At 73.0% G+C, this 57,671-nt stretch carries 44 protein-coding genes (2 of these 44 running past the window's edge); 26 read left to right on the top strand and 18 right to left on the bottom strand.

Going from position 1 to position 57,671, the window contains the following annotated elements; genetic code table 11:
* Both IE217_RS23820 and IE217_RS23815 read left to right on the top strand, forming a co-directional pair.
* Positions 1–2,060 carry the 3' portion of a M4 family metallopeptidase gene (locus IE217_RS23820; RefSeq protein ID WP_190179952.1) on the top strand. Its footprint begins 139 nt before the window's first position, so the window shows 2,060 of its 2,199 coding nt (coding positions 140–2,199); its start codon lies beyond the left edge, outside the window; the stop codon is at positions 2,058–2,060.
* Positions 2,061–2,164: 104 nt separating this feature from the next.
* Entirely contained in the window at positions 2,165–5,089 is a 2,925-nt protein-coding gene (locus IE217_RS23815) for a helix-turn-helix transcriptional regulator (protein WP_190179951.1), read from the top strand.
* 54 nt (positions 5,090–5,143) lie between these two features.
* On the opposite strand, the gene IE217_RS23810 is transcribed toward IE217_RS23815, so the two are convergent.
* The gene (locus IE217_RS23810) at positions 5,144–5,833 is read right to left on the bottom strand and encodes a TetR/AcrR family transcriptional regulator C-terminal domain-containing protein (protein ID WP_190179950.1); all 690 of its coding nucleotides are present in this window, start codon (positions 5,831–5,833) and stop codon (positions 5,144–5,146) included.
* Positions 5,834–5,904: 71 nt separating this feature from the next.
* Between IE217_RS23810 and IE217_RS23805 the strand changes: the two genes are divergently transcribed.
* Together IE217_RS23805 and IE217_RS23800 are read left to right on the top strand one after the other, a co-directional pair.
* Complete coding sequence (locus IE217_RS23805) at positions 5,905–7,293, top strand: FAD-dependent monooxygenase (RefSeq protein ID WP_373298117.1); 1,389 nt, start codon at positions 5,905–5,907, stop codon at positions 7,291–7,293.
* Between the two features lie 326 nt (positions 7,294–7,619).
* Positions 7,620–10,460, top strand: a complete 2,841-nt coding sequence (locus IE217_RS23800; protein WP_190179949.1) for a lectin — start codon at positions 7,620–7,622, stop codon at positions 10,458–10,460.
* Between the two features lie 94 nt (positions 10,461–10,554).
* Here IE217_RS23800 and IE217_RS23795 read toward each other — a convergent pair whose 3' ends face one another.
* Entirely contained in the window at positions 10,555–11,190 is a 636-nt protein-coding gene (locus IE217_RS23795; protein WP_190179948.1) for a TOPRIM nucleotidyl transferase/hydrolase domain-containing protein, read from the bottom strand.
* Between the two features lie 114 nt (positions 11,191–11,304).
* Positions 11,305–11,508, bottom strand: a complete 204-nt coding sequence (locus IE217_RS23790; protein ID WP_031486274.1) for a cold-shock protein — start codon at positions 11,506–11,508, stop codon at positions 11,305–11,307.
* A 192-nt stretch (positions 11,509–11,700) separates the two neighbouring features.
* Between IE217_RS23790 and IE217_RS23785 the strand changes: the two genes are divergently transcribed.
* The 6 genes from IE217_RS23785 to rodA all read left to right on the top strand — a co-directional run bounded on the left by IE217_RS23785 (position 11,701) and on the right by rodA (position 19,008).
* Positions 11,701–12,567, top strand: coding sequence for an SMP-30/gluconolactonase/LRE family protein (locus tag IE217_RS23785; protein ID WP_308432763.1), 867 nt, complete (start codon positions 11,701–11,703; stop codon positions 12,565–12,567).
* Entirely contained in the window at positions 12,564–14,003 is a 1,440-nt protein-coding gene (locus IE217_RS23780; protein ID WP_190179947.1) for a glucose-6-phosphate dehydrogenase, read from the top strand. Before IE217_RS23785 ends, IE217_RS23780 begins: the two co-directional genes overlap by 4 nt.
* Entirely contained in the window at positions 14,000–15,241 is a 1,242-nt protein-coding gene (locus IE217_RS23775; RefSeq protein WP_190179946.1) for an FUSC family protein, read from the top strand. Before IE217_RS23780 ends, IE217_RS23775 begins: the two co-directional genes overlap by 4 nt.
* 95 nt (positions 15,242–15,336) lie before the next feature.
* Positions 15,337–15,690, top strand: coding sequence for a VOC family protein (locus IE217_RS23770; RefSeq protein WP_190179945.1), 354 nt, complete (start codon positions 15,337–15,339; stop codon positions 15,688–15,690).
* Positions 15,691–15,942: 252 nt separating this feature from the next.
* Positions 15,943–17,655 carry an LCP family protein gene (locus IE217_RS23765; RefSeq protein ID WP_190179944.1) on the top strand — a complete coding sequence of 571 codons (1,713 nt, stop codon included), beginning with the start codon at positions 15,943–15,945 and terminating at the stop codon, positions 17,653–17,655.
* Between the two features lie 162 nt (positions 17,656–17,817).
* Positions 17,818–19,008 carry a rod shape-determining protein RodA gene (gene rodA / locus IE217_RS23760; protein ID WP_190179968.1) on the top strand — a complete coding sequence of 397 codons (1,191 nt, stop codon included), beginning with the start codon at positions 17,818–17,820 and terminating at the stop codon, positions 19,006–19,008.
* Here rodA and ftsW read toward each other — a convergent pair.
* Positions 18,920–20,281, bottom strand: coding sequence for a putative lipid II flippase FtsW (gene ftsW, locus IE217_RS23755; RefSeq protein WP_229865546.1), 1,362 nt, complete (start codon positions 20,279–20,281; stop codon positions 18,920–18,922). The two genes, rodA and ftsW, sit on opposite strands and share 89 nt — an antisense overlap.
* A 136-nt stretch (positions 20,282–20,417) precedes the next feature.
* Complete coding sequence (locus IE217_RS23750; protein ID WP_190179967.1) at positions 20,418–21,245, bottom strand: hypothetical protein; 828 nt, start codon at positions 21,243–21,245, stop codon at positions 20,418–20,420.
* A gap of 226 nt (positions 21,246–21,471) precedes the next feature.
* Here IE217_RS23750 and IE217_RS23745 point away from each other — a divergent pair, with 226 nt between their 5' ends.
* Complete coding sequence (locus tag IE217_RS23745) at positions 21,472–22,842, top strand: FtsW/RodA/SpoVE family cell cycle protein (protein ID WP_190179966.1); 1,371 nt, start codon at positions 21,472–21,474, stop codon at positions 22,840–22,842.
* Positions 22,843–23,025: 183 nt separating this feature from the next.
* Here the strand turns inward: IE217_RS23745 and IE217_RS23740 are convergent, their stop codons facing one another.
* Positions 23,026–26,349 carry an acetyl-CoA carboxylase family protein gene (locus IE217_RS23740; protein ID WP_190179943.1) on the bottom strand — a complete coding sequence of 1,108 codons (3,324 nt, stop codon included), beginning with the start codon at positions 26,347–26,349 and terminating at the stop codon, positions 23,026–23,028.
* A gap of 5 nt (positions 26,350–26,354) precedes the next feature.
* Positions 26,355–27,362 (bottom strand): NADP-dependent oxidoreductase, encoded by a 1,008-nt coding sequence (locus IE217_RS23735; RefSeq protein ID WP_190179942.1) that lies wholly within the window; start codon positions 27,360–27,362, stop codon positions 26,355–26,357.
* 245 nt (positions 27,363–27,607) lie between these two features.
* Between IE217_RS23735 and IE217_RS23730 the strand changes: the two genes are divergently transcribed.
* A complete protein-coding gene (locus tag IE217_RS23730; protein ID WP_190179941.1) occupies positions 27,608–27,982 on the top strand; it encodes a VOC family protein in 375 nt (124 codons plus the stop codon).
* Positions 27,983–28,050: 68 nt separating this feature from the next.
* Here IE217_RS23730 and IE217_RS23725 read toward each other — a convergent pair whose 3' ends face one another.
* From IE217_RS23725 to IE217_RS23715, 3 genes are all read right to left on the bottom strand, one after another.
* Positions 28,051–29,163, bottom strand: coding sequence for a serine hydrolase domain-containing protein (locus IE217_RS23725; RefSeq protein WP_190179940.1), 1,113 nt, complete (start codon positions 29,161–29,163; stop codon positions 28,051–28,053).
* 63 nt (positions 29,164–29,226) lie between these two features.
* Positions 29,227–30,474, bottom strand: coding sequence for a cytochrome d ubiquinol oxidase subunit II (locus IE217_RS23720; RefSeq protein WP_190179939.1), 1,248 nt, complete (start codon positions 30,472–30,474; stop codon positions 29,227–29,229).
* Entirely contained in the window at positions 30,471–31,898 is a 1,428-nt protein-coding gene (locus IE217_RS23715) for a cytochrome ubiquinol oxidase subunit I (RefSeq protein WP_190179938.1), read from the bottom strand. Before IE217_RS23715 ends, IE217_RS23720 begins: the two co-directional genes overlap by 4 nt.
* 87 nt (positions 31,899–31,985) lie before the next feature.
* Here IE217_RS23715 and IE217_RS23710 point away from each other — a divergent pair, with 87 nt between their 5' ends.
* The 3 genes from IE217_RS23710 to IE217_RS23700 all read left to right on the top strand — a co-directional run bounded on the left by IE217_RS23710 (position 31,986) and on the right by IE217_RS23700 (position 33,040).
* Positions 31,986–32,144, top strand: a complete 159-nt coding sequence (locus tag IE217_RS23710) for a hypothetical protein (RefSeq protein ID WP_190179937.1) — start codon at positions 31,986–31,988, stop codon at positions 32,142–32,144.
* Positions 32,145–32,348: 204 nt separating this feature from the next.
* A complete protein-coding gene (locus IE217_RS23705; protein WP_190179936.1) occupies positions 32,349–32,651 on the top strand; it encodes an ArsR/SmtB family transcription factor in 303 nt (100 codons plus the stop codon).
* Positions 32,648–33,040: a VOC family protein gene (locus IE217_RS23700; protein WP_190179935.1), complete on the top strand. Its 393-nt coding sequence runs from the start codon at positions 32,648–32,650 to the stop codon at positions 33,038–33,040. Before IE217_RS23705 ends, IE217_RS23700 begins: the two co-directional genes overlap by 4 nt.
* Before the next feature lie 47 nt (positions 33,041–33,087).
* On the opposite strand, the gene IE217_RS23695 is transcribed toward IE217_RS23700, so the two are convergent.
* Genes IE217_RS23695 through IE217_RS23685 form a run of 3 tightly spaced genes read right to left on the bottom strand, consistent with a single transcriptional unit; the run spans position 33,088 to position 36,954 of the window.
* The gene (locus IE217_RS23695) at positions 33,088–35,466 is read right to left on the bottom strand and encodes a lanthionine synthetase LanC family protein (protein ID WP_190179934.1); all 2,379 of its coding nucleotides are present in this window, start codon (positions 35,464–35,466) and stop codon (positions 33,088–33,090) included.
* Entirely contained in the window at positions 35,442–36,665 is a 1,224-nt protein-coding gene (locus IE217_RS23690; RefSeq protein WP_190179933.1) for a hypothetical protein, read from the bottom strand. Before IE217_RS23690 ends, IE217_RS23695 begins: the two co-directional genes overlap by 25 nt.
* The gene (locus IE217_RS23685; RefSeq protein WP_190179932.1) at positions 36,652–36,954 is read right to left on the bottom strand and encodes a hypothetical protein; all 303 of its coding nucleotides are present in this window, start codon (positions 36,952–36,954) and stop codon (positions 36,652–36,654) included. The genes IE217_RS23690 and IE217_RS23685 overlap by 14 nt, the downstream gene beginning before the upstream one ends.
* 196 nt (positions 36,955–37,150) lie before the next feature.
* Between IE217_RS23685 and IE217_RS23680 the strand changes: the two genes are divergently transcribed.
* Both IE217_RS23680 and IE217_RS23675 read left to right on the top strand, forming a co-directional pair.
* The gene (locus IE217_RS23680) at positions 37,151–38,065 is read left to right on the top strand and encodes a hypothetical protein (RefSeq protein ID WP_190179931.1); all 915 of its coding nucleotides are present in this window, start codon (positions 37,151–37,153) and stop codon (positions 38,063–38,065) included.
* Positions 38,066–38,130: 65 nt separating this feature from the next.
* On the top strand, positions 38,131–38,346 hold the full coding sequence (locus IE217_RS23675) for a DUF4177 domain-containing protein (protein ID WP_189704731.1): 216 nt from the start codon (positions 38,131–38,133) through the stop codon (positions 38,344–38,346).
* A 60-nt stretch (positions 38,347–38,406) separates the two neighbouring features.
* Here the strand turns inward: IE217_RS23675 and putP are convergent, their stop codons facing one another.
* Positions 38,407–41,985, bottom strand: coding sequence for a sodium/proline symporter PutP (putP, locus tag IE217_RS35275; protein ID WP_190179930.1), 3,579 nt, complete (start codon positions 41,983–41,985; stop codon positions 38,407–38,409).
* Between the two features lie 148 nt (positions 41,986–42,133).
* The gene (locus IE217_RS23665; RefSeq protein ID WP_190179929.1) at positions 42,134–42,670 is read right to left on the bottom strand and encodes a cysteine hydrolase family protein; all 537 of its coding nucleotides are present in this window, start codon (positions 42,668–42,670) and stop codon (positions 42,134–42,136) included.
* Positions 42,671–42,870: 200 nt separating this feature from the next.
* On the opposite strand from IE217_RS23665, the gene IE217_RS23660 reads away from it, so the two are divergent.
* From IE217_RS23660 to IE217_RS23645, 4 genes are all read left to right on the top strand, one after another.
* On the top strand, positions 42,871–44,130 hold the full coding sequence (locus IE217_RS23660) for a glycoside hydrolase family 6 protein (protein ID WP_190179928.1): 1,260 nt from the start codon (positions 42,871–42,873) through the stop codon (positions 44,128–44,130).
* A 429-nt stretch (positions 44,131–44,559) separates the two neighbouring features.
* On the top strand, positions 44,560–45,618 hold the full coding sequence (locus IE217_RS23655; RefSeq protein ID WP_190179927.1) for an alpha/beta hydrolase: 1,059 nt from the start codon (positions 44,560–44,562) through the stop codon (positions 45,616–45,618).
* A gap of 220 nt (positions 45,619–45,838) precedes the next feature.
* Positions 45,839–46,498: a zinc ribbon domain-containing protein gene (locus IE217_RS23650; protein WP_190179926.1), complete on the top strand. Its 660-nt coding sequence runs from the start codon at positions 45,839–45,841 to the stop codon at positions 46,496–46,498.
* 119 nt (positions 46,499–46,617) lie between these two features.
* Positions 46,618–47,595 carry an L-threonylcarbamoyladenylate synthase gene (locus tag IE217_RS23645; RefSeq protein WP_190179925.1) on the top strand — a complete coding sequence of 326 codons (978 nt, stop codon included), beginning with the start codon at positions 46,618–46,620 and terminating at the stop codon, positions 47,593–47,595.
* A gap of 55 nt (positions 47,596–47,650) precedes the next feature.
* Here IE217_RS23645 and IE217_RS23640 read toward each other — a convergent pair whose 3' ends face one another.
* Positions 47,651–48,529 carry a phosphotransferase gene (locus IE217_RS23640; protein WP_190179924.1) on the bottom strand — a complete coding sequence of 293 codons (879 nt, stop codon included), beginning with the start codon at positions 48,527–48,529 and terminating at the stop codon, positions 47,651–47,653.
* Between the two features lie 289 nt (positions 48,530–48,818).
* On the opposite strand from IE217_RS23640, the gene IE217_RS23635 reads away from it, so the two are divergent.
* Complete coding sequence (locus tag IE217_RS23635; protein WP_190179965.1) at positions 48,819–50,123, top strand: Cmx/CmrA family chloramphenicol efflux MFS transporter; 1,305 nt, start codon at positions 48,819–48,821, stop codon at positions 50,121–50,123.
* Positions 50,124–50,148: 25 nt separating this feature from the next.
* On the opposite strand, the gene IE217_RS23630 is transcribed toward IE217_RS23635, so the two are convergent.
* Positions 50,149–51,321 carry a GDSL-type esterase/lipase family protein gene (locus IE217_RS23630; protein WP_190179923.1) on the bottom strand — a complete coding sequence of 391 codons (1,173 nt, stop codon included), beginning with the start codon at positions 51,319–51,321 and terminating at the stop codon, positions 50,149–50,151.
* A 293-nt stretch (positions 51,322–51,614) separates the two neighbouring features.
* Between IE217_RS23630 and IE217_RS23625 the strand changes: the two genes are divergently transcribed.
* Complete coding sequence (locus tag IE217_RS23625; RefSeq protein ID WP_190179922.1) at positions 51,615–52,079, top strand: hypothetical protein; 465 nt, start codon at positions 51,615–51,617, stop codon at positions 52,077–52,079.
* Positions 52,080–52,157: 78 nt separating this feature from the next.
* Here the strand turns inward: IE217_RS23625 and ku are convergent, their stop codons facing one another.
* Complete coding sequence (gene ku, locus IE217_RS23620; RefSeq protein ID WP_190179921.1) at positions 52,158–53,282, bottom strand: non-homologous end joining protein Ku; 1,125 nt, start codon at positions 53,280–53,282, stop codon at positions 52,158–52,160.
* Between the two features lie 237 nt (positions 53,283–53,519).
* Between ku and IE217_RS23615 the strand changes: the two genes are divergently transcribed.
* The 3 genes in view from IE217_RS23615 to IE217_RS23605 are tightly spaced (at most 4 nt apart) and all read left to right on the top strand, a layout consistent with a single transcriptional unit that may run on beyond the window.
* On the top strand, positions 53,520–54,464 hold the full coding sequence (locus IE217_RS23615; protein WP_190179920.1) for an ABC transporter ATP-binding protein: 945 nt from the start codon (positions 53,520–53,522) through the stop codon (positions 54,462–54,464).
* Positions 54,461–55,861: an ABC-2 family transporter permease gene (locus tag IE217_RS23610; protein WP_190179919.1), complete on the top strand. Its 1,401-nt coding sequence runs from the start codon at positions 54,461–54,463 to the stop codon at positions 55,859–55,861. Before IE217_RS23615 ends, IE217_RS23610 begins: the two co-directional genes overlap by 4 nt.
* 4 nt (positions 55,862–55,865) lie before the next feature.
* A protein-coding gene (locus tag IE217_RS23605; RefSeq protein WP_190179918.1) for a bifunctional YncE family protein/alkaline phosphatase family protein crosses the window boundary here: on the top strand, positions 55,866–57,671 show its 5' portion. The gene runs 954 nt beyond the window's last position; only the first 1,806 of its 2,760 coding nucleotides appear in the window; its start codon is at positions 55,866–55,868; the stop codon falls past the right edge of the window.

The raw sequence follows: 57,671 nt of genomic DNA, 5'->3' as shown, positions 1-57,671 counted from the left end.
GTCCCGCGGCCTTCACCGCGGCACCGTTCACGGCGAACCCGGCACCCGCCGTCCGCGACCGCGTCGTGAACGCCGCGCGCAAGGCACTGGCCGCCCACGCGGGCGCCGCCCACAAGACCGAGGGCGACGCCTTCTCGGTACGCAACGTCGTGGTCGACCGGGACGGCTCCGCCGCCGTCCGCTTCGACCGCAGCTACAAGGGACTGCCCGCCTACGGCGGCGACGTCATCGTGCACCTGAAGAAGGACGGCGCGTACCTGTCGCTGGCCACCGGCTCGCAGACCACCGGGGCCGTCTCCACCCGGCCCCGCCTCGCCGCCGCCCGCGCCGCGCAGCTGTCCAGGGCCGCGTTCCACGGCCGGGTCCAGTCGGTGTCCGCCTCGCGTCTCGCGGTGCGGATGAAGGGCAAGGAAGCCGCGCTGGTCTGGGAGACCGTGGTCAGCGGCGTGCGCCCGGACCAGACGCCGAGCCGCCTGCACGTGCTGGTGGACGCCCGTACCGGCAAGGTCGTGACGACCAGTGACGAGGTGGACACCTTCGCGGCCGAGGGGACCACGCACGCGGGCCGCCGGCTCGCCGCCGCGCCCGGGGCGGGATCCTCCGCCGCCGTCGCCGGCACCGGGCGGTCGATCTACAGCGGCACGGTCTCCCTCGACGTCACCCAGACCGGCAGCGGCTACGCCATGCAGGACCCGGTGCACGGCAACGGCTACACGACCAACCTCAACCACGCCACCAGCGGCACCGGTTCGGTCTTCACCAGCTCCAGCGGCACCTTCGGCAACGGCACCAACAGCGACCCCGCCTCCGCCGGCGTCGACGCGCACTACGGCGCGGCCGAGACGTTCGACTACTACAAGAACGTCCAGGGCCGCAACGGCATCTTCGGCGACGGCCGGGGCGTGCCGTCCCGCACGCACTACGGCAACGCCTACGTCAACGCCTTCTGGGACGGCTCCCAGATGACGTACGGAGACGGCCAGGGCAACGCCCGCCCGCTGGTCGAACTCGACGTGGCCGGGCACGAGATGAGCCATGGCGTGAGCGGCGCCCTCACCGGCTGGGACGAGACCGGCGAGACCGGCGGCATGAACGAGGGCACCAGCGACATCTTCGGCACCATGGTCGAGTTCTACGCCAACAACCCCGTGGACACGCCCGACTACACCATGGGCGAGCTCATCAACATCAACGGCGACGGCCGGCCGCTGCGCTACATGTACAACCCGTCCCTGGACGGCCAGTCGCCCAACTGCTGGGACAGCAACAACGGCAGCCTCGACCCGCACTTCTCCATGGGCCCGCTCAACCACTGGTTCTTCCTGCTGGCGGTCGGCAGCGGCGACCACGGCTACGGCAACAGCCCGACCTGTGACAACTCCACGGTGACCGGCATCGGCAACGACAAGGCCGCCAAGATCTGGTACAAGGCGCTGGCCTCCTACGCCAACAGCGCGGAGAACTACCACCAGGCCCGCACCGACTCGCTGAAGGCCGCCGCCGACCTGTACGGCGCCCACTGCACCGAGTACAACACCGTCAACGCGGCCTGGGCCGCCGTCAGCGTCACCGGCGCCGACCCCGTGCCCGGGACCGGCAACTGCGGCGGCCAGCCCGGCTCGCCCTCGGTGACCAACCCGGGCAACCAGACGGGCGTCGTCGGCACCGCGGTCTCGCTGCAGATCCAGGCCGGCGACCCCGGCGGCAAGACACTCACCTACAGTGCGACCGGCCTGCCCGCAGGCCTGTCGATCAACTCCTCCACCGGCCGTGTCACCGGCACGCCGACCACCGCCGGAACCTTCTCCGTGACCGTCAGGGCGACCAACACCGACAACGCCGCCGGCACGGCCACCTTCACCTGGACCATCACCGGCGGAGGCAACCCGCCGCCGCAGGGCTGCGGCAACCTCCCGGCATGGAGCGCGACCACCGCCTACCAGCCCGGTGACCAGGTCTCGTACAACGGCCACAAGTGGTCCTCGCAGTGGTACTCGACCGGCGCCGAGCCGGGCGCGCCCGGCTCCTGGGCCGTCTGGAAGGACCTGGGCGCCTGCTGATAGACGACAACACCCGTGGGGGTCCGGGTCGTCGGCCTTCCGGCCGGCGGCCCGGACCACCGCGTCCGGCGGCCGGGGGGAGACCCCGCCCGGAAGGGGCACCGATGACCGAACCGACCACCTCTCCACACACGTTGCCGACGGCCGACGACCCGGTCGGTTGTCCGCCGCCCTTCGTCGGACGCGAGGCCCTGTGCGACACCGTCCGCACGCAGCTCATGGGCGGCGGCGGAGTCCTCCTCACCGGACCGGCGGGGATCGGCCGGACCACGGTGGTGTCCCGGCTGGTCGCGGACATGAGCGCCCGCGGCCACCGGGTCCTGCGCTGCTCACCCGCGCCTTCCGAGCGGGACAGCCCCTTCCTCGGCCTCATCGATCTGCTCGCCGGTGTCGGCGACGACGCCTTCGGGGCCCTCGCGACGCACGAAAGGGCCGTACTCGAAGGGGCGTTGCTGCGCGGTCCGCAGCAGCCCGCCGAGTCCGGCCCGGGCGGCGGACGGGACGCGCTCGTCCTGCGGATCGCCGTGCGCAAGGTCGTCGCTCAGCTCAGCAGCGCCGGGCCGCTGCTGCTGGCCGTCGACGACGCCCAGTGGCTCGACGCGCCGACCGCGGAGGTCCTCGCGTTCCTCGTCCGGCGGCCCGGGCCCGGCCCGGCGGTGCTCGTCGCGGTGCGCACGGACGGTACGGACGTCGCCGGCGCCACCGGCCCCGACGGGCACGCCGGTCCCACCGGGGCCACCGGCGGTCCCGCGGGTCAGGAACTGTGCCCGCGTCCGTTCCGCAAGACGGCCGTACCGCCCCTGACCGTCCATGAGACCGGGGAGTTGCTGGAGGCGCACGACCAGCCCTGCTGGCCGCGGCCGGTCGTCGCACGCCTGCACCGGGCGAGCGGGGGCAATCCCCGCACGGCACTGGAGCTCAGCGCGGCCCTCGACGAACGCGTGCGGACAGTGGGGGAGGACCTGCCGGGCTCCGCCGAACCGCTTCCCGTCCCCGACTCCCTGCGCCGGCCCGTCCTCGACCGGATCGACGCGCTGCCCGCACGCGCCCGCGGCACGCTGGTCACCGTGGTCGCCGCCGTCCGCCCCACGGTCGAGCTGCTGCGGCGCGCGGGGCACCCGCACGCCGAGGCCGACATCGGCACGTGTGTACGGCACGGCATCGTGCAGGCCTCCGAGCACGGCACGATCAGGTTCGTCGATCCGCTGACACCGGTGGTGCTCCAGGCCGAGACTCCCTACGACCGTCTCGTGCACGCCCATCGCGCACTGGCCGACGCGTCCGGCGACGAGGTGGAGCGCGCTCACCACGTCGCCCGGCTCGCGGCGGGTCCCGACCCGGCCGTGGCGGACCGGCTCGCCGACGCCGCCCGGGCCGCCCGCAGGCGCGGCGCGCCCGCGACGGCGGCGAGGCTGGGCCGCATGGCCGCCGAGCACACACCGGCCGGCCAGGCGGACGTGAGCGCCGAGCGCAGGCTCACCGCGGCCGAGGACGGCCTCGCGGCCGGTGACCTGGACTTCGCCAGGGAACTCGCCCACGAGGTGCTGCGCGGCGCCGGCCGCCGGGCCGCCGACCGGGTGCGCGCGTGGAACGTGCTCATCGACTCCTGCGGTCAGGCGATGGCCGAGATCGCCGGTCTCTTCCCCGAGGCCCTGCGCGACGCCGACGGCGATCCGGGTCTGCTGGCCCAGCTGCACTACCGGATGAGCTGGCGCGAGTGGATGGTGGGCGGCTCGGCGGCACGGGCGCACCCCCATGCCGTACGCGCCGCCGAGCTCGCGGCCCGCACGGGCGACCGGTGGACCGAGGTCATGGCGCTGAGCCAGCAGGCCGCCCTGGAACTCTTCCTGGGGCTGCCGGCGGCGGAGGCGACGCTGGCCGCCGCTCTCGCCGCACCGCACGACACACGCGCCATGGTCCACCACAACGGTCCCGTCTACCTCAAGCACCGGTTCCACCTGGCGCGCGACGAACTGGACGAGGCGCGAGCGGAGTTGCGCACCCTCGTCTACGCGCTGCGGCAGCGGGGCTCGGCGGACAGCCTGAGCCAGTGCCTGATCGGCCTCGCACAGGTCGAGATCCTGCGCGGTCGCTGCCGGCCGGCGCTGACCATCGCCCGGCAGAGCCTGCGCATCACCGAGGAGGCCGGGCTGAGTTCGGGGCCCGCCTGGTACACGGTCGCCCTCGCGGAGACGGCGGGCGGCAGCCTGAGCCGGGCACTCGCCGCCGCCGAGACGTCCCGGCAGCGCAGCGAGGACGAGGACGACCGCCTCTTCCTGCCCCGCGCACTGCACGCCGAGGGCCGGATCAGGCTGTTCACCGGCCAGTACGATCAGGCCGCCCGGCTGCTCGGACGTACGGGAGAACTCGAGAGCGCGCAGGGGCAGCAGGACCCGGCGACCCGGCGCTGGCACGCCGACCTCGCGGAAGCCCTGGCCCGCGCGGGTGCGCCGGACGAGGCGCAGGCGGTCGTCACCGTGGCCCGCCGTCAGGCCGAACGGCTCGGACGGCGGGCCGTCCTGGCCACGCTCGTCAGAGCGGAGGCCGCCGTCAGCGAGGCGCGCGGTGAACTGGCCCGGGCGGCCGAGGGGTTCGAGAGCGCGGCGGTACGGCTGCGTGCCGCCGGCCACCCGCTGGAGGAGGCGCGGACCCGGCTGGCGCTGGGCAGGGTGCGGCGGCTGGCCGGGGAGGAGGCGTCCTGCCGTGCCGCCTTCGCGGACGCGCTGCGGATCTTCACCAAGGCGGGCGCCACGTCCTGGGTGGCCATGGCTCGGGCCGAACGCGACCGCGCCCAGGCCGGCCCGCTCCCTCTGGCGGAGGCGGCGGTCGCCTGGTCGGAGCACCTCACCGCCACCGAGCGCAGCGTCGTCGCCCGCGTCGCCCAGGGCGCCACCAACCGGGAGATCGCTGCGGGACTCGTACTGAGCGTCAAGACCGTGGAAGCGGCCCTCACCCGCGCGTACCGCAAACTCGGCGCCAAGTCGCGGGTGGAGATCACCCGCATCGTCATGAGCCGTCCGACGACGTAGGCGCGGTCGGCCAGTCAGCCGGTGTGCCGGTCAACCGGTCGGCCGGGCTGTGGGTCAGCCGGTGTGCCGGTCGGCCGGGCCGCCGGTCCCGTACCGGGCGCCGATGCCCGCGATGACGACCGCCAGCCCCTCCTCGAACTGGCGGTCGTAGTCGTCGAAGAGGAGTTCCCCGGCCGCCGCCGCGAGCGGGAATCCGGCCATGCGGCGGGCGCGTTCACCGACGTCGACCCGCCGCATCCGCTCCTGGACCTCCCCCTCCCCTCGGAAGGGCCGCATGCCCTGCTCCTCGACGACGAAGCCGATGGTGAAGGAGTTCGCCGTCCGGCCCGCGTCCACCGCCTGGGCGAGGGTGAAGCCGGAGTCCGTCAGCAGCCGCAGGTTCGCCTCGAGGGCGGGGGCGTGGTCGATGCCGGTGAAACGGGTGCCGCTGAACACCTTGGCGCCGTCGCGGTAGCCGAGCAGGGCGGCCCGCAGCCCGCGGTTGGTCTTCAGCAGCCGCTCCTGCCAGGTGTCGGCGGGGTCGGGTTCGGCGCCGGCGGCCATCCGCCGGTACATCTCGCTCGCCATCTCGTCCAGCAGCGCCTGCTTGTCCTTGAAGTGCCAGTACAGGGCGGGCGCCTTGACGTCCAGCTCCTTGGCGATGGCGCGCAGGGTCAGGCCGTCGAGGCCCACCTCGTTCAGCAGTCGCAGTGCCGTGTCCGCGACCCGGTGCCGGTCCAGCGGCGCGCGTCGTTCCGTGCTCACGCTTGACAGCTTAACGGCGATAAGGGCACGCTCGGGACCGACATCGCTTAACGTTGTTAAGGAGAATTGTGATGGATGTACTGATCGTGGGCGCGGGCCCGACCGGTCTGACCCTCGGGATCGACCTCGCACGGCGCGGGGTGGAGGCGCTGGTGGTCGAACGGGCGGACGGGCTCTTCCCCGGCTCGCGCGGCAAGGGGATCCAGCCCCGCACCCAGGAGGTCTTCGACGACCTCGGCGTACGGGACGCGATCCGCGCGGCGGGGGGTCCGTACCCGGAGCGGATGATCTGGAAGGACGGCGAACGGCTCGGCGGGCAGCCGATGTTCGACCCGGTCGAGGCGGACGCGGGCACGCCGTACACCGATCCGCTGATGGTCGCCCAGTGGCGCACCCAGGAGGTGCTGTACGCCCGCCTCGTCGAGCTCGGCGGGCAGGTCGTCCTCGGGCGCGAGGTGACGGCCGTCGAACAGGACGCGGCCGGTGTGACCGCGCGCTGCGCCGACGGTACGGCGCTGCGTGCGCGGTACCTGGTCGCGGCCGATGGGGGACGCTCGGCCGTGCGGCGCGCGGTGGGCGTCGGCATGAGCGGGCGGACGGTCGACCCGGCGCCCTTCCTGGTGGCGGACGTCCGCCTGCGGGGCCTGGACCGGGATCACTGGCACACCTTCCCCAAGGACGACGGCAGTGGCGTCGCCTTGTGCCCGCTGGCCGGCACCGGCGACTTCCAGCTCCAGGCGCGCCTCGCCCAAGACGCGGAGCCCCACCTGACCCTGGACGGCATCCGCGAACTGATCGCCACGTACACGCACTTGACGGCGAAGGACGTCACGGAGGTCCGCTGGGCCTCGGACTTCCGCCCCCGCACGGGCCTGGCGGACCGCTTCCGGGTGGACCGCGTCCTCCTCGCGGGCGACGCGGCGCACGTCCACTCACCGGCCGGCGGCCAGGGACTGAACACCGGCGTCCAGGACGCCTACAACCTGGGCTGGAAGCTGGGCGCGGTACTGCGCGGCGGCGCACCCGGGACGCTGCTCGACACCTACGAGGAGGAACGGCGCGCGAACGCCGCGGCCATGCTGGATCTGTCCACCGCAGTGCACCGGGGCGAGGTGAGGCGCGGAAGGGCGACCATGCAACTCGGTCTCGGTTACCGCGAGTCGTCCCTGACCGACGAGACCCGGACCGCCCCGCCCGCCCTGCGAGCAGGTGACCGCGCGCCCGACGGCACGGTCGGCGGCGTACGCCTCTTCGACACCTTCCGGGGCCCCCACTGGACCCTCCTGGGCGCCACGGCACCCCCCGCCGCCCCCACCCTGCGCACCCTCCCGGCCACCCCCGCCTCCTACGCCCCGGGCGTCTACCTGATCCGCCCCGACGGCTACATCGGCTGGGCCGGCGACACGGCGGAGGGCCTGACCCAGTACGCGACACGCACGGGCGCCTTCATGACGGCGTGACACGCGGTGCGGCGCCCGGGGGCCGGCTCGGGCGCGGCGCGAGCGCGTCGCGGCGGTCGCCGGGCCGGGCCGGAGACCGCCGCCGGGGTTATTGACGTGAGCACGCCCGCTCGCTACTTTGCGCCTGTGCTCCGTATCGGAGTGTCCGAAGATCCCACGGCAGGCGGCGTTTCCCGCACTTCCGCCGATTGAAGACAACGTTGTCAGACCCCTGACGGCGTCGCCGCCACCGGCTCGAAGACATCCGGCCGTCGAGTCGTCGCCGCTGCCCGTGCGGCTCGGCGTGCTTCCCATGGCATCCCTCACCCCCCGCAGGAGGCAGACCGATGTTCCCGATTCCGTCCGCCGGTGGCCGGCGCGGCCCGCGCAGACGCGTGCCGAGCGGTCACCGGCTGCGCTCGGCCCTGGTCACCGGGGCCGGCGCCGCCCTTCTCGGCGCCTACGGCTTACCGGCCCCCGCCGCCTGGGCGTCCCCGGCGCCCGAAGTGTCCACGCGCCTGGTGTCGTCCCCCGCCGACCTGGTCAACCCCTTCATCGGCACGTCCAACGACGCCAACGACTTCCCCGGCGCGGACGTTCCGTTCGGCATGGTGCAGTGGAGTCCGGACACTTCGTCCCGGCCGCCGGGAGGCGGTTACGAGTACAAGGACTCCTCCATCTCCGGGTTCAGCCTCACGCACATCGCGGGACCGGGGTGCGGAGCCGCCGGTGACATCCCGGTGCTGCCCACGGTGGGAGCCGTCGACAACGGCGCCACGGACTCCTTCGCGCACGCCGGCGAGTCGGCCGCACCGGGGTCGTACAAGGTCGCCCTCGACAACAAGGTGACCACCGAACTCACCACCACCACGCGCAGCGGCATGGCGCGCTTCACCTTCCCCGCCTCCACGCGGTCCAACCTGCTCTTCAAGCTGGCGAGCAGTCAGAACGGCGCGAGCAACGCCCAGTTCAGCGTGGTCTCCAGCACCGAGGTCAGCGGCCAGGTCACCAGCGGGCGGTTCTGCGGCGCCGGGAACACCTACACCGTCTACTTCGACATGGTCTTCGACCATCCCTTCGCCTCCAGCGGCAGCTCACTCGCCCCCGCGGCGACCTCACCCGCGCCCTCCACCGGACGCGCCGACAAGAACGCCCCCGAGCAGCCGAACAGACCCCGACTGCACGGCACCATGCCCAAGTCCGCCCCGCCCCGCCCCGCGACACCGCACACCACGGCCTCGGCGGCCGCCGCGTCGAACGCGCACGTCACCTTCGACACGACCGCGAACCCCGTCGTCCAGGCCAAGGTCGGCATCTCCTACGTCTCGGTGGCGAACGCGACCGCCAACCGCGCCGCGGAGAACCCCGGCTGGGACTTCGACGGCATCCGCACCGCCGCCCACCAGGCCTGGGACGCCGCACTCGGGAAGATCCGCGTCGCCGGCGGCACCCCGGACCAGCAGACCGTCTTCTACACCGCGCTCTACCACTCGCTGCTGCACCCGAACGTCGTCAGCGACACCAACGGCCAGTACTCCGGGTTCGACGGCAGGACGCACACCGTCGACGCCGGCCACCACGCCGCCTACGCCAACTACTCCGGCTGGGACATCTACCGCTCCCAGGCCCAGCTCGAGGCGCTGGTCAGCCCGCAGACCGCCTCCGACACCGCCCAGTCGATGACGGACGACTACGCGCAGACCGGCCTCTTCCCCAAGTGGTCGGAGTACAACGGGGAGTCCTACGTCATGGTCGGCGACCCGGCGGCGGCGATCATCGCCGACTACCACGCCTTCGGCGCCCACGACTTCGACACCGCCAAGGCCCTGTCCGGCCTGCTGAAGCAGGCGAGCACCCCCAACAACGACCGGCCAGGCCTCAACTACCTGGACAGCCCCGGCTACGAACCCCACGACGGCACCTACGGCTGCTGCAACTTCTACGGCCCGGTCGCCACCACACTCGAGTACGCCACGGCGGACTTCGCCCTCTCGGCCTTCGCCGGCGCCCTCGGCGACAGCGGGAGCCGGCAGACGTACGCCCGTCGCGCCCAGGACTGGCGCAACACGGTGCACCCCGCCTCCGGCTTCGTCCAGCCCCGCAACGCCGACGGCTCGTGGACCGGCGGCTTCGACCCCACCAGCGGCACCGACATGGTCGAGGCCGACTCGTGGATCTACTCCGGCATGGTCCCCTTCGACGTGGCCGGACTCGCCACCGCCAAGGGCGGCGACAAGGCCATGAACGACTACCTGGACACCGTCCTGCGCAGCTACACCGGCGCGAACGGCTACGCCTGGGTCGGCAACGAGCCCAGCATCGAACTGCCCTGGGAGTACGACTACATCGGCGAGCCCTACAAGACCCAGCGCACCGTGCGGTCGATACAGGACCAGATCTGGTCCAACAGCCCCGCCGGCCTGGCCGACGGCAACGACGACCTCGGCGCGATGAGCGCCTGGTACGTGTGGTCGGCGCTCGGCATGTACCCCATGACCCCCGGCACCTCCGACCTGGCCCTCGGCTCGCCCCTGTTCACCCAGGCCGTGATCACGCTGCCCTCGGGCAACACCCTCACGGTCAACGGCAACGGCGCCGCCGGCAACGCGCCCTACGTGCAGTCCGCCACCTTCGACGGCTCGGCATGGAACAACGCCTACGCGCCGACGACCGCCATCACCTCCGGCGGCACCCTCACCTACACCCTCGGCACCAGCCCGAACACCGGCTGGGCGTCGGGCGCGGCCGCCGCGCCGCCCTCGTACGACGGCGGCGCGGGCGCCCCGCCGAAGCCGCGCGTGGGTCCGGTGAAGGCGGGTGTGAACCCGGCCCTGTGCGTGGACGACGACAACTCCGGCACAGCCGACCACACGGCGATCCGGCTGTGGACCTGCAACGGCACCTACGCCCAGGACTGGTCGATCGCCTCCGACGGCAGCCTGCGCACCCTCGGCAAGTGCCTCGACGTGTCCAACAGCGGAACCACCAACGGCACCCTCGTGCAGCTCTACACCTGCAACGGCACCGGCGCGCAGAAGTGGCAGGCGGGCACGGACGGAAGCCTGAGGAACACCAACTCCGGCCTGTGCCTGGACGATCCCAACTCCTCGACGACGGAAGGCACCCGGCTGCAGATCTACACGTGCAACGGCACAGCGGCGCAGAAGTGGACACTGCCGCCCGCCTGACACCTGGTACCTGACGCTCCGTCAAGGTCCCCCTGTGCCCCGGCCGTCCCGGGGCACAGGGCCTGGGCCTCGGCCACCGACGGCCCGACGAGGGTCACAGGGCGCGGAGCAGCCCGTCGAGCGGGGCGGGCACGCGGCCGGCGTCGAGGGCGTCGACGAGGACCCGGCCGTAATGGATCTTGCGGCCGCTCGTCGTCCCGAGGAAACGCCTGAACTGCTGCTGCGGTACGCGGTCTCGCTGCGCGGGCTGGTGCAGGAAGGTCCGCAGGGCGCGCGAGTCACCCTCCTCCCGGACGAGTTCCTCCACCCGTGCCGTGCCCAGAGCGCGGATGAGTTCGTCCTCCAGGTCCGCCGCGCAGACGTGGAAGCCTTGCCGCGCCGCGCCGGCCTGTTCGAAGGCGCGGGCGTAGTAGGGGCGTTCCGCCTCGTCGCACATGCCCGTCAGGCGCAGTCCCAGGCCGGGCGCACCGAGGAGCCGGGCGTAGCGCCCGACGCTCATCGCACCGCCGATCGACAGGACGCACACCCCTTCGGCCGCCAGGTCCCGGCCGCGGCGCCGGGCCAGCGCCTCGACCGCCGCCACGTCGCTGAGCCCTTCGAGCAGCACCGCCGTCCGCAGGGCCAGTCGCGCCGCGATGTCCTGCGCGGGCGCACCGGGGCCGCCCGCGGCCCATGTGCCGACCGCGTCCCGGAACGCCGCCATGTCCGTCGTGCCCGTTGTCTCCGCCATGAGGCGAGTCTCGGCCGTCGGGGGCCGCCGGCGCGAGGGATTTCCCGCGGACAGCGCGAACCGGGGCCCGCACCATGCGGTGCGGGCCCCGGTCCGTGGATACGCGTCCGGCGATCAGGCGGGGACGATGTTCTCCGCCTGCGGGCCCTTCTGGCCCTGCGTGACGTCGAAGGTGACCCGCTGGCCTTCCTGCAGCTCGCGGAAGCCCTGCGTCGCGATGTTCGAGTAGTGGGCGAAGACGTCAGGGCCGCCGCCGTCCTGCTCGATGAAGCCGAAACCCTTTTCGGCGTTGAACCACTTCACGGTTCCCTGAGCCATGATTTTCTCCTTCTGTAGGCAGAGGCCCCATCCGGAGAAGCCGGAAAAACAAATAATGCGCCTGCAGGAGAAACATTCCCGTCAGGCGCACATAGGTTCATGGGTACCAAAACTGCAACCCGAACAGCCTAACACAGCCGGCCGGGGACGCCCCGGGATGCGGGGGGCCGAGGCGTTCGCGACCATGGGACCGTGGGCACCAGGAAGGTGGCGGCAGTGCGGGTCGAGCAGGTCACCGAACCGGTGGCCTACCACGGTGAGGGGCCGGTCTGGTCCGGCGTGTGGGGTGGCCTGCGATGGCTGGACATGCTGGCCGGGGACGTACTCTCGCTCGCCCCGGACGGCACCGTCGCGCGACGCCACGTCGGCACGGTGGCCGCCGCGATCCGGCCCCGGCGCGGGGGCGGCGCCGTGATGGGCATCGAACGCGGCTTCGCCCTGGAGGACACGGACGGGAAGCTCACCGCCCTGGATCCCCTGTGGGGCGCCGAGGAGCGCCTCCGCATGAACGAGGGCGGATGCGATCCGGACGGACGCTTCTACTGCGGCTCCATGGCCTACGACGTCCGGCACGGAGCCGGCTCCCTGTACCGGCTGGACCCCGACGGCTCCACGACGACCGTCCTCGGCTCCGTGACGATCTCCAACGGCCTGGAATGGAGCCCCGACGAGAGCCGCGCGTACTACGTGGACACCGCGACCGGCCGCATCGACGCGTTCGACTACGACCGCGAGGGCGGCCTCAGCGGACGCCGCGCCTTCGCCGCCGTCCCGGACGGCCCGGACGGGCTGACGGTCGACGCGGAGGGCGGGGTGTGGGTCGCTCAGTACGGCGGGGGCTCGGTGCGCCGGTACACCCCGGACGGCACGCTGGACGAGGTGATCGGGCTTCCGGTCACCAAGGCGACGGCGTGCGCCTTCGGCGGCCCCGGACTCGGCCGTCTCTTCATCACGACCTCGCGCGAGCACCTCGGCCCCTCAGAGGAGCCGCGGGCGGGCGCGGTGTTCGCCTGCACGCCGGGTGTCACGGGAATGCCGGCCCGGGAGTTCGCCGGATGACCGCCGGCCGCCCCGCGCCCCGGGAGCCCGGCGAGCAGGGGCAGACGCTGGTCGTCATCGGCGCACGCGGCGATCTGACGGCGAGACTGCTCCTTCCCGGCCTCGGAGGCCTGGTCGCCGCGTCCGGGCTGACCGATCTCCTCCTCGTCGGCAGCGACCGGGGCCAGTGGAGCGACGAGGAGTGGCGGGCGCTCGTGGCGCGGGCGTTCGCGGACGGCGACGCGAGCGGCCCGGCCGTCGACACCGTCGTCCGCAACGCCCGCTACGTCGCCGCCGACGCCACCGACGACGACGGCCTGCACCGCCTGCTGGCCTGCCGCAAAGGCCGCCTCACCCTGTACTTCCCGCTGCCGCCGGCGGTCACCGTCGAGGCGTGCCGGGCGCTGGCCCGGACCGGGCTGCCGCCGGGCACGCGCCTGGTGCTGGAGAAGCCCTTCGGCACCGACGCGGCCGGCGCCACCGCGCTGAACGAGTTGCTGCACCGCCTCGTGCCCGAGGACCACGTGCACCGCGTCGACCACTTCCTCGGCATGTCGACCGTCCTCAACCTCCTGGGCGTCCGGTTCGCCAACCGGGTGTTCGAGCCGCTGCTCACCGCCGAGCACGTCGAGGCGGTCGACATCGTCTTCGACGAGACCCTCGGCCTCGAGGGCCGCGCCGGCTTCTACGACGTGACGGGCGCCCTGCGGGACATGATCCAGAGCCATCTCCTCCAGGTGCTGGCGCTCGTGGCGATGCTCCCGCCGAGCACGCTGGACCAGCTCGACGTACGGGACGCCAAGGCGCAGGTCCTGCGGGCGACCCGGGTGTGGGACGACCGCCCCGGGCGATTCAGCCGTCGCGCCCGCTACACGGCGGGCACGGTCGACGGCCGTGCCCTGCCGTCGTACGCCGACGAGGCGGGGATCGATCCGGCCCGCGGCACGGAGACCCTGGCGGAGGTCGTGTTCGCGGTCGACACCTGGCGGTGGGCGGGAGTGCCCTTCCGGGTGCGGTCGGGCAAGGCGATCGGCGCACCCCGGCAGGAGGTCACGTACTGGTTCAAGGCTCCCCAGCACGTCCCGCGCGGGCTCCTCGGCGAGGCCGTGGGAAACCGGCTGCGCATCGGACTCGGTCCTCGCCGCCTCCAGTTGGAGATCAACATCAACGGTCCGGGCGACCCGTCCACCGTCTCCCCGGTCACGCTCGACACCAGCTTCGGGACCGGTGATCTGCTGGAGTACGGCGAGGTGCTGCGGGGCGTCCTCGAGGACGAGCAGCCGCTGTCGGTGCGCGACGACATGTCGGTCGAGTCGTGGCGCATCGTCGAGCCGGTCCTCGACGCGTGGCGCGAGGCCCGCGTCCCGCTCGACGAGTACCGGGCCGGCAGCGCGGGCCCCCGGGGGTGGGAGGACCTCGTGGCCCGCCGGAACGGCGAGGGCACGGCGCCGGTGTGACGACCCGTGCGTCCTCGCGTGCCGCGGCGGCGGGCCGCGGCCGGCTCGGCGCGGTGAAGCGGGAGGTCTCCCGGGCCGGGGCCCGTGTCAGGGCGGAGTTCTGGCCGATCGTCCAGCAGACCCTCGCGGCCACCGGGGCGTGGCTGATCGCCCGGCACCTGGTGCACCACCACGAGCCGTTCTTCGCGCCGGTGGCGGCCGTCGTCGCGCTCAACGCCGCGCGCGGCGAGCGGGGCACCAACACCGTACGACTGCTGCTCGGCGTCGGCGTGGGCATCCTGACGGCGGAACTCGCGCTGGCCGTCCTCGGCTCCCACGGGTACGGGACGCTGGCGTGCGCCACCTTCGCGGCCATGCTCGTCGCCGTACTGCTGGGCGGGGAACGGATCGTGATCGCCCAGGCGGCGGTCAGCGCCATCCTCGCCGTCGTCACCTCCAACGCCGAGGCCGGGCCCCAGCGGTTCACCGACGCGCTGATCGGCTCCGGCGTGGCGCTGCTGGCGAGCCAGATCCTCTTCCCGCCCGAGCCGGTCGCGCTGCTGCGCAGGGCCGAGACGGCCACGGCCGGCGCGCTCGCGCACGCCCTGGAGCCGGCCGCGCTCGCTCTGCGGCACCCGGAGCACGTGCTCACCGACCAGGAGGTCCTCGACCGGCTGCGCGCCGCGCGGGAGGCGCTCGTCGAGCTCGACAGCGCCCGCAGCAGAAGCACCCGGGTGGCGAGCCGTTCGCTGCTCTGGCGCGCTCGCGGCAGATCCGCGCTGCGGGAGGCCAAGGGCGCGGGACAACTCGTTGTGCTCGGCGGCAGTTGCCTCGCACTGGTGCGCGTGGTCATGTTCGCCCGCTCGTACGGCTCCCGGGCCGGGCCCGCCCCCGACGAGGCGGAGGACGTGCTGGCGCTCTCCCTGGCCATCGGCGGGCTCGGCCGCGAACTCGGGGAACTGCGGGCGCGGCGCGCCGCGGCGAGTGCCGCGCAGGAGGTGCTGCGCCGGACGGCTCAGACCGGCGAGCACGGTCTGCCCGCCGTCCGTGAGGCCCTGCGGATGGTGGCGCTCGACACCATGCTGTTCGCCGGGGTCGACCGGGACGAGGTCGCCGCGGCGCAGCGGGCCGGCTGGGAGGGCGAGCAGAGCGTGGAGGGGCACGTCGGCACCCCGGTGCGGAGTTTCACGGTCCGGCTCCGGGGACGACGACGGCCACGGCCACCGGACGGTGACGGCCCGCGGCGAGGCGGCGGTTGAGGGCGCGGCGGGACGGCACCCGAGGGCGGCGCGGCCCGGACGGTCCTTCGCCCGCTGCCGGCTTCGAGACGGCCCCGGCGGGCTAGGCTCTGCCGATGACCTTGGAATGGGAACAGGTAATCGTTCACTCGGCGGACCCCGTGGCCCTGGGGCAGTGGTGGGCCGACGCTCTCGGCTGGGTCGTGGTCCACGCCTCCGACGACGAGTTCGAGATCCGCCCGGCGCCGGACCGCATGCCGGGCCTGGACTTCGTCCGGCTCGACGAGGCGAAGAAGTCCAAGAGCCGGCTCCACCTGGACTTCAGGCCCGACGACCAGGCCGCCGAGGTCGCCCGCCTGCTGGCCCACGGCGCCCGCCGCGTCGACATCGGCCAGGGCGACCAGTCCTGGGTGGTCCTGGCCGACCCCGAGGGCAACGAGTTCTGCGTCCTCGGCCGGCGACGCCAGTAGCCTTCGGGCACGAGGCGGCACCGCCGCGCCGGCCGGGACGGGGCGCGCACGGGCGGCCGGCGTTCTCCTTCTCCCCGGTTCGGCGCGCCGCCGCAGGTCCGGGCCGGGGAGAGGGCGGCGACCGGTGTCGCGCGGCCGGATTCATTTGCTAGATTGCGCAACCAGGCAACGCCTGTGCTGCCCGCGCCGCCCGTCGTGCGACGCCGCTGATGCCCGTTTCGCCGGGCCCGACCGTTCCTTGGGAGTGTGACAATGAGCGACCCGTGGGACGGCCCTGGGGGTCAGGCCACACGCAGCCGCACCTCGCGCGTGCCCGGGCAGCGGGACGCCGAGCCCGGCGCGGGCCGCACCGCGGACGGGCGGGCCGCGTCGAGGAAGTCGTCCCGTTCCCAGGGCGGGCGCGGAGCGCGGTCACGCCCCAGGAGCCGGGCCAGGCGGGTGCTGCGGATCAGCGGGATCGGCCTGGCGGTGCTGGCGCTGGGCGCGACCGGCGCCGGCTGGTGGGTCTACCAGCACCTGAACGGCAACATCAACAGTGTCTCCCTCGACGGCAAGGGCGGCACGGAGAAGGCGGACGCGTTCGGCCGCACCCCGATAAACATCCTGGTGATCGGCTCCGACGGCCGGACCAGCTCGGAGGACTGCCGGCTCGGCGGCGGGTGCGCGCAGACAGGTGTGCAGTCGGAGTCCGGCAGCAACGCGGACGTGGAGATGGTGGTGCACATATCGGCCGACCGCTCCAACGCCACCGTGATGAGCATTCCCCGCGACACCATGACGCGGATCCCGGCCTGTTCGGACGCGAAGTCGGGCCGCGCCACGGGCGGCTACTACGGCCAGATCAACAGCGCGCTCCAGTACGGCCCCGCCTGCCAGGTGGCCACCGTCCACCAGCTCACCGGCATCCCCATCGACCACTTCGTGAAGCTGGACTTCGCGGGTGTGGTGAAGATGTCCGACGCGGTCGGCGGTGTGTCCGTGTGTGTCAGCGACGACGTCTACGACACCTACTCGCACCTGAAGCTCGCCAAGGGCGCCCACACGCTCAAGGGGGTCGCGGCCCTGGAGTTCGTCCGCTCCCGGCACGGTTTCGGCGACGGCAGCGACCTGGGCCGCACCGGCACGCAGCACCTCTTCCTGAGCGCGGTGATCCGCAAGTTCAAGAGCGCCGGCACGCTCACCGACCCCACGGCGGTCTACGGCCTCGCGGACGCCGCCACCAAGGCGCTGACCGTGGACGACGCCCTCGGCAGCGTCAAGAAGCTGGTCGGGCTGGCCTTGGACGTGAACAAGGTGCCCGCCCACCGGATGACGTTCACGACGATGCCGACCGCACCCGATCCGGCCAACCGGGACAGGGTGGTCGTGGGCGCGGGCGCCAAGGAGCTCTTCGCGGCCGTCGCGGGCGACCGCTCGCTGACCGCGGGCGCGAGCGGCAAGTCCGGGGCGACCGGCCCGAGCGCGAAGGCCACCGCCGACGCGCCCGCCGTGCCCGCCTCCCGGATCGCCGTGACCGTCGAGAACGGCACCGCCCTCACCGGCCGGGCCTCCGCCGTCGCCCGCGCCCTCACCGACCAGGGCTTCAGCCCCGCCACGACCACGAGGAACGCACCGGCCTCCGCCGACAGTACGTCGCTCACCTACGGCCCCGGGCAGCAGGGCGAGGCACGGACGGCCGCCGAAGCCCTGGGCCTGCCCACCTCGCACCTGAGGCAGGGGACCGCCCGCGGCCTGATCCTCGTCGTCGGGGGCGACTGGCCCAGCGGCACCACCTACCCGGACAACTCCCCGTCCGCGTCCGCCGATTCGGGCACGGCGGTCCCCAACGCCCATGCCCAGACCGCCGACCAGGCCAAGACCTGCGCCCCGGTGAGCCCCTACCGGACGGTCAAACTCGACGGCATCCCGATGACCCCGTCCCAGGCGTACACGGCGGCGAAGGGCGTGCCGGACTCGGACGCCTGAGCGCCCGGCGATGGTTACACACTTACGCAAGTGACAGATGGTAGTGTCTGGCTCCGTCCCGGTTCCCGCACGGCCGTCGTGCCGTGAGACGAAAGAAGGGGAGGCGACGGCGGCCATGTGTCTCGTACCGGCCGTGACACACCTGCTGAGCGGTGTGCGGTGCTGACCGGGGGCGGCCCCTCGGCGTACTGGTCCACCCGGCCCGCGGGGTGGCGGTCCCGTCTGGCGCCGGGCTCGACGCTGCGGCGGCTGGACTGGCCGCTGCCCGCGGCGGCGCTCGCGCTGTCCGTGCTGGGGGCGGTGCTGGTGTACTCCGCCACGCGCGGGCGCACCCAGCTGACCGGCGGCAACCCGTACGCCTTCTTGCAGCGCCACGTCATCAACACCGTCATCGGCGTCGCCCTGGCGGCCGTCGCGGCCCGGCTCGGCCCGCGCCGGCTGCGCGATCTGACCCCGGCGCTCTACGGCCTCACGCTGCTGATGGTGCTGCTGGTGCTCACCCCGGTCGGCGCCACCATCAACGGGTCGCGGCGCTGGATCATCGTCGCCGGCATGTCGATCCAGCCGGCCGAGTTCGTCAAGGTCACCATCGTGCTGGCCATGGCGGTGCTGCTGGCCACCAAGGTGGACGCGGGCGACCGTCAGCGACCCGACGCGCGCGGCGTCGTCGAGGCGCTGGCCGTGGCGGGTGTGCCGGCCCTGCTGGTACTGCTCACCCCGGACCTCGGGCAGTTCATGGGCATCGGCGTCATCGTGCTGGGAGTCCTGCTCGCCTCGGGGGCGTCCGCCCGGTGGGTCGCCGCCCTGCTGGCCGCCGGGGCGCTGGGCGCGCTGGCGGTGTGGCAGCTGCACCTGCTCGACCAGTACCAGGTGAACCGGTTCGCCGCGTTCGCCGACCCGGCCCTGGATCCCTCGGGGGTCGGCTACAACACCGGCCAGGCCCGGATCGCGATCGGCGCCGGGGGACTGCTGGGGCAGGGCCTGTTCCACGGGGCGCAGACCACCGGGCAGTTCGTGCCCGAGCAGCAGACCGACTTCGTCTTCAGCGTCGCGGGCGAAGAGCTGGGCTTCGTGGGCGCGGGGGCGCTGATCGTCCTGCTGGGCGTCGTGCTGTGGCGGGCGCTGCGGATCGCCCGCGCGTGTCCCGACCTGTACGGCACGCTGGTGGCGGCGGGAATCGTCGCCTGGCTGGCCTTCCAGGCGTTCGAGAACATCGGCATGAACCTGGGCATCATGCCGGTCACCGGGCTGCCCCTGCCGTTCGTCAGTTACGGCGGCTCGTCGATGTTCGCCGGCTGGATCGCCGTAGGCGTCCTCGAAGGCATCCGGCTGCGGCGCCCGCTGTCCGCCTGACCGCCGCCGCGGGGGTGCGGCCGGGGCGGTGACGCCGCGCCGCGAAGGCGCGGACGGGCTGCGGGCGCCCGCGGGACGTCAGCGCCGCCCGGACCGAACGCTCGCTGCGGGCCGCGGCCAGCAGGATGCCCACGGCGTACATGACCGCGATCAGCGCGCTGCCGCCGTACGAGACCAGGGGCAGGGGCACACCGGCCACGGGCAGCAGGCCGAGGACACCGCCGATGTTGATCGTCGCCTGGGCCGCGATCCAGGTGACGACCGCGGCCGCGACGAGCCGGACGAACGGCTCGGTGGCGCGTGCGGCGATCTTCAGTCCGGCCGCGCACAGGGCGGCGAACAGCCCGAGCATGGACAGGATGCCGACCAGTCCCAGTTCCTCACCGCTGACGGCGAGGATGAAGTCGGTGTGCGGCTCGGGGAGTTCGCCCCACTTCTCGACGGACGCGCCGAGGCCCGCTCCGAACAGGCCGCCGGTCGACAGCGCGTACGTGCCGTGCACCACCTGCCAGCACTGGTCGGCGGGTCCGGGGTCCGTCGCGCCGAGGCAGGCGAACCGGGACACGCGGTGGGCGCTCGTCGTGATCAGCAGGCCGGACAGCGCACCCGCGCCCAGGAGCGCCCACACGAACAGCCGCACCGGCGCGCCGGCGACCCAGAGCAGGCCGAAGAGCAGCGCGCACAGGATGACCGCGGTCCCCATGTCCCCGCCGAGCAGCACCAGTGCGACCAGGAGGAGGGCGCCGGGCACCAGGGGCACGAGCAGGTGCTTCCACTGCTGGAGCCGCCGCCGGTGCTGCACGCGGGCGAGCAGGTCCGCGCCCCACACGACGAAGGCCGCCTTGGCGAACTCGCTGGGCTGCACCGCGAACGGCCCGCCCAGCGCAAGCCAGTTGGTGCTGCCGTTGACGGTACGGCCCAGCCCCGGAACCTGGACCAGGGCCAGCAGGGCCATCGTGCCCGCGAGGAGGGGGAAGGCGAGGAGCCGGTGCCCTCGCACCGGCAGCCGGGCGGCGCACACGAGCAGGACCGCGCCCACGGCGGCGGCCATGGCCTGCTTGCGCAGGTAGAACGTGGGCGGCAGGCCGTAGCGCAGGGCCAGGATCTGGGAGGCGGAGTAGACCACCCCCAGGCCCAGTGCCGCGAGGAGGACGGTGCTTCCGGCCACCACGTAGTACGGCGTCAGCGGCCGGTTCCAGGCCCGCCGCAACCGCGCGGCCAACGGCCCCCGTCCCGGTCGCCCCTGTGGTGTTCCGCTCCCGCCCGCCCGCACGGCTGGGTGCACGGTCGCGCCCGCCCGGGCGCTGGATGCCGACCTGTTCACGGGGACACTTTAATAGTTGCGCAGTTATTTGATTGTGCAGGCCCGTGGCTGGCGCGTTGGCCGTCGGCGGGCGTTCCCTGCGGGTTCAGGCGGCGGTGGGAGCGGCGACGGCGACCACCGTGCCCGCCTGCCCCGCCCCGGCGTCGCGGCGCACCCAGCCCCGGTCCGACTTGGTGCTGCTCCACTCGCGGTCGCCGAAGGCCACGGAGGTGAGGTGGAACTCGGCGGCGTGACACACCATCCACACGGCGACGGTCCAGCCCGTCCGCGCGTCAGGGACCGCGTAGGTGACGGTGCCGGAGCCGGCGGACGAGGGCGGTGGCAGGCCGGGTCCGAACTCCCGCCGTGCGGCCTGAGTGACCGTCATGCCTCCCTGCTGCGTGGAGGGATGAGCGTCGGACCCGGTCAGCGTGCAGGTCATGGCGGCGCCCTCGCGCCCGGTCAGCGCGGCGGCCAGGAGTGCCGCCGTGTCCTCGTGCTGGGCGTACGCCTGCGGGTAACCGCTGTGCTGGACCTGCTGCGCGGCGGCCGTCACGGACAGGCCCAGGTAGCCGGGCACGTTGACGAGGGCGTCGTAGAACTTCCCCGTCGCGTGGACCGGATCCAGTACCTGGGCGGGGGTTCCCCAGCCCTGCGACGGGCGCTGCTGGAAGAGGCCGAGGGAGTCTCGGTCGCCGTAGTCGATGTCGCGGAGCTTGGACTCCTGGATCGCGGTCGCCAGGGCGATGGTCACCGCCCGTTCCGGCAGTCCGCGGGAGCGGGCCACCGCCGCGATGGTCGCCGCGTTGGCCGCCTGGCCGACGTCGAGCGTGACGGTCGTGCCGTCCGCTCCGCGTGCCGTGCACCCCTCGGCCGGCGACGGCCAGTTGTACCGGACGACCAGATATCCCGCCAGGGCCAGTGCCAGACCCATCCCCACGGCCACCAGCCACCTGCCCGGCCGCCTCCGTACTGCCACGCCGGCTTCTCCGTCCCCACGACCTACAGTTGCGTTATTGCGCAAGTGTATATTGATCGTGGCGGACCCCGGACGACGGACCGCGGTCCACCGAGGGGACGGCATGAGCACTCGACGTGCGTCACGCGCCGGCGAGCGCGTGCCGGCCTGGCGGGCACCGAATCCACGCGCCCGGCAGCCGATGACGCGTCCACGCGCCCAGGAGCTGGTGCTCGTACTCGCCGCCGTACTCATCTGCGGATACGGCTACGCGGAGACGGAACTGGCCGTCAGAGGCGCCCTGCCCCCCGGCTTCGCGCCGCGATGGGCGGCTGCCGCCGCGCTGCCGCTGGCTGGCCACCTCGCCGTCCGCCGCTTCGCGCCGTACGCCGACCCGCTGATCCTGCCCCTGGCCACCCTGCTGAGCGGCCTCGGGCTGGTCCTCGTCCACCGCCTGGACATCGCCTACGCGGCCCACTACCGCTCGGCGGCCGCCGCTCCCGGCCAGATGACGTGGTGCGCCATCGCGATGGCGGTGTTCGCCGCGGCGGTCGCGGTGTTCCGGGACCACCGCCGGCTCCAGCGGTACCCGTACCTCACCATCACCGTCGGGCTGGTCCTGCTGATGGCCCCGGCCTTCTCGCCCGGCGACGTCTACGGCGCCAAACGGTGGGTGTTCATCGGGCCGTTGTCCTTCCAGCCGGGCGAGTTCGTCAAGATCGTCATCGTGGTGTTCTTCGCCGGATACCTGACCCTGCGCCGGGACGCGCTGGCCCTGTCCGGCCGCCGTGTCATGGGCCTGTACCTGCCGCGCGGCCGCCAGCTCGGACCGGTCGCCGCCGTGTGGATGCTCAGCCTGCTCGTCCTGGTCTTCGAACGGGACCTCGGCACGTCGCTCATCTTCTTCGGCCTGTTCGTGATCATGCTGTACGCGGCCACCGAGCGCACGAGCTGGGTGCTGTGCGGCGTCCTGCTGTTCGCCGTCGGCGCCTTCGTCGTCGGCTCCTTCGAACCCCACGTCCACGGCCGCGTCGTCGCCTGGCTGCACCCGATGGACATCTACCTGCCTCCCGCGCAGCGCCCCGCCGGACTCGTCTCCGACCAGGCCGCCCAGGCCCTGTTCAGCTTCGGCTCCGGAGGCATGCTCGGCTCCGGGCTCGGACAGGGCCACCCGGAGCTCATCGGCTTCGCCGGGCGCAGCGACTTCATCCTCACCACCGTGGGGGAGGAGCTCGGCCTGACCGGCGTGACCGTCGTCCTGCTCCTCTACGCGCTGCTCGCCGAACGCGGCCTGCGCACCGCCGTCACGGTGACCGACCCCTTCGGCAAGCTCCTCGCCGCCGGACTGGCCACCTCCCTCGTGCTCCAGGTCTTCGTCGTCGCCGGCGGGGTCACCGGTCTGATCCCCCTCACGGGCAAGGCCCTGCCGTTCCTCGCCCAGGGCGGTTCCTCCATGGTGGCCAACTGGCTCCTGGTCGCCCTCCTCATCAAGGTGAGCGACACCGCCCGCCGCCCGGCCCCGGCCACGGCCACGGACCCGAGTGCCGCGCAGACTCAACTGGTCCGTACATGACCCGCGCCCCGGCCCGCCGGCCGCGACCCGCTCCGGTCCAGCGGAATCCGAACTGCGGCCGCGCGAGGCCTGGAACAGCGGCTCCGGGAAGCCGGGAGCCCGCGACTTCCTCCCGCACACGGCGTCGACCGCGCCCAGGGCTCCCGGCCGCGTGAACCGCGGCCGGAAGCCCCGGCTCGCACCTCACCAGGTGTCGACGCAGGGCCGGCGCTCGCTGTTGACCCAGTGGTCCCGCGCCGGCGCGGGCCTGGCGAGGAGGGCGGCCGCGACGACCGCCCGGGTCTCCGCCGGGTCGATCACCTCGTCGATCTCCAGGTGGCGGGCGGCGTTGACCGCGCCGCCCTGCTCGTAGCCGAGGGCGACGAGCCTGTCGAACTCGCGCTGCCGCTCCGCCGGATCGCCGATCGCCGCGAGGTAGTCCCGCGCGCCGAGCCGCACGGCCCCCTCGATGCCCATGCCGCCGAACTCCCCGGTCGGCCAGCTGACGGTCATCGCGGTGTTGTGGAAGCCGCCGGCCGCCATGGCCATGGCACCCAGCCCGTACGCCTTGCGCAGGACGACCGTGACCACGGGCACGGTCATGTTCGCGCCGAGGACGAACAGGCGCGAGAAGTGCCGCACGGCCGCCTGCTTCTCGGACTCCGGTCCGACCATGAACCCCGGGGTGTCGCACAGGGACACGACGGGCAGCGCGTAGGCGTCGCAGAGCTGGAGGAACCGGGCGATCTTGTCCGCGGCCCACGCGTCGAGGGCGCCGCCGCCCGCCGACGGCTGGTTGGCGACGACCCCGACCGGCCTGCCGTCTAGACGGGCCAGCGCGGTGACGGCCGCGGTGCCGAACCCGGCCCGCAGTTCCAGGACCGAGCCGAGGTCGAAGAGCCCCGTGAGGACCTCGCGCACGTCGTACACGTGCTTGCGGTTCTCGGGCACGACGTGGCGCAGCGCCCGCTGATCGGGCGCCTCGAACTCCGGCAGGCCGCCCTGGAAGTAGCTCAGGTACCGGCGGGCGACCGCCGCCGCCTCGGCCTCGTCCGCGACGACCACGTCCACCACGCCGTTGCGGCTGTGCACCGCGACCGGGCCGACCTCCTCGGGCGTGAAGGAACCCAGGCCGCCGCCCTCGATCATCGCCGGCCCGCCCATGCCGATCGTGGAGTCCCGTGTGGCGATGACGACGTCGCAGGTGCCCAGCAGGGCGGCGTTTCCGGCGAAGCACCGTCCGGCCGCGATGCCGATGGTGGGGACCGTACCGCTGAGCCGGCCCATGGAGACGAAGGTCGTCAGATGCAGCCCCGCCACGACCGGCACGTCGGTGTCGTTGGGCCTGCCGCCTCCGCCCTCCGCGAAGAGGATCACCGGATGCCGCCGCCGGTGGGCGATCTCCAGCAGACGATCGGTCTTCCGGTGGTTGTGGTACCCCTGGGTCCCGGCCATCACCGTGTAGTCGTACGCCAGCACGGCGCAGGTCGAGCGGTCCTCCGGGAAGACGTCGCCGTTGACGCGGCCCAGGCCGGTGACGATGCCGTCCGCCGGGGACTTGGCCTCCAGGTCGGCCAGTTCACGCCGGCCGCGCTGGGCGGCGACCGCGAAACCGCCGTACTCCACGAGCAGGCCGTCGTCGGTGACGGCGGCGATGTTCTCCCGCGCGGTGCGCTGCCCGCGCCGGTGCCGTCGGGCGACCGCGTCGGGCCGGGCCTCGTCCAGCCTTCGCCGCCGTCCCTCCAGCAGCGCTTCCAGGTCCGGCCGTATGCGGGCGGGATCGGCGCGCGAGCCGTCGCCGTCCGCGTCCTCGGCGGCGTCCCCGGTCAGTCGCAGGACGACGAGGGCGTCACCCTCACTCACCGTCTCGCCGGGCGGGACCGTGACGGCGACGACCACCCCGGCCGCCGGCGCCCGGACCGGGTACTGCATCTTCATGGCCTCCACGGTGAACAGCGCGTCGCCGCGCGCCACCGCCTGCCCCGGCACCACGTCGACCGCGCAAAGGACACCGCCCAGGGGCGCCCGGACCGCATGGCCGCCGGGCAGGGCGCTTCGGTCCCCGCCGCCGGAAAGGTCTTCGGCCGGTGGGGGAGAGGGGACGGGTTCGAAGTCGGCGGCCCGTCGCAGCAGCGCCTCGGTGTTGCGCTCGACCCACGCGGTGTCGCAGGCGCCCGCGGCGAAGTCGGGGTGCGCGAGGACGGCCCGCTGGAACGCCAGGTTGGTCCGCACCCCTTCGATACGGCACTCGGCGAGGGCGTGGGAGGCGAGCCGCACGGCCGCCTCGGCGTCGGGGCCGTGGGTGATCACCTTCGCCAGCAGGGAGTCGTAGCGGGGGTTGAGGGTGAGACCGCGGTAGCCCGCCGCCTCGACGCGCACCCCGGCGCCCGTCGGGGTCTCGAACTCGGTGAGGGTGCCGGTGGAGGCGACGACCTCGCCGCCGGGGCGCGGTTCCTCCGCGTTGACGCGCACCTGGACGGCGTGACCCCGCGGGGCGGGCACGCCGTCCTGCTCAAGACCCAGGTCCGCCAGCGATGCGCCGCCGGCGAGCCGCAGTTGCAGGACGACGAGGTCGATGCCGAGCACCTCCTCGGTCACGGTGTGCTCGACCTGGAGGCGGGGGTTGGTCTCGATGAAGCAGAAGCCGCCGTCCGGCCGCGCTAGGAACTCGACGGTGGCCGGCCCGGTCACGCGCGCCGTCGCGCCGAGGCGCACGGCCGCCTCGAGCATCCGCGCGCGTGCCGCACCGGACAGGACCCTGCTCGGGGCCGACTCGATCAGCTTCTGGTGGCGGCGCTGGATGCTGCAGTCCCGGTCCCACAGATGGGTGACCCGTCCGTGCCGGTCACCGACGAGCTGCACCTCCACGTGGTGGGCGCGGGGCAGGTAGCGCTCGATGTAGAGGTCGCCGTTGCCGAAGGCCTGCCGTGCCTCGGCGGTGCACTCGGTGAAGGCCCGCTCGACCTCGGCCCGGTCGCGGGCCACGCGCACACCCCGGCCACCGCCGCCGGACACCGCCTTGACGACGACGGCCGCCCCGGGGCCCAGTTCGGCCGCCTCGCGGTCCCAGAAGGACAGCATCTCGCCGACGGTGGTGGGACGGTGGGTGCCCGGCAGCACCGGAACTCCGGTGTCCGCGGCCAGCCGGCGTGCGCGGGCCTTGTCCCCGAAGAGCTCCAGCGTCTCGGCGGCGGGGCCGACCAGCAGGACGCCGGCGTCCCGGCAGGCTCGGGCGAGTTCGGGGCTCTCGGACAGGAACCCGTACCCCGGGTGCAGCGCGTCCGCGCCCGCGTCGACGGCGGCTTTCACCACCGCCGCCACGTCCAGGTAGGCGGCGGGACCGGTGCCGGCCAGCACCTGGACCTCGTCGCAGCGCCGGACGTGGAGGCAGGCCGCGTCGTCGGCCGACCGCACGCCCACCGTCGCGATCCCGAGGGCCCGGGCCGCCCTGAGGACACGGCAGGCGACCTCGCCCCGGTTCGCCACCAGGAGCTTGCGGATCGGGCCGTCCCGGGGCCCAACGGTCATGGCGGTCACGCCAGTTCGAGGACGAGCTTGCCGGTGTTCTCCCCGCGGAACAGCATCTGCAACGTCCCGGGGAAGTCGTCCACACTGCCCCTGACCACATGTTCCCTGACCTTGACGCGGCCGGCGCCGATCCAGGCGGAGATGTCCCGCGCGGCCCGCGCGTAACGCTCGGCGTAGTCGAACACGACGAAACCCTCCATACGGGCCCGGCGCACCAGCAGCGAGAGGTAGTTGGACGGGCCCTTGACCGGCGTGGCGTTGTTGTACTGGCTGATGGCGCCGCAGACCACGACACGCGCGTGCATCGCCAGCCGGGTCAGGGCCGCGTCGAGGATGTCTCCTCCCACGTTGTCGAAGTAGACGTCGATGCCGTCGGGGGCGTGCCGGCGCAGGGCCCTGCGGACGTCCTCGGCGCGGTAGTCGACCGCCGCGTCGAATCCCAGCTCCTCCGTCAGCATCGCGCACTTCGCCGGTCCGCCGGCGATGCCCACCACCCTGCAGCCCTTGACCTTCGCGATCTGGCCCACGATGGTGCCCACCGCCCCGGCCGCCCCCGACACCACGACCGTCTCGCCCTCCTTGAGCGCCCCCACCTCCAGCAGGCCGAAGTAGGCGGTCATGCCGGGCATGCCCAGCGCGCCGAGGTACGTGGAGGGCGGGGCGAGCGCGGTGTCGATCTTCATGGCGCCCCTGCCGTCGGAGACCACGTACTCCTGCACGCCGAAGGTGCCGACCACATGGTCGCCCGGCTGGAAACCGGGGTGGTGGGAGGCGGTGACCTCGATGACCGACCCGGCGCGCATCACCTCGCCGATGGCCACGGGCGGGAGGTAGGAGGGACGGTCGTCCAGCCAGCCCCGCATCGCGGGGTCGAGGGAGATGACGCGGGTGCGACCGGCGAAGCGGCCGGGACCGGGCTCCTCGACGGGCCCGTCGAGGAGTTCCCAGTCCTCCGGCTTCACTTCGCCCACCGGGCGGGCGGCCAGACGGACTTGGCGGTTGGTCGCGGACATCACGCCTCCTGTCGAGTACGGCTCGCCGCAGCGTACCGACTGGTAGGTACGACCATGTGTGTGACGTCCGGCACAGTCGGCTGGGCGGGCCGCCGTCGTCCGCCGGGCGTACCGGATCCTGCCGTCGCCGGGGCCGTCGCCGGCGCGGGGACGAGGCACCGCCGCGCATGTCCGCGGCGGTCATGGGTACGACCCCTCCCGTACGGGGAGCCACGGAAGTGGCCGCAGAGCGAAGGGTGCCGCAAGTGATCCGAAAGCTGCAGGCGATCGCGCTGGACTGTGCCGATCCGGTGGGGCTCGCCGAGTTCTACGCCGAACTCCTCGGCGGCCGGGTCGTCAGGGACGAGGAGGATTCCGGCTGGGTCGAGGTGCACGGCTTCGAGGGAACGCCGCTGGCCTGCCAGCGGGTGGACGGCTACCGGCCGCCCGAGTGGCCGGGTCAGGAGCGTCCCCAGCAACTCCACCTGGACTTCGACGTGGACGACCTCGACGGGGAGGAGAAGCGGGCGCTCGCCCTCGGCGCGACCGTGCTGGAGCGCACGGACCAGGTCCGCCCGGGGGCCAACTGGCGGGTCTACGCCGACCCGGCGGGCCACCCGTTCTGCCTCTGCTTCCACTGACCCCGCCGGGGCCGTAGGGGAGGCCGGGGAGTTGCCCGCCGGGCCGGGCGCCGCCGTCGCTGTCGCCGTCAGCGGCGCAGGCCCTGGAGACCGTCGTAGGCGGACAACACGAGGTCGAGACCCCGGGTCTCCTCCGCGGGCTCGCGCATCTGGTTGGTCACGTACGCCACCGCCATGCGGGAGTCGGGGTCGATCATGAGCAGGGAGCCGCCCCAGCCACCCCAGCCGTAGGTGGTGCCGAACAGGCCGTAGCCCAGGCCCCAGCGCATCGGCATGCCCAGAACGCGGTCCTGGCCCTCGAACTGGACCTGCCGGGCGCGCTCGGTGCCCGCCCCGGACAGCAGGCGCACGCCGTTCAGGGTCCCCCCGCACGCCATGACCGACTGGACGAGGGCGACCGAGCGGGCGTTGCCGAACCCGCTCGCCGCGGGGATCTGCGCGCGGCGCCACGCCATGCCGTTGCCGTCCCGCACGCGGATCCCGGTGCCGGACGCGGGGGCCGCGTCCGCCCCGCGAGCGCTCGCGGCGTAGCCGTCGTCCTTCCCCGGCGGCGGGACCAGGCGGGCGACCCGGTCGTCGTGCTCGGGGGACAGGCCCATGTGGAAGTCCGCGCCCAGTGGCCCGGTCACCTCCTCGGCGAGGAAGCGCCCGACGCTTCGGCCGGTGATCCGGCGCACGACCTCGCCGACGAGGAAGCCCTGGGTGAGCGAGTGGTATCCACCGTCGGTCCCCGGCTCCCAGCGCGGGGCCTGCGCGGCCAGCGCCGAGGTGGCGGCCTGCCAGTCGCAGAGGTCCTCCAACGTCACCGGGGCGTCCCACTCGGGCAGGCCCGCGGTGTGCGAGAGCAGGTGACGTACCAGCACCTTCTCCTTGCCCGCGGCGGCGAACTCGGGCCAGTGCCGGGCGACCGGCGCGTCGAGGTCGAGTGCGCCGCGGTCGGCCAGGATCAGCGCGCACAGCGCCGTCATCGTCTTGGTGACGGACCAGACGTTCGTGATCGTGTCGCGCCGCCACGGCACCGTCCGCCCGCCGTCGGCGAATCCGCCCCAGACGTCGACCACGGGCTCGCCGTCCACGAAGACGGCCACGGAGCCGCCCGCGTCACCGGCGTCGAGCAGCGCGGCCAGCGCGCCCGGCACCGCGGAGAAGAGGTCGTCGTACGTGCCGTGAATATCAGTCACGTCCGGTATTGAGCCCATTGCGGCAGGGCGCCGTCAATCGAATACCGGGGCGCCGGGGCGGTCTCACTCCCCGTTGCCCGGCGGCCGGGTGCGGGGCGGCGCGGACGTGCGGCGGGCCCGCGGTCCGCCGGCGCGTGCCCGGCGCCGGGTGAGAGTCTCCACCGCGAGCCGGACGGCGGCCGCGGCGAGGACGGCGCCGGCCGCGAACCGTTCGCCGCGGCCGGCCGGCCGCGGCGCCGCGGGCGCGGGCGTCTCGGCGCGCTGCTGGGCCTCGACGGCCTGCCGCAGCCCCTCGGAGGGCGGGCTCTCCTGGAGCCTGCTGTGCTGTTGCAGCCAGTAGAGGTAGGAGAAGGACGGCACCACCAGCAGTACGGCCAGGGCGGCGACCACCAGTTCGGCCAGCAGGGCGGCCCGGGGCGCGCTGCCGGTCCGCAGGTCGAGGACGCCCGGGAGCAGCCAGGGGTACTGGGCCCAGCCCCAGGCGCCGATGACGCTCACGACCGCGAGCGCGGCCGTGACCCGCAGCAGAACGGTCCTGCGCGCGAGGACCAGCACGAGCGCGGCGGCGCCCGCGGCCACGGACAGCACGACCAGCGGCAGCGCCGGCCCGAAGAGCCGGTGGAAGACGTACGGGGTGCTGGTGCGCATCAGGGCGAGGTTGACCGCCGCGATCACCCCGGTGACGAGGCCCGAGACGACCGCGCGGCGGGAGAAGTAGCGGACCATGTCCGGCTCGCCGCGACGGTCGCAGTCGCCGACGAGATAGACCGCGCCGATGTAGGCGCAGGCGGCGACGAACAGGAACCCGGTGACGAGGGCGACCGGGGAGGTCCAGGCGGCCAGGACGTTGCCGGTGGGCCGCACGGGCACGCCCCCGTCGGCCACGGCGCCGATGACGGTGCCCAGGAAGAACGGTGTGACGAGCGACGAGGCCGCGAACAGGGCGCCGGACAGCCGCTTCATCGCCGGGCGTTCGGCCTCGTGCCGGAAGGAGAAGCCGATACCGCGGAAGAACAGTCCGAGCAGCGACAGGCACAGCGGCGCGAACAGGGCCGTCATGACGGCGGCGAAGGCGGCGGGAAAGCCGGTCCAGACGATGACGAACCCGTAGACGATCCAGACCTGGTTGCCCTCCCACACCGGGGTCACGGAGGCGTCGACGGCGGCCCGGGGCTCCGCGCCGCGTTCGGCGCCTCCGGCCAGCAGGTCCCAGATGCCTCCGCCGAAGTCCGCGCCGGCGAAGACGGCGTAGGCGGCCATGGCGGCGAACAGCACGACGGCCGTGGCGACCGCCTCGGGGGAAGGGCTCACCACGGGGCCTCCGGCGCGGACGGCTCGTGCCCGCCGGGGGCCGGCCGCTGCCGGCCGTCCGGCCCACCGGGCCCGCCGGGCCCACGGGACTCGCCCGGCCCGCCGGGTCTCTCCTTGCGCCAGCGCAGGCTCATCAGCCACGGCAGGCCGATCGTGACTCCGGTCAGCACGAAGTAGACGACGAGCACCACCGCCAGCGTGACCGGCACTCCGGCGGCCGGCGTCACCGCGTCACGGGTGAGCAGGACGCCGTAGACGGTCCACGGCTGCCGGCCGACCTCGGTGACGATCCAGCCGCACTCCATGGCCAGCACCGCCGCGATCCCCGCCACGGCGGCGGGCACGAGGAACCAGCGGGTGCGGGGGAGCGCCCGGCGGAAGCGCCAGTGCCAGCCCAGCCAGGCCCCGAGGGCGAGCAGGGCCATGCCGACGGCGACCATGACGTCGAAGGCGACGTGGAGCATGCTGGGCAGCGGTGGCCGCAGGTCGGGCGGCACGCTGTTCCAGCCGACGACCTCGGTGTCCGGTGAGAACCCGACCAGGATGGAATCCAGGTAGGGCACCCCGATCCCGAAGGCCACCTCGCCGTTGACCCAGATCCCGCCCAGCCACTCGGTGACATGGGTGCCGGTCTGCGGGACGAGTTCCATCGCGGCGAACTTCACGGGCTGCTGCTCGGCGATCGCGCGCGCGGCCACGTCCCCGACCACGACCTGCGCGGGCGCGCACACGGCGCCCATGACGAACGGGATCAGAAAGCCCAGCCGGTGGTAGCGGTCCCAGCGGCCGCGCAGCAGCCCCACCGCGTACACACCGGCCACGGTGAACCCGGTGACCATGTACGCGGCCAGGACCATGTGCGGCACCTCGTAGGCGCTGGCCCTGTTGAAGATCACCGCCCAGGGGTCCACGGAGGCCACCCGGCCGTCGCGCAGGGTGAACCCGGACGGCTGGTTCATCCAGGAGTTCGCGGCCACCACCGACCACGCGCCCAGCACCCCGGAGAGCACCATCGGCGTGCCGGCCCACCAGTGCCACCACGGTGACATGCGGCGCCACCCGTAGAGGTAGATCGAGGTGAAGATGGCCTCGACGAAGAACCAGATCCCCTCGACGCTGAACGGAACGCCGTACGCCGCGCCGAAACGGCCCATGAGCCCCGGCCACAGCAGGCCCAGCTCGTAGGAGAGCACGGTGCCCGAGACCGCGCCCACGGCGAAGATCACCGCCATCACCTTGGACCAGCGCCGCGCCAGCAGCAGGGCCGCCGCGTCGGCACGCCGCAGGCCACGCCAGTGCGCGTAGAGCACCGCGGTCGGGAACGCGATGCCGAAACAGGCGTAGATGATGTGGAAGCCGAGGGAGGCGCCCATCTGGGTGCGCGCGGGCACGGCGCCGGCCGCATACAGTTGGTGCACGATCATCCGCGGCCCCCCGCGAGCGGCTGGAGAGCGCGACGGGAGCCGGGCGGGGCGCCCCCGCCGCAACCCACGAGCCGGTGAGGTGAGGTCATGCTGAACGCCGCGGCGGTCTTCCTGCTGGGTCTCGGGCTCGGCGCGCTCGGACTCGTCGACGAGGACATGTACGCCGTGGGAGCGGTCATCGTCTTCGTCGCCGTCATCGGCTTCCTCGTACGCCTCGCGGATCTGTACGGTTCGCCCCGGCCGTAGCACGGCAGCGGTGCTCCGGTCCCCCGCCGCGAGGGCGGGAGGGGACCGGTGAGCCGAGCCGCGGCGTTTCGCTCATGGCTCCGTACTAGCCGCGCCCCTCACCGGCGACACCTGGCGGACGCGAAGAGCCACCCAATGACGTAGCGCGGGCGGGTACGGGTGACCGCGTGGACAGGCAAGTGGGGAGTTGCCTATGCTGGCGGTGTGGCCGACGAACTCTTCAAAGCCCTGGCCGATCCCACCCGCCGCACCATCCTCGACGAGCTCACGGAGAAGTCCGGGCAGACACTGTTCGAGATCTGCTCCCGGCTGAGCATGAGGCACCGGCTCGGCATCTCGCGCCAGGGCGTCTCCCAGCACCTCGCCGTCCTGGAGGCCGCGGGGCTCGTCGAGACCAGGCGGGAGGGCCGCTACAAGTTCCACGACCTGAACACGGCCCCGCTCCGGCAGATCACCGAGCGATGGCCCGTGCCCGACACACCCAAACCGGAGAAGAGCACCTCATGAGGATCCACCTGACCAGCGTCTTCGTCGACGACCAGGCCAAGGCCGAGCACTTCTACACCGAAGTCCTCGGCTTCGTGAAGAAGCACGACGTCCCGGTGGGGGAGGGGGCCCGCTGGCTGACCGTCGTCTCACCCGAGGACCCCGACGGCCCTGAGCTCCTCCTGGAACCCGCCGGCCACCCGGCCGTCAAGCCCTACCGTGACGCCCTCATGGAGGACGGCATCCCGCTCGCCCAGTTCGCCGTGGACGACGTGCGGGCGGAGTACGAACGCCTGCGCGGCCTCGGCGTCCACTTCACCCAGGACCCCTTGCAGATGGGCCCGGTCACCACGGCGGTCTTCGACGACACCTGCGGCAACCTGATCCAGATCGCGACGAAGCCGCAGTAGGCGACCGCCCACGGGCGGTTGCCCACTGCTCCGGCCGGGGCCGCCCGTCACTCGAAGAGCGGGTGTCTCGCCTCGTCCGGATGCTCGAACTCGACGGCGGCCAGGGCCAGCCCGACGTCACCGCGGTACAGGCTGTGCCTCCACGGCCCCGCCGGCACGGAGTCGTGGCCCTCCAGGGCGCTCCGCAACCGTCGGGAGGCACGCTCGAGCCATGCCTCCTCCCGTGTGTGGCGGTACATGTTCAGCAGGGCGAAGACATGTCCTGCCTGGCCGCAGCACAGGGTCGTGCCGGGTTCCCGGTCGTGGAAGGTCGCGTACGCGGCGGCGACCGCGATGTCCCGGTAGGCGGTGCCGCCGATGGCGCTTTGGGCCGCGTTCCACAGGGACACGTGCCCCGGCGACCCGTGGCACCAGCCGCTCATGAAGGACGCGGGCGTCTCGTCGACGCGAACGGGCCAGCGCAGACCGCGCCCTTCACGTACGCCCCGGTCGGCCAACTCGGCGAGGCGTCCGACGACACGGTCGTCCATGTCCCGGCCCGCGAGTTCCCACCAGGTGATGAGGGTGTACAGCAGGCCGGCCCACCCATGGGCGGCGCCGGTGTGGCGCGGAGCCCGGCTGTCCGGGGCGTCGCACCGGTGGCCGAGGGCCTGTGCGGCCACATGATCGGCCAACGCGTTCGCGCGGCCCGTCAGCCGCTCGAGCAGGGCCCTTGTGTCCTGGTCCGGGTCCCCCACCTCCCGCAGGCTCCTCACGAGGTGCGAGCAGCCGGCGAGCGTGCTCGTGGTTCCCGATGTGGGGTCCACGCCTTGGTGCGGCCGGTCCACCGCATCCAGATAGGCGCGCGCCGCCGTGAGGAGCGTCCGGGTGTCGCCCCTCGCGTGGGCGACCAGACCACGCACCAGCTCGACTCCGGACCCTGTGTGGTACGGCGACACGGCGCCGACGACGCCCGGTTCGACGCCCACGCTCTCGTCGTAGACGCCCCGCGGCTCCCGTGCCAACACCGCGGCGCGCTCCGCCCATTGGTCCGCTGCGGCAAGTGCCCCGGGTTCGCCTCTGAGCAGGGCCTTGCGCAGCAGGAAGTAGGCGATCCCCGCGGCACCGTGCATGAAGGTCGCCCGCGGGCCGGCGCCCGGTCCGTCCTCGAACAGGTCGTTGTCCGGGTCGACCATCTCGCTGACGCGGTCGACCAGAGCGTCCGCGGGCGTGGTGCCCATGACCACGGGAGGCGCCGCGGGCCGGTCGTCGACCCGCACCCGCGACAGCGCCGTCGCCATGGCGGCCACCGAACCGAACCGGGCGCTCGCCGGCTTCGAGAGCGACCGGCGCAGCACGCTCTCCAGCTCGGGCCACGGCTCGACGCCGTTGTCGGCGAACGACAGGGGCCGGCTCCGCGCGATCCGCTCGTAGAACCGCTCCGCCTCCGGCGGGAAGCGGAGGTAGTCGCGACCGGTCGCCACTCGGTAACAGAGCGCGCTCAGGGCGTACTGCTCCGACTCGGTGGTGGCGGGAGGCGGTGGCGTGCCCGCGAGTGCCGCTTCGGCGTAGCCGGGGTCGAAGTACTCGGGCGCCCCGCCGCGACGCGTCCCGGCCGCCGGGTCGTCGAGCAGGCGGGCGAGCCCGAAGTCCAGGACTCTGACCCGGCCCTCGGAGTCCACCAGCAGGTTGCCGGGATGCACGTCACCGTGGACCACCTGCCGGTCGTGCAGCGTCGCGTACGCGGACGCGATGGCGACGAGCAGGTCCCGTGTCGCGGCGCGTGAATCGCCGGCCCCGCCGACGCGGGCGACCGCTCGCGTGACGTCGGCGCCCTCGCACCATTCCATGGCGAGGAACCGGCGCTGCTCGTCGCCGCCGAGCCCGAGGAAGCGCGGGCTCGGGGATCCATTCAGGCGTTCGAGGATGCTCCCTTCCCGGAGCAACGCGGCCACGCTGCGGCGGCCGGCCGCGTCGACCACCTTGACGGCGCAGAGCCCGCCCGTGGGCAGACGCGCGCGGTACACCTGAGTGTCGTCGGTGATGTGCACGCAGGCCTCGACCGAGTACACCCCAAGCGAGTGGCCGGGCTCGTACCAGGGTGTGAGCTCACGGCTCAAGTAGGAGTGTTCGGGGGCGAGCCAATTGGCTTGCAGGAAGCGGGTCATGACCGGCCAGCACTCGTCGAGGACCGCTCGCGGGTCGAGCGCGTGCGCCCCGGCGTAGCGCGTGACGGCGTCGAGGATGGTGCGTGGCGTACGGAAGCTCTGGAACAGCTCCGCCAGCTGCGCCGACACGATCATCGACCGCGCGCGTGAGGCGACCCGCGTCACGATCCAGTCGTCCGCGCCGAACCGCAGACCGGCGAGACCGGCGGGGTCGAGAGCGCTGACAGGCGTCAACTCGACGTCGGACGGCAGGATCAGCCTGTCTTCGGTCGCCCGCACGGCGCGCTCCGTTCGAGTACGCCGGCGCGTCCCCGCACCGGCTGCCAGGTGGATGTGTCGACCCCCGCGGCCCGGGCGCGCCGCAGCGCCGCGGCGTGCGCCTGCGAGCCGGTCAGACCGGCCTGACGTGCCTGCACCAGTCCGCCGGCGAGTCGCGCGGTGACCCAGGTCCGCCAGCTGTCGACGAGCGAGCCGGGCCCGTCCGGCGACGGGGCCGGGTCGAGCCCCCATGACAGGAGCCCGTCGAGGCCGGTTTCGCAGGTGAACGGGACGCCGTGCGCCTGGGCTCCGGCCAGGGCCGGGGTGAGCTCGCCGGCGAGGTCGCGCAGCGCCCGCCACGACTCGAGGTAGACGACGAACTTGTCGGGGCGGACCATCGTGTCGACGGTGTCGGCCACCTTCCAGCCGAGGACCTCAGGCGCGCTCACGATCAGCGCGACCGAGGCGGCCACGGTGCCGGCCAGGTCGTCCGTCGTGGGACTGATGTAGAGCTTCACCGTCGGGCGGCCGGCCCGTGCCGGTGTGCGGCGCCGTCGAAAGGCGCGCCAAGGGTGGTGCCGGTACTCGGTCCATCGCGGGTCGCCACCCAACCCGTGCGGGAGCGCGTGGCGCAATCCCGCGCGGAAGGCGTCCTCGTACCCGACGGTGCGCCACGCCGTGCGAATCGGCACCCGGTGGAAGGCGTACAGCCGTTCCGCGATGGCGGCCTGATCGCGCAGGCGCAGCGACTCGGCGTAGGCGATCGCATCGAGTGAGAGGGCGGCGAGGCGGCCTTCGGGTGGTTCGACGGGCTGTCGCGCCAGTTCGGCGATCGCTTCGACGCCGGTCAGGAACCGGCCCGCGACCAGGACTTCGAGCACTTCCGCGCCCACGAGGTCGCCGAGGTCTTCGCCGCTGACACCGGGCCAGCGGGGTGAGGGCAGCCGGGTCGGAACCGCGGCCTGCTGGAACAGGCGGGCCGTCGAAGGACTCACGGCCTTGACCGTGCCCGGGACGGTGCCGTCGGCCGGGAAGAGCAGTCCGCCGACCGCCGAGCCGGACGAGGAGCCGATCAGGGCCCGGCGTTCGGAGGGATCGATGGTGTCCAGCCCCCGCAGGACGTAGCGCGGATTGGACCGGTAGAGGTACCGATCAGCCGGCGGCCTGGTGGCGGGACCGGGCCCTCCGGGACGCACGGCAGGGGTCTCAGGACTGCTCACGCTCGAGCTCAGCCCTTGCCTCCCGCACTTCTCGCAGCGCGGCGGTGAGCTTCTCCTCGAGTTCGGCGGCCTCCTCGGCGGTCCGGGGACCGAGCCGCGTGTCCGTCTCCTCCTCGGCCGTGGCGCGGACGACCTCGAGCGCCTGGTCCAGCTCGAGCTTCATGGCGTCGAACTCGTCGACGTGGATGACGGACGTGATGCCGCAGGTGACCGCTCCGCAGTTGACGGTCGGCAGCGCGCACGAGATGACCCCGCAGCGCGTACGCGACACGTCCGACACTGTGATCATCAGATCCTTGAAGAGGAAACGCACAGTCAAAACCTCCTCTGGCATATCTGGATGGAACGGGACAAACGGAACCACATGATCGATACATTCGCTACCTTTTGTCCATGACTCGCTCAGCCGCGCCGCAGCTCGGGCCGTCCCCGGAGACGCGGACGTGACCCGCGGCCCCCGCGCCCACGGCTCACCCGTTCGGCTCATGTCCGCGGCCCCGCCGCGGTCCGGCCCGCTCCAGGCGGCCATCGAGGCGCTGGCCCGCGCACTCGCGTACCCGGCCGTGGCGGGAACGGGCGCCGAAGCCGGGATCGCGGCGGTCTACAGCGAGAGGATCACCCGCGACCTCACCGTGGGGGAGGCCCGCCTGCTGGAGTCGATCACCGAGACACGTGAGCGGGGTCTCGCGCTGTGCCGGGCAGGTCGGATCCACGCCGGCGCGACCCTGATCGCCCGGGCCAGGGCGACGCTGACACGGGCGGACATCGGTGAAGAAGCGTTCGTGCTGTCGGACTCGTTCCTGTGCGCGGGCGAGGGATTCGTCCACTTCAAGTCGGACAGGCCCGACGCGGCCGTCTCCTCCATGTTCGAGGCCATCGACCGGTGCCGGGACTTGCGGGACGCCTGGGGATACCCGGTGGAGGGCCGGCGCATCCACCTCGCCTGCAACGCCACGCGCGTACGGGCCGGAGCGGGGCGGCACGAGGAGAGCCCGGTCGTCCTGGCGCAGTTGCTGAACCTCATCGCCACCTCCGACCGCCGCTTCTGGCCCTACCCGGACCTCGAGTACCTCAGCGCACCCGACCCCCTCGGGGACGACGCCAGATGGGAGCTGACGGACCAGGTCCTCGCCATCGTGAGCAGGCTCGCCCCCGAGGTGCTCGGACGCGTGACCGCCGCCCTGCCGTCGCATCCACCCGGACACGAACCTCACCCGCTGGCCGCCCGGGCCCGGTGCTTCACCGAGGCGATCCGCGCTCACGCATCGGGAGACTTCGAGGCCTTCCTGTCCCTCTGCGCCGAATTCGCCCCACCCGGACCACGCCATCTCCCGCGAGCCGCCCGGCACTTGGCCGAGCGGCTGCCGCTGAAAGCCGTCACGGGTACGGCCCGGAGGTGATTGACTGCCCAGGTCGGCATCACCGTCCGGCGGGGTCGGTTCGAGTTCCTAGGAGAAGCGCAGTCATGAGCGGTCCGTACGCCTACGAGTACAAGGTGGTCAGCTTCCGGGAGTCGCTCATCGGCGACGCGCTGGACAGCGACAAGCTGGAGAAGGTCCTGAACAAGCACGCCGAGGACGGCTGGGGCCTCAAGGCCATCACCTCGGCGGACGTCAAGGGCCGCATCGGTCCCGGAGCCGTCGAGGGGCTGCTGCTCACCTTCGAGCGCCCGCGCCAGTAATCCGGGCGGCAACAGGGCACCGCGGCGGCGCCCGTGCTGGACGCGGGCCCCGCCGTACCGCTAGGGGACCGGGCCGGACGGCACGGCCTGTTCCGTCCAGATGATCTTGCCGGTCGCCGTGAAGCGGGTGCCCCACCGCTGGGCGAGCTGCGCGACGATCAGCAGCCCTCGCCCGCCCTCGTCCGTCGTACGGGCATGACGAAGCCGCGGCAGGGTGCTGCTGCCGTCGACGACCTCGCAGATCAGGTTGCGGTCCCGGATCAGGCGCAGGGAGACCGGGCCGGTCGCATGGCGGATGGCGTTGGTGACCAGCTCGCTGACGATCAGCTCCGTGGTGAACGTCAGGGCGTCCATGCCCCAGTCGGTCAGCTGCCGCCCGGCGAGGGTGCGGGCGCGCGCGACGGCGGCGGGGTCCCTGGGCAGGTCCCAGGAGGCGACCTGGTCGGGGGCCAGGACGTTGGTCCGGGCCAGCAGCAGGGCCGCGTCGTCGGACGGCGGACCGGCCAGCAGGGCGTCGACCACATGGAGCCCGGTCTCCTCCAGCGCCGGCCTGCGCGCCACCAGCGCCTCGCACAGCCGGGACAGCCCGAGGTCGATGTCCCGGTCCCGGGTCTCCACGAGGCCGTCGGTGTAGAGGGCGATGAGGCTGCCCTCGGCCAGTTCGAGTTCGGCGGACTCGAAGGGGAGGTATCCCAGGCCGAGCGGTGGACCGGCGGGCAGGTCCAGGACCTTGGCATTGCCGTCCGGGCTGACGACCACGGGCGGGAGGTGGCCGGCCCGGGCGAGCGTGCACCGCCTGCTGACCGGGTCGTACACGGCGTACAGGCAGGTCGCGCCCAGCAGGGTGTCGGGCGCGGTCCCGTCCTCGGGCGCCGCCGGCCCCCCGCCGTCCTGCGCCCCCATGAGCCCGATGACCATGTCGTCCAGGTGGGCGAGCAGTTCCTCCGGGGGCAGGTCCAGGTCGGCGAGGGTGCGTACCGCGGTGCGCAGGCGCCCCATCGTCGCCGCCGCGGGCATGCCGTGCCCGACCACGTCGCCGACGACCAGGGCGACCCGGGCGCCGGACAGGGGAATCACGTCGAACCAGTCGCCGCCCACACCGCTCGGCGCGTCCGCCGGCAGATACCACGACGCCACCTCCAGCGCGGAGCCCCCGGTCAGCTCCTGCGGCAGCAGATAGCGCTGCATGGAGCGGGCCGCCGATCGCTCGCGCGTGAAGCGGCGCGCGTTGTCGACGGACACCGCCGCGCGGGAGACGAGCTCCTCGGCCAGACGCACGTCGTCCTCGGCGAAGCCCGGACGCTGGGACCGGGCGAACGTGGCCACGCCGAGGGTGACCCCGCGCGCCCGCAGCGGAATGACCATCAGCGAGCGGAAGCCGAACTCCAGGATGGAGGCGCCCAGCGTCTCGTCCTCGGTGACCCACGCGCTGGCCGAGCGGTCCAGCACCGCCTCCACCAGGGTCCGGCTCTCCAGCAGGCAGCGGGTCACGGGGGAGGCGGCGGCCCGCCGGACGGTGTCCCCCACGGCCAGGCTCGCCTCCGGGCAGCCCTCGCGCACGGACTGCTGCCCCGCGCGGCGGAGGACGGGCAACATGCCGACCGGGCCCGGGGCCGGCTCCTCGCCCTCGATGACCGTGTCCAGCAGGTCGACGGCGACGAAGTCGGCGAGGGCCGGCACGCACTCGTCGGCCAGTTCCTGCGCGGTCCGCGACACATCCAGCGTGCTGCCGATGCGGGCGCCCGCGTTGTTGAGCAGGGCCAGCCGCTCCTGGGCCCACCAGCGCTCGGTCACGTCGATGATCATGTACCAGACGCCCACGTCCCGCCCCTGGCGGTCCTTCATGCCGAAGAAGGAGGCCGAGAACGCGCGCCTGCGGTCGGGGTCGGTGTAGCTCGGGCCGCGGAACTCGTAGTCCATCACGGGTCTGCCGGTCGCCAGCACGCTGCGCATGTTGGTCTCGAAGGCCTCCGCCTCCAGCTCGGGCAGCACCTCCCGCACCGGCCGCCCCAGCCGTTGTTCGAGGGGGATCAGGCGGTCCAGCCGCTCGTTGACCCAGACGTAGCGCAGGTCCGCGTCCAGGACCGCCATCCCGACCGGCGCGTGGGTGAAGAACGGCGTCAGTTTCAGCTGGCTCACCCCGCCTCCCGGCATCCGCCAGAAGGCGCGTCTGGGCGGCCGGCCGACGAACCTGCCGAAGAGCAGCGCGGCGGCCGTGGCGACCAGCACGCCCGGCACCATCTCGTAGACGTCCGACCGGAGCGGGCCGAGGTAGGGGTTGATCTCCTTCCACAGCAGCACCGTGGCCGCGCCGGAGAGGATGCCGGCGATGGCGCCCGCCCAGGTCATGCGCGGCCAGTACAGCGAGAGCAGTACGACCGGCCCGAAGGCGGCCCCGAAGCCCGCCCACGCGTAGGCGACGATGCCGAGCAGTCCGCCGCCCTTGAGGGCGATCGCGTAGGCCACCAGGATCACCACGACGACGGCGACGCGGCCGATCCACACGAGCGACCGGTCCGGGGCGCGCCGGTTGAGGAAGGCGCGGTAGAAGTCCTCCGTGAGGGCGACGGAGGACACGCAGAGCTGGCTGTCGGCGGTCGACATGATGGCGGCCAGTACGGCGATCAGCAGCACCCCGGCGAGCCACGGGTTGAGCAGGGCCCGGCTCAGCACGATGTAGACGGTCTCCGGGTCGGTCAGCGGCGTACGGGACCGCGCGATGCCGACCAGGCCGACGAGCGTGGCGCCGGCGAGTACGACGACGACCCAGCCGGTCTCGATGCGGCGGGCCGCCGGGACCGCCTCGGGGCTGCGGATGCCCATGAAGCGGGCCAGGATGTGCGGCTGCCCGAAGTAGCCGAGCCCCCACGCCAGCAGCGAGATGACGGCCACGGCGCCGAGTGATCCGCCCGTGGTCCACTGGCCGTTGAGGTAGTGGACCCTGGCCCCCATGTTCAGCAGGTCCGGCGACCTGGCGTCGACGGCGCCGGTCATGGTCCCGAAGCCGCCGAGCGCGCCGATGCCCACCGCGGGGAGCACGATCAGGGCGGCGAACATCAGGATCGCCTGCATCACGTGTGTCGTGCTCACCGCGAGGAAGCCGCCGAGGGCGGAGTAGATGACGATCACCGCGGCGGTCAGGGTCACCCCGAGGCCGAAGGGAATGCTGAATACGTGTTCGAACAGCAGTCCGCCGGCCACCAGGCCGCTGGCCACGTAGACGGTGAAGAACACCAGGATGACCACCGCCGAGACCATCCTGAGCGTGCGGGTGCGGTCCTCGAACCGCTCCTCCAGGTACGCCGACAGGCTCACGGCGTTCCCGGCCCGCTCGGTGTAGGTGCGCAGCCTGGGGGCGACGAACAGCCAGTTGAGGTATGTGCCGGCGATCAGGCCGACCGCGATCCAGCTGGCGCCTACGCCGGCCGAGTACACCGCTCCGGGCAGGGCGAGGAACAGCCAGCCGGACATGTCGCTGGCCCCCGCGGACAGCGCGGCGACGAAGGGGCTGAGCCTGCGGCTGCCGAGGGCGAAGTCGGCGAAGGTGTGAGTGCGGGTGTACGCCCAGACACCCGTTCCGATCATGGCGGCCACGTACACGAGAAACGTGGTCACGATCGGCGCACTCGAATCGATCATGCTGCCCTCGCCTGCGAGGTCCATGAGTACCGTACAAATCTACGATTGCGGGCGGCGAGGGGCGACCTGGCGTGGACCTGCGTCTGTGGAGGAGGGGCGGGGTCGCGACGCCGCACATCCCGCACCCCCGGTGAGCGGCGGCGACGCGTCACGCCCAGAGTTCACGGCTTTCGCACACGCGGGCACCCATGTTGCGCTCCATCATCCGCAGCGCCGCGCGGGCGAGGTCCTCGTGGATGTGCGCGACCGCGTCCTCGGGTACGACCACGTCGAAGTGGCGGATGTGGGCGTCGAGGGCCGAGTAGAGCACGCACTGCTCGGTCACCTGCCCCACCAGCACGAGCCGGGTGAGGCCCTGCTGGCGCAGCAGGTACTCCAGCGGTGTCTCGAAGAAGATCGAATGGCGGGTCTTGAGCACGAACAGGGAGTCCGAGTCGGGCTTGATGGGCTCGACCAGGCGGGCGTGCGGCCCCGCCAGCGCGTGGTCCAGCAGCTCGCCGTGGTGGGAGCGCCATTCGCCGAAGTTGTCATTGACGTAGATCACCGGGACGTCCTGCTCCCGTGCGCGCCGCAGCAGGTCGGTGATCACCGGTACGACCGGCTCCACCGAGGGGATCAGCAGTTCGGCGTCCTTGTGGTCGTAGGTGTTGATCATGTCGATGACGATCAGCGCGGGCTTGCTCATAGGGTCAGGGTTCCACTGATCGGGGACCGGGCAACTCGCCGTCGCCCGTCGCATCGGTCACGCGACACCCTTCAGGGGATTGACGTCGCTCCCGCGCAGGGGTTAATTCCTTTGTGCGGCGCATGGGAGCGCTCCCAGAGCGTTCTCGGGGCCGCCGCGAACCGCGCACGGCCACCCCACGTATCCGAGGAGCCGCCCGCATGACCGCAAACGACCGCACCAAAAGCACCGGTAGCACGGACAGGACCGGTAGCACGAGTAGCGCCGGAACACCCGGCAGACCCCTGACGGGCCGCCGGCCGCTCGCGATCGTCGCGGCGGCGGCCGCGCTGGCCGCCACCGCGCTGACCGCCACCCCCGCACAGGCGCGGCCCGCGCACGCGTCGCCGCCCACCGCCCTCTACACCCCGCCCGCCAACCCGGACGCCGGTCGGCAGATCCTGGATCTGGTACGGCACCGGAAGCTCGCGGACGCGGCCGGCGTGCTGGCGATGACGGCGACGCCGCAGGCCGTGTGGTACGGCGGCGGCACGCCCGACGAGGTACGGGCGTCGGTGCGCCAGACGGTCGTCGACGCGGCCCGGCACCACGCGTTGCCGGTGCTGGCGCTCTACGACATCCCCGGCCGGGACTGCTCCCAGTACTCGGCCGGCGGCGCCGCGGACACTCCCCAGTACGAGGCGTGGATCGACGCGGTACGCGCGGGCATCGGAAGCCTGCCCGCCACCGTGGTCCTGGAGCCGGACTCACTCGCGCTGCTGCCCTCGGACTGCGGCCAGGACGACGCGCGGGGGAGCAGGACCGCCGAGCGCTACACGGAGATCCATTACGCGGTGGACGCCCTGGAACCGCTCGCCGGGACCAAGGTCTACCTGGACGCCGGGCACAGTGGCTGGCACAGCGTGAACGACATCGTGCCCCGCCTGCTCGCCGGCGGCGTCGGCGACGCCACGGGCTTCTTCCTCAACGTCTCCAACTACCGCTCCGACAGCGAACTGGCCTGGTACGGCAAGCTGATCTCGTCCTGCCTGAGCTACGTGTCGGCCGGCGGCGCGGCGGCCGACTGCCCCAACCAGTGGTGGGCGGTGAACGACGCGCAGGCATGGCTCGACGCGCATGTGCACGCGGCGCCGTCCGCCATGAAGCACTTCGTCACCGACACCAGCCGTAACGGCCAGGGCCCGTGGACCCCGCCGTCCGGCGTCTACTCCGACCCGCAGGACTGGTGCAACCCGCCCGGCCGCGGCACCGGCGCCCGGCCCACCCTCGACACCGGTGACCCTCTCGCCGACGCCGAGCTGTGGGTCAAGATCCCCGGCGAGTCGGACGGCCAGTGCACCCGGGGCACCCCGGGCCCGAACGACCCCGAACGCGGCTACCAGGACCCCCCGGCCGGCAAGTGGTTCCCCCAACAGGCCCTGGAACTGGTACACAACGCCGACCCGCGTCTGGTGCCTTGACCTGACTCCGCCTGTACGGCGGGCCGGGACCGGGTACGGGTGTCGCGCCGACGGGGCAAACGGGAAATGCTCCCGTATCGTCCCGGTGTCCCCGGACCGCGCGGCGTGCCGCGTGCCGTGTGGCGTGTGCCGTGTGCCGTGTGGCGGGTCGCGGTACGGCGGCGGCACGTGCCGGGCGGTTGCTGTCCGGGCGGCCCCGCCCAGGGCGGTGCGTCGGACCGGGCGGTGGCCGGCGGCCGGCTGGGGTGACGTGCCTCGGATCACGTCGTGAGACTTTCCTTGTCCGGGAGCGTGAAGGCGTTCTTGTTCGTCTAGCAGGGCGGACGGGGTCGCTGGGCGTCGTCCGCGGAAGGTCTTGGCCGTGATCGACGGGCGGTGGCCGGCGGGCCGGGGGGTCCGCCCGCCCCGCCGGTGTGGGGAGGTGGGTCGGTGGCTCTGACCGGTGCGCCGTTCTTCTTCGTACTGATCGCCGCGATGGTCCTCGCGATGGTGGGCACCGTCGCCGTGTGGTCGCGGGTGGGCGGGCCGCGGGCCGTGCGCTGGCTGGTGCACGCGGCGATGATCGTGGTCTGCCAGCTGACCGCCATCGGCGTGGTGGTGACCTACATCAACAACAGCTACGGCCTGTACGCGTCGTGGGACGACCTGCTGGGCACGAACGGGGCCAACGCGGTGGCGATGCCCGGGCCCCCGGTGAGCCGGGCGAAGTTCAGCCACGGCACGCGCGGCGGCGTCCTGGACACCTACTTCCGCGGCCGGCGCTCCACGCTGTCGGGCCAGGTTCTGGTGTGGACGCCGCCCGAGTACGACCAGGCCGCCTACCGGAAGCAACGGTTCCCGGTGCTGATGCTGCTGCACGGGGTCCCCGGCTCACCGCAGTCCTGGCTGGAGCACGGCGGGATGCCGGGGGCCTTCGCGGACCTGGTGAAACAGGGCAAGGCACATCCGTTCATCCTGGTGATGCCGGTGGTCGACCCGGGCAGTGTGGACACCGACTGCAGCGACCTGCCGCAGCGCAAGGTGGCGACCTGGCTGGCCGAAGACGTACCCGACCTGGTGCGGCACAAGTTCCGTACGCTGCCGGCGCCCTCGGGCTGGGGACTGATGGGCTACTCCACGGGCGGCTTCTGCGCCGCGAAGCTGCCGCTGCAGTACCCGAAGGTCTTCGCCGCGGGCGCCGCCCTCGACCCCGACCCGCTGACCGGGGACCCCTCCGTCCTCCAGGATCCGGCGCTGCGCCGGGCCAACAGCCCGACCCACATCGTCGCCGGCACCCACGCGCGCGTCAGCCTCTTCCTGGCCACCTCCCGCCAGGACCGGCTCAGCCCGCCCTCCGCCATCGAGGGGTTCCTGGCCGCCGCCGCGCACTCGCGCGTCCAGGTGCGCACACTGCTGCTCGCCGACGGCGGCCACAACTTCAACACCTGGTCCGCCGAATATCCGGCGGCTTTCGGATGGCTCAGCAGGTGGCTGCCGGCGCCGCGGTGAGGGCCGGTCCGCGGTGAGGGCCGGCCGGGGCCGACGCGTGCTCAGCCGGGGAGGCTCAACTCGCCCTTTTCGCAGGTGTTCCCGCCGGCCGGGCAAGATTCCCCCAAGTCACGTCACGTTTCATGACCCTGGTTACCCGCCGATGGCGAAAACCAGTACGGTTCTCCCCGCGTCCTCCTCCGCGAGGACTTCACGTTCGGCACACATGTGGGGGGACTGCGTGAGCAGCGAGATCTACTTCAGCGACAACTACCGTGACCTGTGCGTGCGCGACGGCACCGGGGCGGGCTTCCAGTTCGAGTTCTCCTGCTCGCGGTGCTACGACACATGGCGCTCGCCCTTCGAGCCCTACAGCGGGGAACGCGCCGCCAGCTGGCTGGAAAAAGGGGTCAACGTGGCCTGGGGGCTCCTCGGCCGCACCGGCAGCGGGCTGACCTCCGCCGCCGAAGGGCTCGCCGGCGCCGGATGGGGCCGCGCCCGCGACCACGCTTTCGAGCGGGCGATCGGCAACGCGCAGGGGCACTTCAACCGCTGCGCCCGCTGCACCCACTACGTGTGCGCCCGCTGCTGGAACGCCGCCCAGGGCCTGTGCCTGGCCTGCGCGCCGGACACCGCGGCCGAGGCCACGGCGGCCCAGCAGCAGGGACTCACCGACATGGCCGCCCAGCGAGCGTACGCGGCCGGCCAGCAGGCCGGTCAGAGCTACGACGTCACCACGCCCCGGCAGCTGGTCTGCCCCCAGTGCCGCACCGAGACCCACGGCTCCGCCTTCTGTCCCGGCTGCGGTCACCGGCTGGCCCAGCCCGAACACTGCGGGTCCTGCTCCTCGGTGCTGCCCGCCGGCTCGGCCTTCTGCCCGGGCTGCGGCACCCGGAGGTAGGCCGGGGCGAGGCGGCTCCCGCGCCCCGTGGTCCTCCGCCACCTCCCGGACGGCTTTCGACCGGAGTGGGCCGACATGGTAGGAACGTGGGGGAGCCGAACGGTGAGAGGACTGCGAGGGTGACGGCACAAGCCAGTGACATCGAGAAGGCGGCGGGTGTGCTGCGCGCGGGAGGCCTGGTGGCTCTCCCGACCGAGACGGTCTACGGTCTGGGCGCCAACGCCGAGGACCCTGTCGCCGTCTCCCGCATCTTCCAGGCCAAGGGCCGCCCGCCCAACCACCCGCTGATCGTCCACATCGGCGGCGCGGAGCAGCTGGACGAGTGGGTCGAGGACGTGCCGGAGGCCGCGCGCCTGCTGGCGGAGCACTTCTGGCCGGGACCCCTCACCCTGGTCCTGCGGCGCGGCCGCCGGGTGCCCCTCGAAGCGACCGGCGGTCTGGAGACGGTGGCCGTGCGTGTGCCCGACCACCCCGTCGCCCTCGCCCTGCTCTCCGCCTTCGGCGGCGGCGTCACCGCCCCGTCCGCCAACCGCTTCGGCTCGGTCAGCCCCACCACGGCGGATCACGTCCGCACCGAGCTCGGTGACGCGGTCGACTTCGTCCTGGACGGCGGTGACTGCCAGGTCGGCGTCGAGTCGACCATCGTCGACGCCACGGGGGACACCCTGAGCATCCTCCGGCCCGGCGGTGTGACGCGCGAGGACCTCGAAGCCGTACTGGGGCACCCGCTCGCGGTACCCGCGACGAGCCGTGTCCGGGTGCCGGGCCAGCACCCGTCCCACTACGCGCCGAGCGCGCGGGTCGTGCTCGTCGAGCCCGAGAAGGTCGTCGACGAGGCGCGGCTCGCGCAGGAACTCGGTCACCAGGTGGGCGTCTTCCTCCCCGCCTCCCTCGTCGGCACCCCGGTGAAGGCGCACGCCGTGGTGGCCGTCCCCGCCTCGATGGCCGCCTACGCGCGCGGGCTGTACGGCTTCCTGCGCGAACTCGACCAGCAGGGGTGCGACCTCATCATCGCCTCCCTGCCCGCGGAGGAGGGCCTGGGGCTGGCCATCGCCAACCGGCTCCGCCGCGCCGCGGGGCCCCGGCCCACTGTGTGACCGGCCCGCACGCCGTAGGCCCGACCGCGATCAGCTCTGGACGTCGCGATCAGCTCTAAACGTCCGGGCTGTCGCGGCCGAGTGCCGCCCGGAGCCGGCCGAGCCACTCCACGCCCAGCCGGCGCCCGTCGGGGAGCTGGTCGTCCCGGTCCCAGCGCCACGCTGTGATCATCGCCAGTACGAGCACCCGGCACTCGCGCAGCAGGCGCGGATCGGCACCCGGGTAGTGCTCGGCGACTTCTTCGGGCGCATGAGCGAGGTCGAATTCGACAGGGCCACGGCAACACGTCTCCAAGTCCACGAACAGCGGCCCGTTCTCCGTGCTGAGCAGGTTGCCCGGGTGCGGCTCGCCGTGCAGAAGTTGCCCGGCGCCCGCACGCTCGCCGATCGCCCGCCTCAGGTCGCGCAGCGTGCCGCCGAGCAGCTTCCGGTCCGCGTCGGCGAGGGCCGGGGTGCGTCGGCGGTCCGCGACGAGCCGTTGGGCCTGCTCGACCCGGTCCGTGAAGTGCGGCGCGGGGACGTCGAGCCCGCGCATGCCCGCGTGGAGCCGCTCCAGCGCGTGGGCGTAGCCGGCTGCCGGGACCTCGCGGGGCGGTACGGGGGCGTAATAGGTCCACAGCGTGACGGCGAAACCATCACGCGGATGGACGCGTGGCTCCACTCGAGGCTCGGGAGTGCCCACAGGGCACCCGCGTGCGGCGAGCCGCTGAGCGAGCCCGACTTCGAACCGTGCGACCTGATGCTGCCCCGCGGGCGCGACTCGGGCCAGGACGTCGCAGGGCAGCAGACGCAGAGTGAGCTTGTTGGAGTCGTGAAGAACGACCGCTTCGCCGGCCGTCAGGCCGAGTGACGAGGCGATCGACATGGCCGCGGCCACCGCCCGTCGCGCCTCAGGCGCCTGCACCGTCGCCTGGCCCCCCTGCCCTGTCTCCATCGAGCGCTGCCACGACTGTCCGTGCCTTCCACCCGCACCGTACCAAGTCGCCGGTGCGGAGCGGACGCACGGACGTGATCTCCGTCTGGCGGGGTGGTCGCGGTGGGCGTGAGTGGGGGAGTCACGTGCCAGTTCGTGGCGGGACGCGACTACTGAGAATGCGTCTGGCGCGGCACTGAGGACGCGGTGTCCGAGGGCCGAGACGCCGGGCGCGGCGGGAATGAGCCGAGGTCACGTGTGGTTGGCACCAGTTATGCCCGCATCCCCCGCACGCCCGGCTGCCCCCCGCATGCCGCTCGCCGTCTACGTCCTGGCCGTGTCCGTGTTCGCGCTCGGCACCAGCGAGTTCATGCTCTCGGGGCTGCTGCCGCCCATCGCGGACGACATGGGGGTGTCCATCCCGCGGGCGGGCCTGCTGATATCGGCCTTCGCGATCGGCATGGTGGTCGGCGCACCCCTGCTCGCCGCCGCGACCCTGCGGCTGCCGCGCAAGACCACTCTGGTCGCGCTCCTCGCGGTGTTCGGCCTTGGCCAGACCATGGGCGCGCTGGCGCCGACGTACGAGGTGCTGTTCGTATCGCGTGTGCTGAGCGCGCTGGCGTGCGCGGGCTTCTGGGCGGTCGGCGCCGCCGTCGCCATCGCGATGGTGCCGGCCACCGCCCGGGCCCGCGCGATGGCGGTGATGATCGGCGGACTGTCCATCGCAAACGTCCTGGGCGTCCCGGCCGGCGCCTTCCTCGGCGAACACCTCGGCTGGCGGGCCGCCTTCTGGGCCGTGGGGGCCGCCTCCGCGGTCGCGCTCGTCGGCGTGGTGACCCGTATCCCTCACATCCCGGTGTCTGAGCGGCGAAGCGGGCTGAAGAGCGAGCTGGCCATCTACCGCGACCGGCAGGTCTGGCTGTCCGTCGCCATCACCGCGCTCGCGGCGGGCGGCGTCTTCTGCGCCTTCTCCTACCTCGCCCCGCTGCTGACCGACGTGGCCGGGCTGGCGGACGGCTGGGTGCCGACCGTTCTGGCGCTGTTCGGCGTCGGCGCGCTGACCGGCACGACGATCGGCGGCCGGGTGGCCGACGCGCACCTGTTCGGCGTGCTGCTCTCCGGCATCACCGCGTCGACCGTCCTGCTGGCCGCCCTGGCGCTGTTCGCCACGAGCCCGGTGGCCGTGGTCGGCCTGTCGTTCCTGCTGGGCGTCTCCGCGTTCTACACCGCCCCGGCACTCAACGCGCGCATGTTCAACGTCGCCGTCGCCGCGCCCACGCTGGCGGGGGCCACGACCACCGCGGCCTTCAACCTCGGCAACACCGGCGGCCCCTGGCTCGGCGGCGCGGTGATCGACGCCGGCTTCGGCTTCGCGTCCACGGCCTGGGCGGGGGCGGCGATGACCACGGCCGCGATCGCGCTGGCCGCCGTCTCGCTGCGGCTGCACGGCCGCACCCGTGTCGTGGACGGGCGTGACGCCGATGGCCGCAGCGTCCTCGCGCGGCCGCGCGTCGGCACCGCCCGCCCGGGCGTCGACGAGCCGGAGCCGGCGTCCCGCGTCGAGGCGTCCGGTGCCGCTCGGCCCGGTCGGTCAGGAGACGCCGCGGCTCCCTGAGGCCGTGACGCGGCGCCGGTTCGTCTCAGGCCTCGTAGCGGAACGGGCCGTCGGCGCCGAAGACGAGCCGGGTGAAGTTCCCGGCGATGCGTCGGTGGCCCTCCGGGCCGGGGTGGATCCCGTCCGGCAGGGGCAGCTCGGCGTAGTGCTGCTCGCCGTACAGCTCGCGGCCGTCGAGGTAGTGCAGGTGCGGGTCGTCGGCCGACCGCTCGGCGGTGATCCGGGCCAGGGCCTCGCGGACGACGGTGAGCGTCAGGCGCCCGGCGGCGCGTTCCGCCGGGTCGCCGGTGGCCTTGAAGCGCGGGGTGCCGCCGTCGAAGTCGGGCATCAGGGGGCCGGGGGTGTCCTCCTGCACCGGGCAGAGGATGGGGGAGACCACCAGGAGCGGCACGGTCGGATGCCCCTCGCGGATGGTGTCCAGGAAGCCGTGGACCGCGGGAACGAAGGCGCGCAGACGCATCACGTCGGCGTTCACGACGTTGATGCCGAGCTTGACGCTGATCAGGTCGGCGGGGGTGTCCCGCATCGCGCGAGCGGTGAACGGGTCCAGCAGCGCGCCCCCGCCGAACCCCATGTTGACCAGTTCCACTCCACCGCGGGCCGCTGCCAGGGCAGGCCAAGTGGCGGTCGGATGGGTGGCGTTGGAGCCGTGGCTGATGGAACTGCCGTGGTGGAGCCACACCTTGCGCCCACGGTCCGGCAACGGCTCGACGGGAGCGTCGGTGCGCAGGGCGATCAGCTCGGTGGTCTCGGTGTGCGGGAGCCAGATCTCGACGTCCTTGTCATGGGCGGGCAGCCCGGCGAACCGGGCGGTGCCGGGCGGTCCTTCGCGTACCTCGACGGACCCGGTGGTCACGTCCATGACGCGAAGGTTGCCTCCGGTCACCGTCGCCTGTGCCGCGAGACGGCCGTCGATCAGCAGGTCGTGGACGCCGTCCGCCGGGGCCGGCAGACCTCGGTAGGCCCTCTTGGTGGGCAGCGTGTCCAGCTCGACGGTGGTGGCGCGGCTGCGGAAGACCACGCGCACCCCGGACGGCTGGGCCTCGGCCATGGCCAGCTGGTCGTCGGGAATCTGTCGGCGCGCCCACGCGGGCAGCCGGTGCGGCAGCAGGCCGTACGCGGTGCGTTCGACGTCGAGGGCGCCGCGCAGGAGGGCGGCGGTGACGGGAGTCGTGATGAGGTGAGGGTCAGCATTCATGGCGAAACCCATCATGCGGTTACCTAATGGATTTAGGCAAATCGCTAAATGGCGCCGTCGCACGCGCGCCCCGGGAAACGAACCCGCGCCCGGAAACGAACCCGCGCCCGGAAACGAACCCGCGCCCGGAAACGACCCCCCGCCCGGAATCGGCCCCCGGCCCTACCGCCGGGGTTTACCCGCGCCTACGCCGAAGGTTGACCGCGAACTCCACCCCACGGCGCACGTGCGACAGCCCTCTTCCTCGTAGCCTTCTGACCCGACCGGAGGCACCAACACATTGGGGGATCGAAATGCCTTCACGACACATGGCCGGACTGGGGATGTCGGTGGCCCTGGCCGGGCTGACCGTCGGCCTGCTCCCCGTCGCGGCCACGGCGGCCCCGGCCCGCGCCGACCGGACCGTCGTCCGGCCCGCCGCGGCGGGCGAGAACGCCGTGGCCGCCGGCAGCTGCGCCATCACCCGCTGGGCCAACAAGGGCTACTACAAGTGCGGCACCAGGGTGCTGGACGTGGACTGGGACGGGAACGGGACGACGGACGAGACGTTCGTCGTCGCCGCCAACCGCACGATCTGGCACACCTGGCGCGCCGCCGACGGCTGGAAGGAGATGCCGGGCCACGGACGCGCCGACAACACGGGGGGCTGGGCCAGGATCGCCAGTTGGCGTGCCGTGACGGTCTGGGCCGGCAGCACCTCGTACTGCAACACCTTCAAGGACGGCAAGTGGCACAGCTGGAAGCGCAAGTGCGGTTAGGCCGCGCCGCCGCGGATCGGCTCCCCGCACAACCGCCGACTGGTTGGCTGGGCATGGAGCGGTCCGTGATGGTCTGAATCAGGCGGCGCTCTTCTTGCGGCCGCGGGCCCCGCTTCCGCCCGCGAGGGCGTCGATGAGGTCCTTGCGGCTCATCTTCGAGCGGCCCGGGATGTCCTGTTCGCTCGCCCGCTCGTACAGCTCCGCCTTGCTCAGCTCCTGCAGCTCGCGCTTGGAGGTGCTCGCGCTGCGGCGGCCCCGCTCCGACGAGGCCCCGGCCTTCCTGGGCGGGGCCTTGCGCGTCGGCTCCTTCGCCGACCTGCCCGCTCTTTCCGCCTTCCCTGCCTCCGCCGCCTTCCCCGCCTTCCCCGCCTTCCCCGTCGTCTCCGTCTTCCCCGTCGTCCGGGAGGCCGGCTCCCCGCGGCCGGAGCGCGCGGCCTGGAGGCTGCCCTCGAGGACCTTCATCAGGTCGATGACGTTGGTCGCCTCCGGGGGCTCCTCCGACACCGCGATCTCCTGGCCCTCCGCCTTGGCCTTGACGAGCTCGCGCACCTTCTCCTGGTAGGTGTCGCGGTAGCGGGACGGGTCCCAGTCGGAGCTGAGCGCGTCGACCAGCTCCAGCGCCATGTCCAGCTGCTTGCCGCGCCCCACCCGCCCGGAGGGCAGTTCGGGCAGCTCCGTGCCCGGGTCGCGGACCTCGTCCGCCCAGTGCAGGGTCTGCAGCACCAGCACCTCGTCCTCGGCGCGCAGCGCGGTCAGGTACTGCTTGCTGCGCATGACGAACGTGGCGATCCCGGCCTTGTTCGCCTCCGCCAGCGCCGCGCGCAGCAGCTCGTACACCTTGCCGTACTCCTCGCCGCGCGGGGCGACGTAGTAGGTGCGGTCGAAGTAGACCGGCTCGATCGCCTCCAGGTCGACGAAGTCGCTGATGTCGATGGTGCGCGAGCGGCCCGGCGCGATCTCGTCCAGCTCGTCCGGCTCCACCACGACGTACTGACCCTGGTCGATCTCGTAGCCCTTGACGATGTCGCGGGCGGCGACCTCCTCGCCGGTGCGTTCGTTCACCCGCCGGTTGCGGATCCGGTCGGAGGTGCCGCGCTGCAACTGGTGGAAGTGGACCGTGTGGTCCTCGGTCGCCGTGTAGAGGCCCACGGGGACGGCTACGAGCCCGAAGGTGATCACTCCTGACCAGATCGCCCGGGCCATGACCGTGCTCCGTCCCGTTCGTCCAGCGCGAGGGCTGGGCCTGCTCCTCCTGTACGCCTCCACGCTCGCACCGTCGCCCCGATCCCGCGCGCCGGGCCACGCCTTCCGGGGCAACGCCTGCCGGTGGCGCGCGGCTTGCCGTCCCTTGACGAGTTCTTCCACCAACGTCAACCACCTGTACATGCCAAGCATCATGTGCAATCCCTAGGGTCCATGGGGTTTTCGAAGGAAGGGCTCATGGACACACACCTCGCGGTCCGGGCTCGTGGCGTCACGAAGTCCTTCGGTGACGTCATCGCCCTCGACGGTGTCGATCTGGACGTGGCACACGGTCAGATCCATGGCTTGGTGGGGCCGAACGGCGCCGGCAAGACGACGGCGCTCGGTCTGCTGCTGGGCCTGGCCGTCGCCGACAGCGGGACGCTCGAGATTCTGAACACACCCGTCGGACGGGGCCTCGCCGCCCCCGGCGGAGTCGGCGGCTTCGTGGACGGCCCCGGTCTCTACCCCGCGCTCACCGCCCGGCAGAACCTCGCCGCCGTGGCCGCCCTGAGCGGGCGCCGGTCCCGTACCGCGGCGGTCGACGAGGCGCTCGCGGAGGTCGGGCTCACGGATGTGGCCGACGACCGCGTCCGCGGCTTCTCCCTCGGCATGCGCCAGCGGCTCGGGCTCGCCGCGGCCCTGGTGACCGAGCCCCGGCTCCTCCTGCTCGACGAGCCGTCCAACGGCCTCGACCCGGCCGGCAAGAAGCACGTCCACGGCGTCCTGACCCGCCTCGCCGCGGACGGTGTCGCCGTCGTGCTGTCGAGCCACCGCATGGACGACCTCGAAGCACTGTGCTCGGAGGTCACCATCCTCGCCACCGGACGCGTCGTCTTCTCCGGCCCGCTGGGCAAACTGGCCGCCGAGAACCGCGCCCTCGACTACCGGCTGCGCACCCCCGATCCGGCGGCCGCCCGCCGCATCGCCTCGAGCACGGCCGGAATCCACGTCGTCGACGACACCGGCACCCCACGCACCGACGCCGGGGTCCTGGTCGTACGGGCGCTGGTGCCCGCCCTCGACGAACTGGTGGCCGGGCTGGTGAACGCCGGTGTCGCAGTACGCGAACTGGCCCCCGTGGTCTCGCCGTTGGAAGCGGCCTTCCTCGCCCTCACCGAGCAGCAGGAGGCCGCCCGATGAGCGGCACCGTCGGCACGACCCGCACCGGTACGACCACCACCACCGCCGCCGGAGTCGCCGCCGCCCCCGCCCACCGCGCCCCCCTCTCCCGCACGTACCGTTTCGAGCTCGTCAAACTCCTCGCGCAGTGGCGCGTACGCCTGCTGGTGCTGGCCTGCTGGACCGCCCCCGCCCTCTTCGTCGCTGGGGTGAGCCGGCAGAGCACGCTCCCCTCCGACACCCTCTTCGGCCGCTGGATGCACGCCACCGGGTGGGCCGGACCGCTGGTGGTCCTCGGTTTCGCCGGTACCTGGGCGCTGCCGCTGCTGACCTCGGTGGTCGCCGGTGACGTGTTCGCCTCGGAGGACCGGCTCGGCACCTGGCGCCACCTGCTCGTCGCCGTACGGTCGCCCCGGCGGATCTTCGTGGCGAAGGCGCTGGCCGGCCTGACCGTGATCATGCTGCTCGTGGCCGGGCTGGCCTGCTCCGGCACGGCCGGCGGGCTCCTGGCGGTGGGCGACCACCCGCTGGTCGGCCTCGACGGCCATCTGCTGGCGCCGGGCACCGCCGCCGGCCGGGTCCTGCTCGCCTGGAGCTGCGTCCTCGCCCCGACGCTGGCCCTGGCCGGCATCGGACTGCTCGGGTCCGTCGCGCTGGGGCGGTCCCCGATGGGCCTGCTGCTGCCCGCGCTGGTGGCGCTCGGCACGCAGGTCGCCCAGATGCTTCCGCTGCCCGTCGCCGTGCGCCTGGCCCTGCCCGGCTACGCCTTCACCGCCTGGAACGGCCTGTTCACCAGCCCCGCCCAGACCGGCCCGCTCCTCATCGGCGTCGTGGTCGGCCTGGCCTGGGGCCTGCTCGCGACCGCGCTCGCCTATCTGCTGTTCCTGCGCCGGGACTTCACCGGCCCGGCCGACGACGGCTCCGGACGCCGGGCCCTCACCGCCGGACTCCTGCCGCTGACCGCGCTCCTGGCCGCGACCACCCTGATCCTCACCCAGGCGGCCGGAGCCCCGGCCACCGGCTCCGGCATCGAGCGGAACAAGGTGCAGCGCTCACTCGCCACGGCGTTCGCCCACCTCTACCGCATGCAGACCAGCCAACTGCACCGGCCCGCCGTCACCGAGGCCCAGTTGAGGGCGACGGCGGCGTGCGACAAGAGCGACGGCCGGGCCGACCCCGAGGGCGCGGGCAACGACTGGCGCTGCGTCGTCACCTGGTACCTGCCCGGGGTCACGGCCCCCGGCAGGGCGGTCTACCAGCTCGACATCACCGCGGACGGGCGGTACGTCGCCGACGGCGACGGGCCGAAGGAAGTGAACGGCTACTTCCTGGTGCGCACCCCTGCCGGGGACGCGCCCAACCCGCTCTGGCAGTTCGACGGCAACGTCGAACTGCTCGCCACCACCTCGAAGGGATGACTCCATGCAGGTCACACGCCGGCGCCGGACGACCGACGACAAGATGGCTCACGACAAGGGGCGGACCGGTCCGTTCGGCAGACGCGCCGGCCGCCGGACCACGCTGGTGACCACGGGCATCGCCGTCGCCCTCGCCGTCACGGGCACCGCCGTCGCCGAGACCCACCAGTTCGGCACCCAGCAGGTCGGCCAGGAGACGGCGAACGGCCAGGTCGTCTCCAGCGACCAGTACATCGCCCCGTACGGCAGCCGTACCGTCATCGACGACGGCAAGATCATGTCGTCGGCGGTCAGCCCGGACGGCCGCCACCTCGCCGCCACCCTCACCGACGGCGGGACGGCGCTGGTCGTCGTCGACCTGCGAACCGGTGAGGTCGTCCAGCGCGTCAAGAGCAGCGTCTCCGGCCAGAGCAGCGACGTGGGCCAGGAAGGCCCGGCCTACTCGCCCGACGGCAAGCAGCTGTGGCTGGGCCGGACCGACGGCTACACCAAGTACACGGTGAACGCGGACGGCACCGTCTCCGACCCGGTGCCCGTTCCCATCCCGGCCGACGGCTCCCGGCACGCGCTGGCGGCCGCGGCGGTCTTCTCGGCGGACGGATCCACCGTGTACGCGGCGGTCAACGGGCAGAACCGGGTGGTCGCCATCGACGCGGCGACCGGAACCGTCCAGCACAGCTGGGCCGTGGGCAACGCCCCCCGGGGCATGGCCATGGCCGGTGGCAGGCTGTACGTGAGCAACGAGGGCGGCCGCCCGGCGAGGCCCGGTGACACCACCATCAACTCCTACGGCACCCAGGTGCCCGCCAGCCCCGTGACCGCGGCCACCACCACCGGCACCGTCAGCGTCATCGACGTGACGGACCCCGGCGCGGCCGTCCGCAGCATCGACGTCGGACTGCACCCGACCGCCGTGTACGCCAAGCGCGGCGCGGTGTTCGTCACCAACACCGCCACCAACGACGTCTCCGTCATCGACACCAGGCGCGACAAGGTCGTGCAGACCATCTCCACCCAGCCGTGGCCGGAGGCCTCCGTCGGCTACGAGCCCGACGCGGTGACGCTCACCGACGACGGGCGCCTGCTGGTGACGCTCGGCCGCGCCAACGCGGTCGCCGTCTACCGGTACAGCGGACCGCAGGAGCCGGTCGGATACGTCGGCCTGCTCCCCACGGACTACTTCCCCGCGGAGATCTCCAGTGCCGGCGACGACATCGTCGTCTCCAACACCCGTGGCATCGACGCCCGCAGGCCCTCCGGCAGCGCCGGGCACAGCACCCACGACACGACCTCCAGCGTGCAGCGGTTCAGGCTGCCGAGCGACCGGGTCATCCGGTCCCAGACCGCCAAGGTCTTCCGGCAGAACGGCTGGTACAGCGGATCGGTCCTGCTCAGCAAGGGCAGGAGCCACGCGAGGCCGGTCGCCGTGCCGCGCCGGCTCGGCGACCCCTCGACGATCAAGCACGTCTTCCTGATCGTCAAGGAGAACCGCACCTACGACCAGGTCCTCGGCGACATGCCCCAGGGCGACGGCGACCCCACGCTGACGCAGTTCGGCGAGAACGTCACTCCCAACCAGCACGCCCTGGCGCGGCAGTTCGGACTGTACGACAACACCTACGACATCGGCACCAACTCCGCCGAGGGTCACAACTGGCTGATGCAGGCGGACAATCCGGAGTACACCGAGTCGTCCGCCGGTCAGTACGAGCGCAGTTACGACACCGAGGACGACGCGCTCGGGCACCAGCGGACCGGATTCCTGTGGACCGGAGCGCAGGCGGCGGGCAAGTCCGTGCGGGACTTCGGG

This window comes from Streptomyces naganishii JCM 4654 (assembly GCF_014650575.1).
GTDB lineage: Bacteria > Actinomycetota > Actinomycetes > Streptomycetales > Streptomycetaceae > Streptomyces > Streptomyces naganishii.
Note: the sequence above shows the minus strand (reverse complement) of the source record. Positions and strands in the feature narration are given on the sequence as shown.

What these genes read in the sequence shown, in the direction of transcription:
- IE217_RS23815 (WP_190179951.1), top strand. Translation starts at nt 2,165, where the DNA reads ATGACCGAACCGACCACCTCTCCACACACGTTGCCGACGGCCGACGAC.
- IE217_RS23805 (WP_373298117.1), top strand. Translation starts at nt 5,905, where the DNA reads ATGGATGTACTGATCGTGGGCGCGGGCCCGACCGGTCTGACCCTCGGG.
- IE217_RS23800 (WP_190179949.1), top strand. Translation starts at nt 7,620, where the DNA reads ATGTTCCCGATTCCGTCCGCCGGTGGCCGGCGCGGCCCGCGCAGACGC.
- IE217_RS23795 (WP_190179948.1), bottom strand. Translation starts at nt 11,190, where the DNA reads ATGGCGGAGACAACGGGCACGACGGACATGGCGGCGTTCCGGGACGCG.
- IE217_RS23790 (WP_031486274.1), bottom strand. Translation starts at nt 11,508, where the DNA reads ATGGCTCAGGGAACCGTGAAGTGGTTCAACGCCGAAAAGGGTTTCGGC.
- IE217_RS23780 (WP_190179947.1), top strand. Translation starts at nt 12,564, where the DNA reads ATGACCGCCGGCCGCCCCGCGCCCCGGGAGCCCGGCGAGCAGGGGCAG.
- IE217_RS23770 (WP_190179945.1), top strand. Translation starts at nt 15,337, where the DNA reads ATGACCTTGGAATGGGAACAGGTAATCGTTCACTCGGCGGACCCCGTG.
- IE217_RS23765 (WP_190179944.1), top strand. Translation starts at nt 15,943, where the DNA reads ATGAGCGACCCGTGGGACGGCCCTGGGGGTCAGGCCACACGCAGCCGC.
- IE217_RS23750 (WP_190179967.1), bottom strand. Translation starts at nt 21,245, where the DNA reads ATGGGTCTGGCACTGGCCCTGGCGGGATATCTGGTCGTCCGGTACAAC.
- IE217_RS23745 (WP_190179966.1), top strand. Translation starts at nt 21,472, where the DNA reads ATGACGCGTCCACGCGCCCAGGAGCTGGTGCTCGTACTCGCCGCCGTA.
- IE217_RS23740 (WP_190179943.1), bottom strand. Translation starts at nt 26,349, where the DNA reads ATGACCGTTGGGCCCCGGGACGGCCCGATCCGCAAGCTCCTGGTGGCG.
- IE217_RS23735 (WP_190179942.1), bottom strand. Translation starts at nt 27,362, where the DNA reads ATGTCCGCGACCAACCGCCAAGTCCGTCTGGCCGCCCGCCCGGTGGGC.
- IE217_RS23715 (WP_190179938.1), bottom strand. Translation starts at nt 31,898, where the DNA reads ATGATCGTGCACCAACTGTATGCGGCCGGCGCCGTGCCCGCGCGCACC.
- IE217_RS23710 (WP_190179937.1), top strand. Translation starts at nt 31,986, where the DNA reads ATGCTGAACGCCGCGGCGGTCTTCCTGCTGGGTCTCGGGCTCGGCGCG.
- IE217_RS23700 (WP_190179935.1), top strand. Translation starts at nt 32,648, where the DNA reads ATGAGGATCCACCTGACCAGCGTCTTCGTCGACGACCAGGCCAAGGCC.
- IE217_RS23685 (WP_190179932.1), bottom strand. Translation starts at nt 36,954, where the DNA reads ATGATCACAGTGTCGGACGTGTCGCGTACGCGCTGCGGGGTCATCTCG.
- IE217_RS23680 (WP_190179931.1), top strand. Translation starts at nt 37,151, where the DNA reads ATGTCCGCGGCCCCGCCGCGGTCCGGCCCGCTCCAGGCGGCCATCGAG.
- IE217_RS23675 (WP_189704731.1), top strand. Translation starts at nt 38,131, where the DNA reads ATGAGCGGTCCGTACGCCTACGAGTACAAGGTGGTCAGCTTCCGGGAG.
- putP (WP_190179930.1), bottom strand. Translation starts at nt 41,985, where the DNA reads ATGATCGATTCGAGTGCGCCGATCGTGACCACGTTTCTCGTGTACGTG.
- IE217_RS23665 (WP_190179929.1), bottom strand. Translation starts at nt 42,670, where the DNA reads ATGAGCAAGCCCGCGCTGATCGTCATCGACATGATCAACACCTACGAC.
- IE217_RS23660 (WP_190179928.1), top strand. Translation starts at nt 42,871, where the DNA reads ATGACCGCAAACGACCGCACCAAAAGCACCGGTAGCACGGACAGGACC.
- IE217_RS23640 (WP_190179924.1), bottom strand. Translation starts at nt 48,529, where the DNA reads ATGGAGACAGGGCAGGGGGGCCAGGCGACGGTGCAGGCGCCTGAGGCG.
- IE217_RS23635 (WP_190179965.1), top strand. Translation starts at nt 48,819, where the DNA reads ATGCCGCTCGCCGTCTACGTCCTGGCCGTGTCCGTGTTCGCGCTCGGC.
- IE217_RS23630 (WP_190179923.1), bottom strand. Translation starts at nt 51,321, where the DNA reads ATGAATGCTGACCCTCACCTCATCACGACTCCCGTCACCGCCGCCCTC.
- IE217_RS23625 (WP_190179922.1), top strand. Translation starts at nt 51,615, where the DNA reads ATGCCTTCACGACACATGGCCGGACTGGGGATGTCGGTGGCCCTGGCC.
- ku (WP_190179921.1), bottom strand. Translation starts at nt 53,282, where the DNA reads ATGGCCCGGGCGATCTGGTCAGGAGTGATCACCTTCGGGCTCGTAGCC.
- IE217_RS23615 (WP_190179920.1), top strand. Translation starts at nt 53,520, where the DNA reads ATGGACACACACCTCGCGGTCCGGGCTCGTGGCGTCACGAAGTCCTTC.
- IE217_RS23610 (WP_190179919.1), top strand. Translation starts at nt 54,461, where the DNA reads ATGAGCGGCACCGTCGGCACGACCCGCACCGGTACGACCACCACCACC.